Source organism: Paenibacillus sp. G34, from assembly GCF_056856875.1.
In genome coordinates this window covers 2,076,172-2,133,842 of record NZ_CM166469.1, presented here as the reverse complement: position 1 = coordinate 2,133,842, position 57,671 = coordinate 2,076,172, and the positions used below count along the sequence as shown (strand labels likewise).

General features: G+C 47.2%; 50 protein-coding genes (2 of these 50 only partly in view). 14 read left to right on the top strand and 36 right to left on the bottom strand.

Going from position 1 to position 57,671, the window contains the following annotated elements:
- The 11 genes from coaE to AC1VYS_RS09730 form a co-directional block, all read right to left on the bottom strand.
- Window positions 1-116: the start of a dephospho-CoA kinase gene (gene coaE, locus AC1VYS_RS09780; RefSeq protein WP_482914075.1), read on the bottom strand. 481 nt of this gene lie to the left of the window's left edge; only the first 116 of its 597 coding nucleotides appear in the window; the start codon lies at window positions 114-116; its stop codon lies off the left edge, out of view.
- 30 nt (window positions 117-146) lie between these two features.
- A complete protein-coding gene (locus AC1VYS_RS09775; RefSeq protein ID WP_482914074.1) occupies window positions 147-911 on the bottom strand; it encodes an MntP/YtaF family protein in 765 nt (254 codons plus the stop codon).
- Between the two features lie 149 nt (window positions 912-1,060).
- On the bottom strand, window positions 1,061-1,888 hold the full coding sequence (mutM, locus tag AC1VYS_RS09770) for a DNA-formamidopyrimidine glycosylase (RefSeq protein ID WP_482914073.1): 828 nt from the start codon (window positions 1,886-1,888) through the stop codon (window positions 1,061-1,063).
- Window positions 1,889-1,948: 60 nt separating this feature from the next.
- A complete protein-coding gene (polA, locus tag AC1VYS_RS09765; protein WP_482914072.1) occupies window positions 1,949-4,603 on the bottom strand; it encodes a DNA polymerase I in 2,655 nt (884 codons plus the stop codon).
- A gap of 247 nt (window positions 4,604-4,850) precedes the next feature.
- Window positions 4,851-5,510 carry a phosphate signaling complex protein PhoU gene (phoU, locus tag AC1VYS_RS09760; protein WP_482914071.1) on the bottom strand — a complete coding sequence of 220 codons (660 nt, stop codon included), beginning with the start codon at window positions 5,508-5,510 and terminating at the stop codon, window positions 4,851-4,853.
- 63 nt (window positions 5,511-5,573) lie between these two features.
- On the bottom strand, window positions 5,574-6,329 hold the full coding sequence (gene pstB, locus AC1VYS_RS09755) for a phosphate ABC transporter ATP-binding protein PstB (protein ID WP_145329193.1): 756 nt from the start codon (window positions 6,327-6,329) through the stop codon (window positions 5,574-5,576).
- 252 nt (window positions 6,330-6,581) lie between these two features.
- Window positions 6,582-7,778: a methyl-accepting chemotaxis protein gene (locus AC1VYS_RS09750; protein WP_482914070.1), complete on the bottom strand. Its 1,197-nt coding sequence runs from the start codon at window positions 7,776-7,778 to the stop codon at window positions 6,582-6,584.
- A 150-nt stretch (window positions 7,779-7,928) separates the two neighbouring features.
- On the bottom strand, window positions 7,929-8,657 hold the full coding sequence (locus tag AC1VYS_RS09745) for a response regulator transcription factor (RefSeq protein WP_090920260.1): 729 nt from the start codon (window positions 8,655-8,657) through the stop codon (window positions 7,929-7,931).
- 138 nt (window positions 8,658-8,795) lie between these two features.
- Window positions 8,796-10,625 carry a two-component system histidine kinase PnpS gene (gene pnpS, locus AC1VYS_RS09740; protein ID WP_482914069.1) on the bottom strand — a complete coding sequence of 610 codons (1,830 nt, stop codon included), beginning with the start codon at window positions 10,623-10,625 and terminating at the stop codon, window positions 8,796-8,798.
- A 271-nt stretch (window positions 10,626-10,896) separates the two neighbouring features.
- A complete protein-coding gene (locus AC1VYS_RS09735) occupies window positions 10,897-11,238 on the bottom strand; it encodes a cupin domain-containing protein (protein WP_482914068.1) in 342 nt (113 codons plus the stop codon).
- A 342-nt stretch (window positions 11,239-11,580) separates the two neighbouring features.
- Window positions 11,581-12,453: an SDR family oxidoreductase gene (locus AC1VYS_RS09730; protein WP_482914067.1), complete on the bottom strand. Its 873-nt coding sequence runs from the start codon at window positions 12,451-12,453 to the stop codon at window positions 11,581-11,583.
- Window positions 12,454-12,823: 370 nt separating this feature from the next.
- Here AC1VYS_RS09730 and AC1VYS_RS09725 point away from each other — a divergent pair, with 370 nt between their 5' ends.
- On the top strand, window positions 12,824-14,383 hold the full coding sequence (locus AC1VYS_RS09725) for a histidine kinase N-terminal 7TM domain-containing diguanylate cyclase (RefSeq protein ID WP_482914066.1): 1,560 nt from the start codon (window positions 12,824-12,826) through the stop codon (window positions 14,381-14,383).
- A gap of 364 nt (window positions 14,384-14,747) precedes the next feature.
- Here the strand turns inward: AC1VYS_RS09725 and AC1VYS_RS09720 are convergent, their stop codons facing one another.
- From AC1VYS_RS09720 to citZ, 4 genes are all read right to left on the bottom strand, one after another.
- Window positions 14,748-15,161 (bottom strand): hypothetical protein, encoded by a 414-nt coding sequence (locus AC1VYS_RS09720; RefSeq protein ID WP_482914954.1) that lies wholly within the window; start codon window positions 15,159-15,161, stop codon window positions 14,748-14,750.
- A 146-nt stretch (window positions 15,162-15,307) separates the two neighbouring features.
- Window positions 15,308-16,249: a malate dehydrogenase gene (gene mdh, locus AC1VYS_RS09715; RefSeq protein ID WP_482914065.1), complete on the bottom strand. Its 942-nt coding sequence runs from the start codon at window positions 16,247-16,249 to the stop codon at window positions 15,308-15,310.
- Window positions 16,250-16,277: 28 nt separating this feature from the next.
- A complete protein-coding gene (gene icd / locus AC1VYS_RS09710) occupies window positions 16,278-17,570 on the bottom strand; it encodes an NADP-dependent isocitrate dehydrogenase (protein WP_482914064.1) in 1,293 nt (430 codons plus the stop codon).
- 147 nt (window positions 17,571-17,717) lie between these two features.
- The gene (citZ, locus tag AC1VYS_RS09705) at window positions 17,718-18,830 is read right to left on the bottom strand and encodes a citrate synthase (protein ID WP_482914063.1); all 1,113 of its coding nucleotides are present in this window, start codon (window positions 18,828-18,830) and stop codon (window positions 17,718-17,720) included.
- 494 nt (window positions 18,831-19,324) lie between these two features.
- Between citZ and ytvI the strand changes: the two genes are divergently transcribed.
- Window positions 19,325-20,443 carry a sporulation integral membrane protein YtvI gene (ytvI, locus tag AC1VYS_RS09700; protein ID WP_090920232.1) on the top strand — a complete coding sequence of 373 codons (1,119 nt, stop codon included), beginning with the start codon at window positions 19,325-19,327 and terminating at the stop codon, window positions 20,441-20,443.
- Window positions 20,444-20,570: 127 nt separating this feature from the next.
- On the opposite strand, the gene AC1VYS_RS09695 is transcribed toward ytvI, so the two are convergent.
- From AC1VYS_RS09695 to AC1VYS_RS09660, 8 genes are all read right to left on the bottom strand, one after another.
- Entirely contained in the window at window positions 20,571-20,975 is a 405-nt protein-coding gene (locus AC1VYS_RS09695) for an FxsA family protein (RefSeq protein WP_090920522.1), read from the bottom strand.
- A gap of 1 nt (window position 20,976) precedes the next feature.
- Complete coding sequence (locus AC1VYS_RS09690; protein ID WP_482914953.1) at window positions 20,977-21,513, bottom strand: acyl-CoA thioesterase; 537 nt, start codon at window positions 21,511-21,513, stop codon at window positions 20,977-20,979.
- A 102-nt stretch (window positions 21,514-21,615) separates the two neighbouring features.
- Window positions 21,616-23,043 carry a pyruvate kinase gene (pyk, locus tag AC1VYS_RS09685; protein ID WP_090920229.1) on the bottom strand — a complete coding sequence of 476 codons (1,428 nt, stop codon included), beginning with the start codon at window positions 23,041-23,043 and terminating at the stop codon, window positions 21,616-21,618.
- A 107-nt stretch (window positions 23,044-23,150) separates the two neighbouring features.
- Window positions 23,151-24,254: an acetyl-CoA carboxylase carboxyltransferase subunit alpha gene (locus tag AC1VYS_RS09680; protein ID WP_482914062.1), complete on the bottom strand. Its 1,104-nt coding sequence runs from the start codon at window positions 24,252-24,254 to the stop codon at window positions 23,151-23,153.
- On the bottom strand, window positions 24,255-25,148 hold the full coding sequence (accD, locus tag AC1VYS_RS09675) for an acetyl-CoA carboxylase, carboxyltransferase subunit beta (protein WP_090920223.1): 894 nt from the start codon (window positions 25,146-25,148) through the stop codon (window positions 24,255-24,257).
- A 343-nt stretch (window positions 25,149-25,491) separates the two neighbouring features.
- Window positions 25,492-25,680 carry a glutamate decarboxylase gene (locus AC1VYS_RS09670; RefSeq protein ID WP_090920220.1) on the bottom strand — a complete coding sequence of 63 codons (189 nt, stop codon included), beginning with the start codon at window positions 25,678-25,680 and terminating at the stop codon, window positions 25,492-25,494.
- Between the two features lie 282 nt (window positions 25,681-25,962).
- On the bottom strand, window positions 25,963-26,454 hold the full coding sequence (locus tag AC1VYS_RS09665) for a phosphatidylglycerophosphatase A family protein (protein ID WP_482914061.1): 492 nt from the start codon (window positions 26,452-26,454) through the stop codon (window positions 25,963-25,965).
- A gap of 476 nt (window positions 26,455-26,930) precedes the next feature.
- Window positions 26,931-31,154: a DNA polymerase III subunit alpha gene (locus AC1VYS_RS09660; protein WP_482914060.1), complete on the bottom strand. Its 4,224-nt coding sequence runs from the start codon at window positions 31,152-31,154 to the stop codon at window positions 26,931-26,933.
- 288 nt (window positions 31,155-31,442) lie between these two features.
- On the opposite strand from AC1VYS_RS09660, the gene AC1VYS_RS09655 reads away from it, so the two are divergent.
- From AC1VYS_RS09655 to AC1VYS_RS09645, 3 genes are all read left to right on the top strand, one after another.
- Window positions 31,443-31,772, top strand: a complete 330-nt coding sequence (locus AC1VYS_RS09655; protein WP_090920214.1) for a YtrH family sporulation protein — start codon at window positions 31,443-31,445, stop codon at window positions 31,770-31,772.
- A 25-nt stretch (window positions 31,773-31,797) separates the two neighbouring features.
- Window positions 31,798-32,286: a sporulation membrane protein YtrI gene (locus tag AC1VYS_RS09650; RefSeq protein ID WP_482914059.1), complete on the top strand. Its 489-nt coding sequence runs from the start codon at window positions 31,798-31,800 to the stop codon at window positions 32,284-32,286.
- Window positions 32,287-32,379: 93 nt separating this feature from the next.
- Window positions 32,380-32,700, top strand: coding sequence for a YtpI family protein (locus AC1VYS_RS09645; protein ID WP_482914058.1), 321 nt, complete (start codon window positions 32,380-32,382; stop codon window positions 32,698-32,700).
- Window positions 32,701-32,967: 267 nt separating this feature from the next.
- Here the strand turns inward: AC1VYS_RS09645 and AC1VYS_RS09640 are convergent, their stop codons facing one another.
- From AC1VYS_RS09640 to AC1VYS_RS09630, 3 genes are all read right to left on the bottom strand, one after another.
- Window positions 32,968-34,302, bottom strand: a complete 1,335-nt coding sequence (locus AC1VYS_RS09640) for a DRTGG domain-containing protein (protein ID WP_482914057.1) — start codon at window positions 34,300-34,302, stop codon at window positions 32,968-32,970.
- Between the two features lie 200 nt (window positions 34,303-34,502).
- Window positions 34,503-34,787, bottom strand: a complete 285-nt coding sequence (locus AC1VYS_RS09635) for a hypothetical protein (RefSeq protein WP_482914056.1) — start codon at window positions 34,785-34,787, stop codon at window positions 34,503-34,505.
- A gap of 317 nt (window positions 34,788-35,104) precedes the next feature.
- Window positions 35,105-35,452 carry a YlbF/YmcA family competence regulator gene (locus AC1VYS_RS09630; RefSeq protein WP_441925632.1) on the bottom strand — a complete coding sequence of 116 codons (348 nt, stop codon included), beginning with the start codon at window positions 35,450-35,452 and terminating at the stop codon, window positions 35,105-35,107.
- Between the two features lie 234 nt (window positions 35,453-35,686).
- Here AC1VYS_RS09630 and AC1VYS_RS09625 point away from each other — a divergent pair, with 234 nt between their 5' ends.
- From AC1VYS_RS09625 to AC1VYS_RS09605, 5 genes are all read left to right on the top strand, one after another.
- The gene (locus AC1VYS_RS09625) at window positions 35,687-37,054 is read left to right on the top strand and encodes a YheC/YheD family endospore coat-associated protein (protein ID WP_482914055.1); all 1,368 of its coding nucleotides are present in this window, start codon (window positions 35,687-35,689) and stop codon (window positions 37,052-37,054) included.
- A 30-nt stretch (window positions 37,055-37,084) separates the two neighbouring features.
- On the top strand, window positions 37,085-38,275 hold the full coding sequence (locus AC1VYS_RS09620) for a YheC/YheD family endospore coat-associated protein (protein ID WP_482914054.1): 1,191 nt from the start codon (window positions 37,085-37,087) through the stop codon (window positions 38,273-38,275).
- A gap of 61 nt (window positions 38,276-38,336) precedes the next feature.
- Entirely contained in the window at window positions 38,337-39,710 is a 1,374-nt protein-coding gene (locus AC1VYS_RS09615) for a YheC/YheD family endospore coat-associated protein (protein WP_482914053.1), read from the top strand.
- Window positions 39,710-40,816 (top strand): YheC/YheD family endospore coat-associated protein, encoded by a 1,107-nt coding sequence (locus AC1VYS_RS09610; protein WP_482914052.1) that lies wholly within the window; start codon window positions 39,710-39,712, stop codon window positions 40,814-40,816. Before AC1VYS_RS09615 ends, AC1VYS_RS09610 begins: the two co-directional genes overlap by 1 nt.
- Window positions 40,817-40,853: 37 nt before the next feature.
- Window positions 40,854-42,032, top strand: coding sequence for a YheC/YheD family endospore coat-associated protein (locus AC1VYS_RS09605; RefSeq protein ID WP_482914051.1), 1,179 nt, complete (start codon window positions 40,854-40,856; stop codon window positions 42,030-42,032).
- A gap of 172 nt (window positions 42,033-42,204) precedes the next feature.
- On the opposite strand, the gene AC1VYS_RS09600 is transcribed toward AC1VYS_RS09605, so the two are convergent.
- The 9 genes from AC1VYS_RS09600 to AC1VYS_RS09560 form a co-directional block, all read right to left on the bottom strand.
- Window positions 42,205-44,115, bottom strand: coding sequence for an alginate lyase family protein (locus AC1VYS_RS09600; protein WP_482914050.1), 1,911 nt, complete (start codon window positions 44,113-44,115; stop codon window positions 42,205-42,207).
- Window positions 44,112-44,447: a cupin domain-containing protein gene (locus AC1VYS_RS09595; RefSeq protein WP_482914049.1), complete on the bottom strand. Its 336-nt coding sequence runs from the start codon at window positions 44,445-44,447 to the stop codon at window positions 44,112-44,114. The genes AC1VYS_RS09600 and AC1VYS_RS09595 overlap by 4 nt, the downstream gene beginning before the upstream one ends.
- 90 nt (window positions 44,448-44,537) lie before the next feature.
- On the bottom strand, window positions 44,538-45,938 hold the full coding sequence (locus tag AC1VYS_RS09590; protein WP_482914048.1) for an ABC transporter substrate-binding protein: 1,401 nt from the start codon (window positions 45,936-45,938) through the stop codon (window positions 44,538-44,540).
- A gap of 129 nt (window positions 45,939-46,067) precedes the next feature.
- A complete protein-coding gene (locus tag AC1VYS_RS09585) occupies window positions 46,068-47,675 on the bottom strand; it encodes a response regulator (RefSeq protein ID WP_482914047.1) in 1,608 nt (535 codons plus the stop codon).
- A 14-nt stretch (window positions 47,676-47,689) separates the two neighbouring features.
- Entirely contained in the window at window positions 47,690-49,435 is a 1,746-nt protein-coding gene (locus tag AC1VYS_RS09580) for a sensor histidine kinase (RefSeq protein WP_482914046.1), read from the bottom strand.
- A 118-nt stretch (window positions 49,436-49,553) separates the two neighbouring features.
- Window positions 49,554-50,435, bottom strand: a complete 882-nt coding sequence (locus AC1VYS_RS09575) for a carbohydrate ABC transporter permease (RefSeq protein WP_482914045.1) — start codon at window positions 50,433-50,435, stop codon at window positions 49,554-49,556.
- Between the two features lie 22 nt (window positions 50,436-50,457).
- Window positions 50,458-51,348, bottom strand: coding sequence for a carbohydrate ABC transporter permease (locus tag AC1VYS_RS09570; RefSeq protein WP_482914044.1), 891 nt, complete (start codon window positions 51,346-51,348; stop codon window positions 50,458-50,460).
- A gap of 197 nt (window positions 51,349-51,545) precedes the next feature.
- Complete coding sequence (locus tag AC1VYS_RS09565; RefSeq protein ID WP_482914043.1) at window positions 51,546-52,232, bottom strand: HAD family hydrolase; 687 nt, start codon at window positions 52,230-52,232, stop codon at window positions 51,546-51,548.
- Window positions 52,233-52,265: 33 nt separating this feature from the next.
- A complete protein-coding gene (locus AC1VYS_RS09560; RefSeq protein WP_482914042.1) occupies window positions 52,266-53,234 on the bottom strand; it encodes a Gfo/Idh/MocA family protein in 969 nt (322 codons plus the stop codon).
- 405 nt (window positions 53,235-53,639) lie between these two features.
- Here AC1VYS_RS09560 and AC1VYS_RS09555 point away from each other — a divergent pair, with 405 nt between their 5' ends.
- From AC1VYS_RS09555 to AC1VYS_RS09540, 4 genes are all read left to right on the top strand, one after another.
- Window positions 53,640-55,277 (top strand): thiamine pyrophosphate-binding protein, encoded by a 1,638-nt coding sequence (locus tag AC1VYS_RS09555; RefSeq protein ID WP_482914041.1) that lies wholly within the window; start codon window positions 53,640-53,642, stop codon window positions 55,275-55,277.
- 12 nt (window positions 55,278-55,289) lie between these two features.
- Window positions 55,290-55,658: a carboxymuconolactone decarboxylase family protein gene (locus AC1VYS_RS09550; protein WP_441925662.1), complete on the top strand. Its 369-nt coding sequence runs from the start codon at window positions 55,290-55,292 to the stop codon at window positions 55,656-55,658.
- 187 nt (window positions 55,659-55,845) lie between these two features.
- Window positions 55,846-56,187 carry a hypothetical protein gene (locus tag AC1VYS_RS09545; protein ID WP_482914040.1) on the top strand — a complete coding sequence of 114 codons (342 nt, stop codon included), beginning with the start codon at window positions 55,846-55,848 and terminating at the stop codon, window positions 56,185-56,187.
- 61 nt (window positions 56,188-56,248) lie between these two features.
- A complete protein-coding gene (locus AC1VYS_RS09540) occupies window positions 56,249-57,241 on the top strand; it encodes a 3-oxoacyl-[acyl-carrier-protein] synthase III C-terminal domain-containing protein (protein WP_482914039.1) in 993 nt (330 codons plus the stop codon).
- 363 nt (window positions 57,242-57,604) lie between these two features.
- On the opposite strand, the gene AC1VYS_RS09535 is transcribed toward AC1VYS_RS09540, so the two are convergent.
- Window positions 57,605-57,671 carry the 3' portion of a manganese catalase family protein gene (locus AC1VYS_RS09535; RefSeq protein ID WP_482914038.1) on the bottom strand. It continues 503 nt past the right edge of the window, so only the last 67 of its 570 coding nucleotides appear in the window; its start codon lies beyond the right edge, outside the window; it ends in the stop codon at window positions 57,605-57,607.

Genomic DNA, 57,671 nt, shown 5'->3' with positions numbered 1-57,671 from the left:
AACATAACTTCCCGGGCAATAACATCTGCATCGATGAGCAGCGCTCCCTTACTGGCCAGATAGGCGGAAACACTGCTTTTGCCTGTTGCGATTCCGCCCGTTAAGCCTATATTCATCGTCTCACCTCATAACAGCTTTATTACTCCTCAAAACAACTTGAATATTCCCATAATCATTAACAGCAGGGCCGGTAGAACTGAGAGTTTCTGCATCCAGCGCTGTGCTGCAAACCGTAATCCTACCTTCATGCCAAGTGACAGAAACGCCCCACTAAACAACGCAATCACCAGTGCCGTCCACAGCGTAGGGAATCCAAGCAATGCCGCACCCAGACCTGCCCCAAAAGCATCCAGTGACAGCGCGATTCCGAGCCACATCGCTTCCTGTGCGGAGATACTGCCTGAGTTATCCATGTCCGCTTTGGACGGGCTGCGCAAAATTTGAATAACCACACCTAGCTTGCGCAGTTCCAGTGTAAATACCATGCGCTCCACCGAACCATCCGTTGGCGAAGGCTGCACTTCCAGAACCATTAATTGATTCTTGCCTCCAGATGTCAGACCCGAATCTGTAGTCACTCTTCCTTCTACCAGCTTTTCCTGCGACACTCCACTTTCAACTTCCTCACGTTCTTTGCCCCGCCGCCTGATCAGTTGCAAAAGCGACCACGCACCGATCACAATCAGAATGACAGCTCCCACAATCGAAGCCACACCTGGCGACACCACATGAGATAATAACACGCCAACCTGCATAGACAATGCGATAACCAATCCCGAACAAAGCGAAATAATGGCAATGGATAAGAGCGGAATCTTGGTCCTCCGAAGTCCATATGTAATTCCAACTCCGAAACCATCTAAACTCACTGCAAAAGCAAGCGCCAGTAATGAAATAAAATGATGCAGCACCCCGGATTCCTCCCCTGTGCGGTACGTGCCAACTGATGATGTCAGTATGGGTATATGCCCGCTTATTTCTGCCATATCAGTATATGGAGGGAGGAATCCAAGGGTGCTATGATTTCATCATTTCATTGATTCAGTTCTGGTTCGTGAGATCAAAGTCGCTGACAATTCGGGCAAAAATGCGTGCCACGTCCGCCAACGACACTTTTTTCAATCAACGTGCCGCATGTATGACAAGGCTCGGCTTTGCGGCCATAAATTTTCAGCTGATGCTGGAACATGCCCATCTCGCCTTGCCCGTTAACATACGACTTGATCGAGGAGCCCCCTGCATTCACGGCATCCTGCAACGTAGCTACAATGGCTTCATGCAAAACCTTCAGCTGTGCTTCGGTCAGCGTCTTCGCAATCGTCTCGGGATGTATACCTGCACGGAAGAGAGCCTCGTCCACATAAATATTCCCGATGCCAACCACATATGCCTGATTCAGCAATACAGCTTTAATTTTGGTCGTACGTTTCCCCACTGCAGCGCGGAATGCGTCCACGGTAAAAGCCTCATCCAGTGGTTCCAGTCCAAGCTTCATGAGCGGTTTCGAAACCAGCTCTTCACCTGCGCTGAACAGATGCATCGTTCCAAACTGACGAACATCCTTGTATCGCAATTCCGTGCCATCATTGAAGTGGAAGATGACATGAGTGTGTTTCTCCACCTCTTCGTTCTGATGGTACACCCCGTAACGTCCCTCCATCCGCAGATGGGAGACGAGCACAAGCCCGTCCAGCAAAATACGTAAAAACTTGCCCCGGCGCTCAACACCAATCACGGTATGTCCTGCCAGTTCCAATGCAAATGCTTCTATATCGTCAGGCCGCTGAATAATCCGCGGCAAATTAACGGTAACATAGTCAATCGTTTTACCTACAATAAGTTGATTCAACGTTCTTCTGACTGTTTCGACTTCCGGTAGTTCCGGCATGATGTTCTCACCTCCCTTATATTATAACGGAAGATGACGCTCAGCGGGACCCCTTCTTCTCTATTTTGCTTCATACCAGTTCTCACCAAAGCTAACCTCAGCTTTGAGCGGCACAGACAGCGGAAGCGCCTTTTCCATCACTGAAGGCACAAGTTCCTTCATCAGCTCCAGTTCATCCGCCGGCACTTCAAACACGAGCTCATCGTGTACCTGAAGTAACATACGACTCTGTAGCTTACGTTCGCGCAGCGCCTCGTCCATCTGTACCATCGCCAGCTTAATGATATCAGCCGCAGTACCTTGGATCGGTGTGTTCATCGCGGTACGTTCTGCGAAGGAACGTAGATTGAAATTACTCGCGTTGATTTCAGGCAGATAACGGCGGCGTTCCAGCATCGTTTTCACATAACCGTCCCGGCGTGCATCCTTCACAATATCATCCATATACCGGCGCACACCCTGGAATATTTCGAAATACTGATCGATGAACTGTGCTGCTTCTTTCCGCGTAATATTCAAGTTTTGCGATAGACCGTAATCACTGATCCCGTATACGATTCCGAAGTTAACCGCCTTCGCAGAACGACGCATGTCACTGTCCACATCCTCCGGCTTCACGCCGAATACATCGGAGGCAGTCTTCGTATGGATATCCATATCATGTACAAAAGCTTCCTTCAGACGCTCATCATCTGAAATGTGTGCCAGCACACGCAGTTCAATCTGAGAGTAATCGGCTGCGAGAATAGACCAACCCGGCTCGGACGGTACAAAGACCTTACGAATTTTGCGTCCTTCTTCCATACGAATCGGGATGTTCTGCAGGTTCGGGAACTGACTGCTCAGTCGTCCTGTTGCTGCAATGGTTTGACGATAGAACGTATGCACCTTGCCATCTCTATCCGATATCTCTTTCAGCAAACCTTCCACATAAGTGGATTGCAGCTTGGCAAGCTGGCGATATTGCAAAATGTGCTGCACCACATCGTTGTAAGGAGCGAGCTTTTCAAGCACCTCCGCATCGGTGGAGTAGCCTGTTTTTGTTTTTTTCACGACAGGCAGGCCCAGCTTATCAAATAAAATCTCGCCGAGTTGTCTTGGTGAATTCAAATTAAACTCTGTACCGGACAACTTGTAGATTTCCGCCATCAGCTTGCCGATCTGTCCTTCAAACTCACGACCAAGGGCTTGTAAATCTTCTGTATTCGCCTTGATGCCCTGCTTCTCCATGTCGGCAAGAATACGGGATAACGGCATTTCGAGCTCATGGAACAGCGAATTCATCTCATCGCTCTCCAGCGCTTGTTCCTGAAGAGGGATAATCGCGGCCAGCGCAGCGGCTTTCCGGCATAGGAAATCGCCCAAAACATCCGCCTCTGGTACTCTGTATTTAGCCCCTTTCCCCAGAACGCTATCGTCTTCAACCAGTGAAGGCAGCCCATACTTGGACGTCAGCCCGCTGATTGTCTGATTCGACTCGGTCGGGTCAAGCAAATAAGCAGCAAGCTGCACATCAAATGATGCACCTGCGAATTCAATGCCATGTGCATGCAAAGCCAAATCCACACGATGCAGATCATATCCACGCTTCGGCTGGTCGGCACTTGCAAGCCATTCCCGTACAGGAGTTGCCGCATCAGACTTTAGTAATTCCGGAGATATGAACGTATATTTCTCCCCGGCACCTACGGCAAGACCAACAAGCTTCGCCTGATGCGGATTGTCACCATGCGTTTCCACATGCAGCACATCGATCGAATCCAACATATCCATCAGATCAGCTATGTTATCTTCTGTTGCAATCGTAGATTCAACCTCAGCCGCTGGAACAGCCTCTTGCTCGGAAGCCACGCTACCGCTAAAGGACAAGCGCTCCAGCAATGACTTAAACTCCAGCTTAGCCAGTGCAGGCCCTGCACTAGCTTCTTTCAATCCATCAAACTGCATATCATCCCACGTCTGCTCCAGCGGAACCTCACGGTGAATGGTCGCCAGCTGTTTGCTCATGCGTGCATCTTCGGCATGGGTTTCAATCTTTTCCTTCATCTTGCCTTTCAGTTCACCCGTACCGTTCAGCACCTCTTCCACCGATCCAAACTGGTGCAACAGTTTCAGCGCCGTTTTCTCCCCAACACCCGGAATACCCGGAATATTATCGGAAGCATCGCCCATCAGACCTTTCAGATCGATAATCTGTAGTGGTGTCAGACCATAACGTTCCTTAATCTGAGCCGGGTCGTACAGTTCAATCTCCGTAACCCCTTTACGCGTCAGCCCGATATGTACATGCTCGGAAGCAAGCTGCAGCATATCCTTGTCACCCGATACAACGAGAACCTGTCTGCCTGCATCATCCGCGCGTTTGGTCAGCGTTCCGATAATATCATCCGCCTCGTAACCTGCCAGTTCAAACTGGGCGATCCCGAGCCCTTGCAATAATTCTTTGAGCAAAGGGAACTGCTCGGACAATTCCGGCGGTGTTTTCTCCCGTCCACCCTTGTACTCCTGATACCCTTCATGGCGGAACGTCACTTTCCCCGCATCAAACGCCACCATCACATGTGTAGGCTTGTGTTCTTCCAGCAAGCGCAGCAGCATCGTCGAAAAGCCGTATACCGCGTTCGTATGCAGACCTTTTGAATTCGTCAGGGGAGGCATTGCAAAAAATGCCCGATAAATAATGCTATTTCCATCTATAAGAATAAACTTGTCCATTCCAGCACCTCGCGTATCATATGGTCAGACTGTACTTACATACCTACTCTCATGATACCATACCTGCCACCTACATCAAAAAACTTCACAACCCTTTTCACCATATTTCTTCCGCAAAAAAAAGAACCTCCTTCCCAGTCAGCCTGTACACAGGCCAGCCGGAAGAAAGTTCTCTCATTTCGATCATCAGCTCTTATCTTGTATGAACATATTCAATGCTTGTGCAGCAGCGCCTGCCAACAAAAACTTACTGGTTCAGGTCCGGACGCTGACCTGTAACCAGGTACACCGTGCTCTCGCCAATGTTGGTCGCATGGTCGCCGATACGTTCAATGTAGCGCCCAACCATCAACAGCAGCATCGCTTGTGATGCATTTGTTGGGTGATCTGTCATCAATGTATAGAGATCACGAATCATGTTGCTGTACAGCTGATCCACCTGATCATCCGTTTGCGCCATTTTATAGGCCAGATCCGTATTTTCCTTCAGATAAGACTCAATGGACTCATCAATCATGGATTTCACGACTTCCGCCATACGCGGAATATCGATCAACGGCTTAATCAACTCCTGACCTTCCATACGGATCGTTACCTTCGCCACGTCGAGGGCCAGATCACCCATACGCTCCAAGTCGCTGGAGATTTTGAAAGCCACAATAATACGTCTTAAATCCTTGGCTACGGGCTGCTGTGTAATAATCAGCTTGGAGCCCAGCTCCATGATTTTGTCCTCAAGGGCATTGAGATTCGCATCATTCTTAATGATGATCTGAGCTTTCTCTACATTCAATGTCTGCAAACTCTCAATCGCACCGTCCAAGGCATTTCCTACATGTTCCCCCATTTGTTTCAGCAGGGAGCGCAGTTCTTCCAGCTCTTGATCAAATTCTTTTCTGCGAATCATAGATTTCATGTCCTCCTTCTCCATCATCTCCGGGTAAGCCGGGATCATCCTGTTCAGCTCGCCTTAACCAAACCTGCCGGATATATAGTCCTCGGTCCGGGAATCTTGCGGTGTGGAGAATAACGTCTCCGTATCAGCTGCCTCCACCACTTCACCATTCAGGAAAAACACGGTACGTCCAGAAACTCGCGCTGCCTGGTGCATGTTGTGCGTAACCATGACGATGGTATATTTATGATGCAACTCTTTAACCAATTCCTCGATTTTCAGCGTGGATATCGGGTCCAGCGCCGAAGTTGCTTCGTCCATCAGCAGCACATCCGGCTGTACAGCCAGTGCCCGTGCGATGCAGAGACGCTGCTGCTGTCCGCCAGAGAGACTTAACGCCGATTTTTTCAGGACATCCTTCACTTCATCCCACAGTGCCGCGTGAACCAGACTCTGTTCTACGAGTTGATCCAGCTCTGCCTTTTGGGTTACCCCGTGCAGACGAGGTCCATACGCTACGTTATCATAGATGGATTTGGGGAAAGGATTCGGCTGCTGGAATACCATTCCTACCCGTTTGCGCAGCGTCTCCACTTCAATTTCATTACTGTAAATATCTGAACCGTTCAGCATAACTTGTCCTTCCACACGAACTCCCGGAATCATGTCATTCATCCGGTTCAGTGTGCGGAGCAATGTGGATTTACCGCAACCTGACGGTCCAATAAATGCTGTAACGGTTTTTTCCGGCAAATCCATCGATATATTTTTAAGCGCGTGATGCGTATCATAGTATAAATTAAGTCCATCGATATGAATGAGGTCTTTCATGGATGCTCACTTCTCCTTCGCTGCAGGGATTATCGGATTCCCTTTACGTTGAGACTGGCGTTCATATTCTCTAGCAATCAGCACAGTCATCTTTAATATCCTAACGTAACATTGTAAAAACAGTACCACCTTCATGTTAACGGAATGTAAAAACACCTGAAGAAGACCTAGGGCGTTAGTTCAACGTCCCAGGTCTCTCTTTTTCGCTTGTCGCAATTTCCGTTATATGTTGTAACTCGACTGTGCTATGATTCATAATTCTGAATGATCCGCTATCATGGCCTTCAGCTTCAACTGGATATTCTCTGCGATCCTGCCAGCCTCCCCGCCTTCGGTAGCGATGGTTTCAACAATGCTGGACAACGCATGTACCGAACGGTTTAACTTTCCGAATGTCGCTGCTCCTTCCTTCACATACACCGCACTGTCATCGATCTCCGCTCCACTTGCCTGAATGAGAGATACCGTCTGCCCAGTTAAATTCTCAATTTCCTGAAGCAATATTGTCATGTTACCTGCAACTTCTCGAGTCTGTTTGGCAAGCGCCCGGATCTCTCCGGCCACGATCTGGAACCCTCTTCCATATTCTCCGGCGTGAGCAGCCTCAATCGATGCATTTAAGGCCAAAAGTCCGCTCTGATCCGCCAGCGTTCGAATGGAACGTGCCATACCCGCACCTGTTTTGATGGATTCGAGCATCTGACTTGCGTGTTTGCCCTGATCCCCCATATGCTCATGAACCTGAAGGTAGGAAGACTCAACCTGGCGCAAACGCCCTTCTCCCTCATTGGATAAAAGGATGACTTGGCCTGCTTCCCGTACGGTTTGATTCGCCGCTTGAACCAGTTCATTTACGGCCTCATGGATGCGTGAAATTTCCTGTCCGCTCTCCGTCACAGTGCATATACGGTCTGCGGATGCCTTCTGCTGCAGCTTACGGGAAAGCGACATCACATCACGTATTGTGAGTACACCAAGCAAGCGATCCTGCTCCGTTACAAGCAGGCAGTCATAGAAATGATCCTCATCCCGCCGAAGCGCGGCATCTATAATAGCTGCGGGTTCCATATGTATATCTACAATAACCGGTGACGTATTAGCTGCATTCACAACCGGTTTACGATAAAATAAATCCGCGGCGAACCTTCCGTTTAATAAACGATATAAGGTCTCACGCATCAATAATCCTGTCGGTTTCATGTGTTCATCACAGAGTACAATGCAGGAGTGCTCCAATCCGTCACTCAGCATCGCTGCCGCTTCTCCGCAGGTGGTATCTCCCGTTGCTACAGGCACCTGACGGAAATAGTCGTATAACGATACGTCATTCTTATCCTGAAATTCAATCACTGATTCATCTGGTTCCAAGTCAGGCGTAACCGATGATTGTTCTTCTTTTTGTAAATCAATGTTTAAATTCTCAGGTCTAGCTTCTAACAAAGTGGGCATAATTACACATTCTCCTTTACGTGTTAGCTCCGCCCTAAGGTGGGATTATAGGTACAAAGTATCACTTGGATAACATCATCCTACTCCCCATAAATGAAGAAAAATCTTCCTTTGTGTAAAATCTAGGTAAAAATAAAACTCCCCGATCATTTAGCTAGAATGATGGGGAGTTTTTCTTTTGACAACCAATTTATAACCTACACCACGGATGGAATCAATATGAACGGATTCAGGATCAAGCTCCAGCTTTTTGCGTAATGAACTGACGTGTACATCCACCGTGCGCTGTCCTCCAATATAATCGAAACCCCAGACCGCATTCATCAGGTCATCCCGAGTAAGCACAACTCCAGGTTTTTTAGCGAGATATAACAGGACTTCGAACTCCTTCGGACGCAGGCTGATCGACTGTCCTCCAAGAGTTACTTCATACTTTAACGGATAAATTTCAAGTTCGCCAAGGATAATACGGGAGCCGTCTTTATCCTCAGGCTGCGGCAGATCATCGCCATTGGAATAACGTCTAAGTACCGCGTCTACCCTTGCCAAAAGCTCGGATACACCAAACGGTTTCGTAATGTAATCATCTGCACCCGATTTCAGCCCTTGCACAACCTCGGCTTCACCGTTCTTTGCAGTAAGAATAATAACAGGTGTACTTACTCCTTGAATGCGCAGTTTGTTTAGAATATCCAGACCATTCATGCCTGGCAGCATCAGATCCAGCAAAATCAAATCGAAATCCTGGGACAAGGCTCGGTCATATCCTGCTGACCCATGATCCTCTGCCGTTACGTCATAGCCTTCCTGTGTCAGGTTATACGTAAGTAATCTCGATAATGTCGGTTCATCTTCAATAACCAGCAAACGCTGTGCCATGATACCCCTTCTCTCTTCATAGGTTGTCTGTTGCCACAACACTTTTTCTATCATAGCACTAATTTGTTAACGCTGTGTAAAGCAAATGGCTCATTTTACAATTTGCTTCTATACGCCTACATTTCTTCTTGAAGTAAACTAGATTTCTTCCTCCTGAATTAATGGCAGGGTGACACGGAAGGTGCTTCCCATGCCCAGTTCACTATCAACCGACACCTTTCCGTGATGCAGCTCCACCAAGTGTTTAACGATAGAGAGCCCAAGTCCCGTGCCTCCGGAATTACGTGATCTGCCTTTATCTACGCGATAGAAACGTTCAAAGATTCGCGGTAAATCCTTCTTGGGTATGCCAATTCCTGTGTCGGACACCGAGAAAACCACCTGTTCTTCCTCACTCTCCTGATCCATCTTCACTTGGAGTTTTACTCTTCCACCCTCAGGCGTATAGTTAATGCCATTTGATAAAAGGTTAATGAAAATCTGCTTCATTTTATCCTCATCCGCTTCGATATACAATTCCTCCGGTACATTCATTTCCAGACGAATTTGCTTTTTCTCCGCCACCTTGGACAAGGTTCCCAGCACCATTTCGAAGAAGGAATGCACATGCACGGGCGAACATTCCAGAGGTGCACGTTTGGATTCAATCTTGGATAACTCCAAAATATCTCCAATCAAGCGATTTAGCCGGTCACCTTCATCATAAATAATCTGCAGGAAAGAACGTTCCGTTTCCTTATCCTGTACACCACCGCTAAGCAAAGTTTCTGCAAAGCCTTTAACGGCTGCTACAGGTGTTTTGAGTTCATGTGAGACATTGGCAACAAATTCGCTACGCATGGATTCCAATCGACGAATGGCGGTTACATCCTGCAAAAGGAACAACATCCCTCGATATCCACCATTATCCTCTGACATAGGTACACCATCAAGTCGAATCAGCCGTTCTTCCGGGTTAAAAACACTCACTTCTTCGTGCATACGTTCCTGAATAGCCACGCTCTCTTCAATCGTGCGTGTCAGCTCGTAATGCCGCTTGAGTTCCGTGTAAGGTCTCCCTGTAACTTTCGCGGCCTGAATGCCGAGCATACGCTCTGCTTCCCGGTTGACCAGAGCTATCGATTGCGCTGCATCAATCATGACAATCCCGCCCGTCATATTGGCCAAGACACTTTGAAGCAGTGCTTCATTGTCTCGAATGGTTTTGAGCTGGGACTGCAGACTATCTGCCATGCCGTTAATTGCCAGACCCAGCTGGCCGATCTCGTCCCTGCGTGTAACTTTTACTCTGGCATCATACTCCAGCTTTGTAATCCGGTGTGCCACTTTGGTGATATGCTCGATGGGTGACGTTAAACCTCTAGCTACCCGGTAACTGACAAATGCCACAATGAGAAAAAGCAGTCCCAGGGCAGCAAACATAATCATCCATCCGCGTTGAAGTCCTTGATCCACCGCTTGCAAACTCATAGACAGACGAATAAAACCGTCGAATTTGCCACTTGGCATTTCAATCATGTCACTTTGATCCGAATTAACAGGCAGCGCGACATACAGCATGTCCTGCCCTAACGTTGCACTATATCGGATGGACTGTCCAAAAGTCCCTTCCATAGCCGTCCGGATCTCTTCCCGATTCAGGTGATTATCCATTGTCGCAGGGTCACTCTCGGAATCGCCGATGACGACACCGTCTTTATTAATAAAAGTTACTCGCGAGTCTGTTAGACGATCCAGTTCCAGCGCTCGGTCCGAGTAATATTTCCGAGTTTCCGCTGATGTCGGATTGGAAGCATCGTGAAAAGGGAATGTCGCTTTTAACAAATTAATTTCACGCACCATCGTTTGTTCCAGTGCGGCAATATGAGTAGTCTTGAAAACTCTGCCCATCGTATATCCGGCTACAATGACGGATACGCCAATGAGCACCATCATAATCAATGCCAGGCGAATGCGAAACGGTCTCATTAATCTCTTCCCTCTGTTATATTTTAGTCCGTTGAACAACAAGACAATTTACATAACCACTCTGATGACAGAATAACCTTCCAATCACTGTTATCCACAGATTTATTTGATTTCCTTTTGCAAGGAAAAAATCCGGTGATAAAGGTGCAGTCTATGCTTCCGATGCAGCTTTCTTACCGAAAGCTTGTAGCTTCGCTTTTCCAGGTTTTTTCTGTCCTCTCCGTTCATATGTAAATGAGTAAATTCAAATGATGAAACAAACCATTATTTTTCAATTTATTTCGGTGCGGTCACCGCGCGTTGTTGGATGTGAAATGACCAAGAATTCCACGTCATGTGCACTTCGATTTTGCATTTGATGCGGCGCTCCCGGCGGAATTTCGATACCTTCGTGTGTTGCCAGTACATAATTTTCTCCACTCAGCTCCATATGAGCCTCACCGCTAAGAACAAAAAAGAATTGGCGACTCTTTACATGTACATGCCTTGTTTCTGTCGTGCCTGCGGGCATTCGCTCATGAATCACACTAAGTGTCTCACCTTGAACCAGATGCCAGCCATCACACTGAGCCCCCCATATATAATGTGCTGCCTCTTGTTTGCTAATCTTCATATGAGTGCCTCCCGAATATGTTATCCGGTCTATCATATCACATATATTGAGATATCTTTCCATGTGAAATGAGCAACAAGTCTGCCTTATTCCCCTTTGACTCTCTTCATTGCTTTAAGGTCAGACTTATATAAGGTATCATAGATATATCAACGCAGGTACAGACTTTTGTAAATCACATCTTACAATAAAATTCAACTTCCATCTCTTTTTCCTGAATCCTTTTCTTACTTCGAAAAATAGAAACAAAGAAAGACGGAACGCTATGATACTTTAGCGTTCCGTCTTTCTCGATACAGCACGTACCCTTTCAGCCTGAGATTCAATAGCACGGGTCACAACTTATCCATTAACGACTTCGCCGCCGTTCACATGCATCACTTGTCCGCTAACATAAGAAGAGTCATCGGACGCAAGATACACATAAGCTGGTGCCAATTCATCTGGCTGCCCTGGACGTTTCATTGGCTGTGTTGCTCCGAATTCACTTACTTTTTTCTCATCGAATGTCGAAGGAATGAGTGGTGTCCAGATCGGACCGGGGGCTACCGCATTCACACGAATCCCTTTTTCAATCAGATTCATCGATAAAGAGCGAGTAAATGACGTAATCGCCCCTTTGGTAGAGGAATAATCCAGCAGTGTTGGGCTTCCTCGATAAGCAGTAATCGATGTTGTATTAATGATTGTACTTCCTTGTTTCAGATGTGGCATAGCAGCCTGTGTTACATAAAACATACCGAAGATGTTAGTACGGAACGTTTTCTCCAGTTGCTCTGGCGTAATATCTTCCAAATTTTGCTGCGGATGCTGTTCAGCCGCATTGTTAACCACAATATCAAGTTTTCCGAGCTCATCCACCGTCTGCTGAACACTTTTCTTCGCGAAATTCACATCACCGATGTCACCCGCAATGAGAATACACTTGCGGCCCTCCTGTTCCACCTGACGTTTCGTTTCCTTGGCATCCTCATGCTCGCTCAAATATACTATCGCCACATCGGCTCCTTCTTTGGCATACGTCACGGCAACAGCCCGTCCAATACCGCTGTCCCCTCCAGTGATCAGGGCTACCTTGTCCAGTAATTTACCTGCCGCCTTATACTGTGGTTTCTCAAACTCCGGTTTGGGAGTCATCTCAGACTCAATTCCTGGACGCTGATCCTGATGCTGTGCAGGCATCGTTTTTTGATTTTGCTGAGTCGTACTTGGCATTGTACATTCTCCTTTCGAATTAAACATGCTGGAAGTTAGAAAACTCGGATACAAATCATATCCTTACTTGTTTTTCGTTCCTCCTAAGTCTCACTCTGTAGGATGGCATGAACAGATCAGATTATTCTTCTGCGTATTCGGAGCAGTGATCATTCCGTAAACTGCTTCTAATGGTTACTTACCATTTTTATGGAAATTCAAACGATAATGTTAACGATAGATTTTAAACATGTCTGAGTTAATGTCTATTTACTTTTTTTTCAATTCCACCTTTTTCATGTTTCAAAGTGTATTCCTAAGCAGCAGAGGCTGATGTACAATGGGAAATATACAAGATGATTATAATTTAATTCGACATGGAGATCTGAACATGGAATCGCATATTAATTCATACATCACACTTGTGACTACTTCAGCCGTACTGAATCTGTTTCTGTGTATGTATACGTATTTCAGAAGAGCCCATTTTCCAAATGCCCGCATCTTTATCCTGTACACGGCTTCGCTGTCCGTATACACTTTCGGATACGCGATCGGTCTCGCCAGCAATACTTTGGAACAGATGAAGTTTTGGAATATCGTCCAGTATATTGGCATGCCCGTCTCTGCTCCCCTTGGCCTCATCTTAATGATTCGATATACCGGAAAAAAGTTGTCCTCATGGGTGACCTCAGCATTGTTTGTCATTCCTTCCATCACGGTTTTCCTAGTGGCTACAAATGATTGGCATCACCTGTACTACAAAAGGGTTTGGCTGCGTGAGGACAGCACAACACCTATCATGGCAATGGATATCGGTCAGTGGTATGTTGTACACGGAGCTTTTACTTTTTCTTGTCTCTTATGTGCAGGACTTATCTTAATCGCACAATGGCGGCATACCAAAAAGATGTATCGTCGTCAACTGCTTACGCTGATTGTTTCGCAGATTATTCCGATGGTTGCTGCATTCGTGTACCTGCTCGGCGTAACCCCGTTTGGTTTAGACCCTGTTCCTATACTGATGTGTGTCACATCTGCCATGTATATTTGGGCTATTCTGTCTTCACGTCTGCTAACCATTGTGCCAATTGCGAAAGAAAGCATATTTGAGAGCATGCGTGAAGGTGTTCTCGTGCTAGACAGTTCATATCGTCTTGTTGATTTCAACCGATCGCTCCGGCTTATGTTGCCTGATATCCAAACAACGATGGTCGGACAACCCTTGAATGAGATCTGGCTTAGTCTCGCAGGAGACACATTCCCTGTTGAATACGGCAGAGAGGGACTGCAAACTGACCTTTACTGGCACTTGAATGGTGAAACGGTCTGTTACCAAGTCAGGACGTCTTATGTTTTTAATAACAGTTCTCAAGTTGTAGGTATTCTTATTATGCTGATCGATATTACCGAACAACGCTTTTTGCAGGAACAGCTGAAGCAGCTCGCTTATTTCGATGGTTTAACCAAGATTTATAATCGGACTCAATTTATAAACAAAGGAAAAGAGCTACTGCAAGAAGCTAAGCTCAATCTTCAACCTGTCTCCTTTATCTTGTTTGATATTGATCATTTTAAGCGCATCAACGATACCTACGGGCACGACTCTGGCGACCAGGCTATCATTCATGTTGTTTCGGTGTGCAATCGTTACTTAAAAAGTGAAATGTTATTCGCCAGGTACGGCGGTGAGGAATTCGTTATTGCTCTTCCCAATATGACACTACAGGAAGCATATGATCTCGCTGAACAACTGCGAATCGCATTTTTGAATCAACCGCTAGATATACAAGGCGAGTCCATCTCGGTCACATCCAGCTTTGGCGTGTCCCAAACCGGCAGTGAGTCGGATACGCTGGAATCTTTACTGCGTGACGCCGATCATGCCCTGTATGAGTCTAAACGGAATGGTCGAAATGCCGTGCGTATGCACGCTGGAAGTGTTCATTAACAGAACTTTTTGATTGCCGGCAACTGTTGGTTGTATTTGTTGGCATGCCTGCGGTAAACTTCCTGGCTTGGAACGAAATTCAGTAACCCTGCTTCTTCAACGTTTTCAGTCACACCCTAGAAGAGTTTATACAAAAAAACAGACAACCTCAGGGCTGTCTGTTTTTTCTCTACTCGCCTATCTATTGGATCAAGTCCATGCTTATGATACTCAACCTTACTCCACAGTTAATGAAGACGTCCCCATTTCCTGAGACATCAGTCACCACCTGTAGCTCCGCTTAAACTGCTTGTCCTGAATATCTGCAAACGCTTTACCTCAAGATCATAGACCATCTGGGATTGATGAATCTATAGGAGTTATTTTAGAAAATTGTTCTCTCTACCATCAGATACACCATGATGAGCAAGAACACCGCAAGTAATGTACTGAACATACGAATTTTGCTTTGGTATGGTGTGACATCCTTGTTATTTTTTACACCTTCTGCTGCAAGACGCAGCGGTTTACCCATAATTCCGCCAATCGCTGCAATAGCCAGAAGCAGCACTACGACAACAGCCATCCAGATGTGGGAGTAACTACCCTTGGTCATCAGATAACCACCTGTAAGAAGCTGGATAATAAGTGCATACTGCGCAACTTTGTTTAACGAACGAAGTGACGCGAATGCTCCCTCCTGTGCTGGCAAGCTTAATGTGCGAATTTTACCGACCACAAATGGCAGAATCAGATAAAATCCCATAGCCAGTGCTCCGATGATATGGAGCAAATACATAATCATTGTCAAAATTTTCATCCTCCTCAACATTTTCGCTGTGCTGTATATCACATTTTATTATACTGGGGAACTTATCCAAAGAAAAGAAAACCTCCGTATTTACGGAGGTTTTCTCATTTTCAAGTTCAAAAAGTCTTCAAAACTTAAATATTAACGATTGAAATGACGTTACGCACCGAATCTGCAGACGTATCAAGCGCCGCTTTTTCTTCGGCTGTCAACTCCAGTTCGAAAATCTTCTCAATGCCGTTGCCTCCCAGAACGGTTGGCACACCGAGGAAGAGATCCTGATATCCATACTCACCTTCAAGATAAGCGATCACCGGAATAATGCGTTTTTTGTCCTTCAAAATGGCCTCCGTCATCTGGACCAGTGAAGCTGCTGGAGCATAGTATGCACTGCCATTACCCAGCAGGTTAACAATCTCACCGCCGCCTACACGGGTACGTTGCACAATCGCATCAATGCGATCTGCTGGAATCAGGGTATCGATTGGAATACCGCCCACACTCGAATATCGAACGAGGGGTACCATATCGTCACCGTGACCACCCAGCACAAAGCCACGTACATCTTCTACGGATACATTTAACTCCTGCGCAATGAACGTGCAGTAACGGGCCGTGTCGAGCACACCCGACTGTCCAATCACGCGGTTTTTCGGAAAACCGAGTGTCTGATACGCTGCATACGTCATTGCATCTACCGGGTTGCTCAGAATAATGACAATGGAATCAGGGCAATATTTTTTCACATTTTCACACACGGACTTCACGATACCTGCATTCGTATTCACTAGATCGTCACGGCTCATGCCCGGTTTGCGGGCAATTCCAGCTGTAATGATCACAATCTCCGAACCAGCTGCATCCTCATAGTTGGAAGTTCCCACGATATGACTGTCGAACCCTTGCACAGGGCTGGCCTCCAGCAGATCGAGTGCTTTACCCTTGGTCGGATTCTCCAGTTGAGGAATATCAACCAGTACAACATCCCCAAGTTCCTTCTGGGCAAGCATCAGTGCAGTTGTGGCACCCGTAAAACCGGCACCAACGACTGTGATTTTTTTGCGCTGAATAGTCACGATTCACATCTCCCCTTACAGGTTTTTGTTACAGGTTTTTGATGATTTGATCAGCGAATTCGGAACATTTCACTTCTGTTGCGCCGTCCATCAGACGTGCAAAATCATACGTTACCGTTTTATTGTTAATGGATGTTTCCATGCCTTTGTAGATCAGGTTAGCCGCTTCTTGCCAGCCCAGGTGCTCAAGCAACATTACGCCGGAGAGAATTACGGAACCAGGGTTCACGACGTCTTTATCCGCGTATTTCGGTGCAGTACCGTGTGTTGCTTCGAAGATAGCATGTCCAGTTACGTAGTTGATGTTCGCACCTGGTGCGATACCAATTCCGCCAACTTGCGCTGCAAGAGCATCGGACAGATAGTCACCGTTCAGGTTCAATGTAGCGATAACATCGAATTCACCCGGACGAGTCAATACTTGTTGCAGAGCGATATCAGCAATTGCATCTTTTACGATGATTTTGCCAGCATCTTCAGCTGCTTTTTGAGCTGCATTCGCTGCATCTGTACCGTCTTTTTCTTTGATTACATCGTATTGTGCCCAAGTGAACACTTTATCGCCGAATTCTTCTTCAGCCACTTCATAACCCCAGTTTTTGAAGGCACCTTCAGTGAACTTCATGATGTTACCTTTGTGTACCAGTGTAACGCTCTTACGGTTGTGGTCGATTGCGTATTGAACCGCTGCACGAACCAAACGTTTGGAACCTTCGGAAGATACCGGCTTGATTCCGATACCGGAAGTTTCAGGGAAACGAATTTTGTTAGCGCCCATTTCCTGTTGCAGGAACTGGATTACTTTTTTCACTTCTGCAGAACCTTCAGCGTACTCGATACCTGCATAGATGTCCTCTGTGTTTTCACGGAAAATAACCATGTCAACCAGCTCAGGACGTTTAACCGGGGAAGGTACACCATTGAAATAACGTACAGGACGCAGGCAAGTGTACAGGTCAAGCTCTTGACGAAGTGCCACGTTCAGGGAACGGATACCGCCGCCGATTGGCGTAGTCAGTGGTCCTTTGATTGCTACGATGTACTCACGAATCGCTTCAAGCGTATCGTTCGGCAACCACTCTCCGTATGTATTGAATGCTTTTTCACCAGCAAACACTTCATACCAAGCGATTTTTTTAGTACCGTTATATGCTTTTTCTACCGCTGCATCCAGAACGCGTACAGAAGCTTTCCAGATGTCACGGCCTGTACCGTCACCTTCGATGAATGGGATGATTGGATTATTAGGTACTTGAAGCGTACCGTTGTCAATTTGAATTTTTTCGCCTTCAGTTGGGAGTGCAAATTTTTCCAATTTCATAATTACAATTCCTCCTAAGTTTTGGTTTCACAGTATGAAGCATACCACATTTTTGCAGGAAGGAAGGGCTGTCTCTACTCGGCAGTATAGCCTCGTATTCACAAGCCCCTCGCCTCATCTATATGATTATACTGTTTTTGCTAAAGTTTAGCGAAGATCGATGGAAACGTATTTCTGATCTGTTGGACCCGTGTACTCGGCACGAGGACGGATAATGCGGTTATCTGCAAGTTGCTCCAGAATATGCGCTGTCCAACCGGACACACGGCTGATCGCAAAGATCGGTGTGAACAATTCCTGGTCAATCTTCAGTTGAGTGTAAACGGAAGCGGAATAGAAGTCGACATTCGGCTTCAATCCTTTTTGACCTGTCACGATTTCTTCAATCTTCACGGACATCTCATACAAACGGGTATCGTTGTTCATCTCACCCAGTTCTTTGGACATCTTCTGCAAATGCTTCGCACGTGGGTCACCGTTTTTGTAAACGCGGTGTCCAAAGCCCATGATTTTCTCACGGTTATTCAGTTTCTCCTGGATAGCCGCTTCCAGACGATCCGGTGTACCGATCTCGTCCAGCATTTTCATAACGGCTTCGTTTGCACCACCATGCAGAGGTCCTTTGAGTGCACCGATCGCAGAAGTTACGCCTGAGTATATATCAGACAGAGTCGCTACCGTAACGCGGGCAGCAAATGTTGAAGCATTCAACTCGTGATCCGCATGCAGAACAAGTGCTTGATCAAGTGCTTTTACCGCCGTTTCAGACGGCTCTTCTCCTGTCATCATGTATAAAAAGTTCTCAGCGATGGAAGCGCCTTCTTTTGGTGCCACAGGCTCTTGTCCTTTACGAATACGAGAGATCGCCGCTACAATCGTTGGCAATTGGGCTTGCAGCTTCACCGCTTTGTTTTCATTCGCTGCTTCTGTCATCTCATCCGCTTGCTCATCATAGAGTGCAAGTGCGGAAACTGCGGAGCGCAGAGCTGCCATCGTGCTGATGTGTTTTGGATACAACTTGATTTGGGCGATCAATTCGCTCGGAATCGGCGCATAATCGCTCAGACTTTTACGAAGTGACTTCAGTTCAACTGTGGTTGGCAACTTGCCAAACCAGAGCAGATAAGCAACTTCTTCAAAACTTGCATGTTCAGCCAAATCATCGATATCGTATCCACGGTATGTAAGCACACCGTCTACAATAGAGCTGATCGAAGAGGTTGTTGCAACGATGCCTTCCAGACCTTTGGTAGCTGTCATATTACATCTCTCCTTTAATAAGCGAAATCAGGAATCATTTAAAGTCATATCAGTGCCGAAATGCACCTAACCTCTTTTGTAAACCGTTTCATTTTAAAAATGACCTAAGTTGTCAAAATTCGGTTTTCTTATCTGTCAATCGGTATTTACTTATATCATCATACTGGATTTTGTCGTTTATGTGAACATGATGAGAGTTCATTCGCACATCAAACATATTTATCGGAGTGATAAAGCATTTTTGAAAACCTTTACACAAGCAGGGTTTACATTTAATGTGTGTTAAACAATTCATGCCATTAGTAATTGTAAACAAAATATAATAGCAAAATGTATTGCTATAATTTGTAAAGATAAGGCATACTCTAGGCAGACGATGTGGAAATCAGGATTCGGGCACACAGTTGCAGACTGTTCTTTTTAGCGTTTCAAAAGCTTACGATTGCTCTATATTAATAAGATAAGCTCTTGACTGAATAAAGGAGAGTTGAACCTTGGATCGAATCATTCTCAAACGTTTGCTTCGCGGTCTGTGGGTCATTGTCGCTACCTTTCTGATCGCTGTAGCCGTGTACCTGTTGTTCCCGCTGTTATATCCTTTTGTCATTGCCTGGATTATTGCCTATGCCATGAATCCGCTCGTAAAGCTGCTCCAGAATAGACTTCGTTTTCCGCGCTGGCTCGCGGTTACCTTATCACTTCTATTGTATTTTGGAGCCATCGCTGTCATTTTATCTGCGGCTGTTACTCGTATGGTTAAAGAAGTCATTTCACTAACCACCAGTTTTGACCTGCATGTGGACGAAATCAAAGAAACGTTTGTACGCTGGACACAGAACGATACGATCCAAAGTTTGATAGCGCAGATTAACGATTTTTACAAAGAAAACCCGAACTATCAAGAAACCATTAACAGCAACATTAGCAAAACAACCGAGACCGTCGGAACAGCAGTAAGTGACCTTGTTACCGGTTTTTTCAACCTGATTTTAAACCTGCTGACCTCGCTACCTAATATGGGTGCGGTTCTCATCGTGGTACTGCTATCTACCTTCTTCATTAGCAAAGGCTGGACGCGTCATAGCATTACCGTCTCTGGTTGGGTTCCGTCTGCCGTTCGCAAACCGATCTCCGACATCTGGAATGACCTCAAAAAAGCCCTCTTTGGTTATGTGCGCGCACAGCTGATCATGATCTCGATTACAGCGCTGTTCGTCATGATTGGGCTACTCATCCTTCAAGTCAAGTCAGCGTTCACGATCGCTCTGCTGATTGGTCTGGTCGACCTGCTCCCCTATCTTGGTGTCGGTCTGGTAATGGTACCTTGGGCTGCGTATTTGTTCATGAACGGGGATATCTATCTTGGCATCGGGATTAGTGTTATTTATCTTATCCTGCTCATTGCTCGGCAGATCATTGAACCGAAAGTTCTCGCTAGTAGCGTCGGGTTAGACCCGCTTGCTACATTAGTGGGCATGTTTGTTGGTTTGAAGTTGTTTGGTGTGCTAGGCCTCATTATTGGCCCGGTGAGTCTTGTAATCCTCGATGCCTTTAATCGCGCCAATGTGCTTCGTGACCTTAGGACCTATATTATTAATGGCAGAGTCCGATGAGTCTGAGTTTAAGAAACAAGCAACTTGTAAGTCTTCAATTAAATCGCAAAAACAAAAATCTCCGTTCCCAGCAGAAGTTGTCTGCGGAACGGAGATTTTTTAGGTGTGAATAAAGATAGATGCTCTTTTATTTCGGACGGCGATAAAATGTAATACTGCCATTTCTCATCTTTTTCTCCAGCCAACCCAGGAAGAACAGTCGATATACTGGACGTGTTAACGGAAATACTAAGGTAAAGCCGATTAGGTCCGTTACAAAGCCGGGAATCAACAGCAAGAATCCGCCGACAAAAACAAAAAGACCATCGACCATTTTCCGCCCAGGCACCTTGCCACGTTCCATCTCCTGTTTGGCATCCATCAATACTTTTCGCCCTTCAAACTGCAACATGGCTATACCAATCAAGGACGTGAGAATCATAAGAAGCAATGTTTTTCCGGCCCCGATCCAATCACTCATCAGAATGAAACCAAACAGCTCAATCACCGGAATTAATAAAAGTAAAGCCCACATCCATTTTCGCATTGATATGTTACTCCTTTCCTGAAAACCACACCTTTTTAAGCGCGCTGTATAGCTCCGAGGCGACCTTATCCAGTCTAACCGGCTTCCAGTCTAGATTCACCCACACATGCTGGGTAGAGCCCGTCACCAAGCGTTCACCAGGGAGTGATTCTTCATGTGCCCACACCCGTTCACCGACAGCGAGTGAGACATCATATTCCTCAGACATACGTCTTATGTCGTACTCGTAGTTCAGGCGCAGGCCGCTAAAAGCAGTGATTCGAGTGAAGATGATGATCTCGTCATCGTACCGTGCCGGCTTGTGATACTTCACATCCAGACCGGTTACAGGAAGCAGCAGTCCCTGTTCCTCCATTTTACGATATGTATACCCCATTTGGCGAATCATCTCGGTACGACCAATCTCGAACCAGTTCAGGTAGTTCGCATGATAGACGACACCCATCTGGTCACTTTCCTGATAACGTACACGAAGACGGGCAGTATACCAGTTACCATGACTTTCTTTTTGCACGTACTCAACCTCCTTGGCTCTACCATTCATACGCTTCAAAATACAGAATCGTGTCATGAAGATGGAAAAAAAGCAACGGGACATCAAGCCCCATTGCTTCTTTCATGTTACTTACCGAATCATACGCTACAATTAAGCGTTGTTTGGAATTTGGCTAACTTTGATCAGGTTTGTAGAACCGGAGCGGCCCAGAGGTACACCTGCTGTAATCACAACCAGGTCTCCTTCTTTAACCAGTCCTGATTTTACGCCACCTTCAATTGCATTTTCGAACAAAGCATCCGTAGAATCTACCAATCTTCCTTTAACCGGAGTTACACCCCATGCCAGTGCCAGACGACGGGAAGTTCTGTCTTCTGTCGTCACAGCGATGATTGGAGCTTCTGGACGATATTTGGAGATCATACGAGCTGTATGTCCGGATTCTGTCGACGTGATGATCGCTTTAGCGTTCAGATCTTGAGCGGACAGAGCAACGGATTGACTGATCGCTTCAGTAACCGTTGTTTGTTGCGCAACACGTTGTTTCAGATACAACTCTTGGTATGGCAGAGCGGATTCTGCTTTTTCTGCGATACGGGACATGGTCAGCACGGACTCTACCGGATATTTACCGGCAGCTGTCTCACCGGACAACATGATTGCATCTGTACCGTCAAAAATTGCGTTAGCTACGTCACTTGCTTCCGCACGAGTCGGACGCGGGTTACGTTGCATCGAATCCAGCATTTGTGTAGCTGTAATAACCGGTTTACCCGCAACATTACATTTTTCGATCATGCGTTTTTGTACCAGTGGTACTTCTTCTGCAGGGATCTCTACACCAAGGTCTCCACGAGCAACCATCAGGCCGTCAGACACTTCAAGGATTTCGTCCAGGTTGTCGACACCTTGTTGGTTTTCGATTTTGGAGATAATTTGAATGTGACCTGCATTATGTTTCTCGAGCAATTCACGAATTTCAAGCACGTCGCTTGCTTTACGAACGAAAGAAGCTGCGATGAAATCGATACCTTGTTCGATACCAAACACGATATCGTTAGCATCTTTTTCAGTGATACCCGGCAGGGAAATCGCAACGCCCGGAACGTTAACACCTTTTTTGCTTTTAATTGTACCGCCGTTAACGATACGGCATTTGATCTCGGTGCCTTGTACTTCCACCACAGTCAGTCCGATCAGACCGTCGTCGATCAGAATTGTAGATCCAGCTTCAACATCCTTAGGAAGATCTGCATACGTAATGGAAAGACGATCTTTGGTTCCCAGAATTTCTTCTGTTGTCAAAGTAATGTACTCGTCCTGAACCAATTCAATTGGCTCAACTTCAAGTTTACCTGTACGAATTTCCGGTCCTTTGGTGTCAAGCAGGATTGCTACAGTTTTGTTCAGCTCTTCACATGCTTGGCGAATCGCTACGATCCGTCCGCCGTGCTCATCGAAATCACCGTGGGAGAAGTTCAGACGGGCAACGTTCATGCCAGCCATAATCAGTTTCTTGGTATTCTCCAGGGATTCACTGGATGGGCCAATCGTACATACAATTTTCGTTTTGCGCATTTTGGGTTTCCTCCGATTTTAAAGGTCTAACTTTATATCTCTATTTTTCTTTTTCCAACTATTAAATTTACTATACTTTCGATCATTTGTATAGGAAATTCGTCACATCATTCTGCATTTCCCGACAAATTTTTCACAGGTTCTGCTTCTAGCGGCTGTTCCGATGCTTCCACTTGGACAGATTCTGCTCCGGATTGTGGTTCTACTTCACCTGTAGACTCGCTTTTTTCAGCAATTTCTTCCTCTGTTGCTGGTGCTTCAAAGGTTACTGAGCCAATTTTCCGGAATTTCTCGTAGCGATCCTGTTTCAACTGCTCCGCACTCCACCCTTTCATCTCTTTCAGATGACGAACAAGAGCTTCTGATATCGCTGCCGCAGCTGTATCGTAATCCTGGTGAGCCCCGCCACGCGGCTCAGGGATAATCTCTTCGATCACTTCCATCTCAAGCAGGTCTTTCGCTGTAATTTTCATCGCTTCAGCAGCCTGATCCGCCTTCGATGCATCCTTCCACAGAATCGAAGCAGCACCATTCGGAGAAATCGCCGAGTAGATGGCATGTTCAAGCATAAGTACACGGTTACCTACAGCCATAGCCAAGGCACCGCCACTTCCGCCTTCACCAATAACAACAACAATGACTGGAACGGACAGCTTAGCCATCTCCAGCAAATTACGGGCAATCGCTTCCGATTGACCTCTCTCTTCTGCAGTATTACCCGGATACGCTCCTTTAGTATCAACAAACGTAATAATCGGGCGACCAAATTTGTCAGCCTGTTTCATTAGACGCAGTCCTTTGCGGAACCCTTCCGGGTGAGCACTTCCAAAAAAGCGGGCAATGTTGTCCTTCGTATCCTTTCCGCGCTGTTGGCCAAGTACCGTTACGGTTTGTCCATTCAGCTTGGCGAGTCCACCAACAACCGCAAGGTCGTCACCAAACATACGGTCACCATGCAATTCGGTAAAATCAGTAAAAATAAGCTGGATCAGATCCAGTGCTGTTGGACGCTGCTGATGACGAGCCAAATGCATCTTCTGAGCTGGTGTTATGCTGGTGTAAATCTCTTCTTCGAGTCTATGATAACGTTCTTCGAGACGGGCTATTTCTTCGGTGAAATCAATCCCTTTTTCCTGTCCAAACTGAACGAGTTCTTCAATTTTTTTGCGCATCTCAATCAGAGGCGCTTCATATGGCAAACTACCCGCCATTTAGACCCCTCCCTTTTCACTGTGCATATCGAGAAGCTTGCCAAGGGTTGTCCGAAGTTCTTTCCGGTGAACAACCATGTCCAGTTGACCATGCTGGAGGTTGAATTCTGCGGTCTGGAAATCATCCGGCAACTTCTGACGGATCGTTTGTTCAATTACTATTCTGCCTGCAAAACCAAACACAGCGCCAGGTTCAGCGATAATAATATCGCCAAGGCTCGCGAAACTAGCCGATACCCCTCCGGTTGTCGGATCGGTGATCACCGAAATATAGAGCCCTCCTTGCTCGTCCAAACGAGCTAAAGCCGCACTTGTTTTAGCCATTTGCATCAGACTCAGAATGCTCTCCTGCATCCGTGCTCCGCCCGAAGTAGAGAAAATAATTAAAGGAAGCTTCTTCTCAATGGCATGTTCAACAGCACGGGTAATTTTCTCTCCGACTACAGAGCCCATACTGCCTGTGAAGAAATCAAAGCTCATTACAGCAACAACAACAGGAAGGCCTTCAATGGTCCCTTCTCCTGTTATAACGGCTTCCTTCAAACCCGATTTCAGACGTTGCTGCTCCAGCTTGCTACTGTACCCCGGGAATCCGAGTGGATCAACCGAAACCATATCGGCATCATGCTCAACAAAACCTTCTTCATCCAGTACCATTGCAATACGTTCCATGGCGTTAAGACGCATATGGTAGCCGCAGGCAGGACATACTTTCAGGTTTTTCTCCAGTTCCTTGCTATATTGAATGGTGCCGCATTTGCTGCACTTGTTCATAAGCCCTTCGGGTATTTCACGTTTTGGGCGCTCGACGGCTTCTTGACGTTCACCTGGAATTGCACGCTCGGAAGGTATGGTAGCGTACTTCCGTTTCTTTTGGAATATATCTTTGAACACAACTACACCTCTCCAGCCAATAATTTGATGGCCGCAGGCTGCAGTCCGCTGTAACAATCAGCTTGATCTGCATGCTGCGGTGAACCGCTTACGCTTGTAACTCATGCAAAGCTTTAGTCCTTGACCAGCATTTACAACAAAAAACCCGCCGATACAAGGCAAGAATCAACGGCTTGTCTCCGCACGATTGATGTTACCTGAAATAACCGATTAACAAAAAAAGAAGGAAGGACAGCAGCATAACACACATGCAAGTCGATTCCTCTTTCCGCTTACGCGGTTAGTCCCTTATGTACCGATGGTACTTTTTGTTATCTGCCAAGGCACTTCAATATCAAGTGAATCAGGAATGCAGAATGGAATTCAACACTTCCTGAACCTCCTCCAATTCCCCAGAAGGGACGCGAATCTCATATTGTTGCTTGGATAAACTGATGGGACGGGTCTGTACCAGAAAACCTTCTTCCGAAAGCTTGGTCTTGATCTTGTCCGCAACCTTTGCTGTCGGCGCAATGTAAATCACCGTCCACATGCCATGTCCGCCCCCTAAGCTAATGTTCAGAGCCCGTATATTGGACTAATGATACCATACCTCCGTTTTTTTCTGCAAGGAAGGGTTGAAGACCTTTAGGGAGAAAATCGGATGATTCGGGACATTGACCGCTGCTTGGCGAACCAGAAGGTCATCGTTATGTGATGTAAGTCGCAGACTTTTTCCACTCGGCAAAAACCTTCCAGGGCAGCCATAGCCGCCCCTGATTCTTTTAAACAGGTTGAAGGGATACCCTCGCTATTTACATGGTAATCATGGATTTTAAACGTCTGAAGAGTATTTCTTGGCTTTAATATTTTTGTGTGCGATCCGGGCGGAGGCTGCGGCGGCCAGACCAGCGACCAGATCATCGAGAAAGACATGAACCGCAGTTTTTTGTTCGTTCAAGTCATGAATTACGCCCATCTTTTCTTTATCCAGATATCCAAAACTGGTCAGACCAATCATGCCATACACATGCGTTATCCCTATAGCCAGAGTCTCGTCCACTCCGTAGAGGGACTCATCTGCTTCCATAATGGCTTGCAACGGTTGGGGCAGAAGTTTTTTTTCAGCCAGTTCGTCAAGCGCAATGCCTGTGTACAGCGTGTACTGTACCTCTCTTTTTTGCAAAACGGATTTCACGCTGGTTACACAGTCGTCCATGGTCAATTCCGGGTGGTACCCTTTCTGCAAACGATATACAATTTCTGCGATAGCATCAATCTGTACACCTCGCCGGGCCAGCATAGCTTCCGCGATCTCATATGACATATCTCGACCTCCCGCATCAATCCCCCGAGAACCTCAAGGTTCTTCGGTGTTCTCAAGTGTATGCAGTGAACTCGCAAAATGTTCATAAAATGTGCGAATGTACATGCTCAAACGCATGTTGCCCCGCGGCTATTCCCCGATTTGCTCAAGTCGTATGCAAGGATTGTTGAAGATAGCGAACCACAGCAGATCTGCTAGTGGCCAACAAGTAGAGATCATGGCTCATAAAATAGCATTTTCCGGCGGTTTTTGCTGTTTTTCACCGGAGTAGTCCTTCTTACGATTGTTACACATAAAAAAGTGTATATTTACGCAAGGTAAATATTCTTGTTGATTGTTGGCACTTAACATAAAAGAAGATTACGCTTGACGCTTGCTAAAACTTTTATGTAGAAAAAAAGAATGTCCGCCGTTCTATATTATAAACGGCGGACATCTCTGCTGAAGCCTGAAGGTGGTCATCCACCTGCTTCAGCCTATTTGATTTTGACTGTGCCTTCACCAAGCATCTTCTCCATTTCGGAGAACAGTGCCGGTGAAGGTTTGATCCGGTAGGCGTCGCTCAGGGCGAGCAGCTTCTGTTGCTGCTCGTAGAAGAGCACGGTCGCCACCGGGCCAGGGTGCTGCTGGAGCAACTCTTTGAGGCGCGCCAGCAGTTCGGGCTTCTCGGCCTGCGGGGTGAGCTTCACGAACACCCGCTGCTCGGCCCCACGCGGCGCGCGGCCCTGCTCTGCCGCGCTAGCCGCTGGCGCTGCACTGCCCGCGCTTGCGCTGGCTGCGGCGCCTGTGCCTGCCCCGCTGCGCGTCGCGGCAGGGGCACGGCTTCCGCTTGCGCGCGCAGCGGAAGCGTCAACGCCTGCGCTGCTGCGCTGCGCTGCGGCTCCTGCGCCCGCCGGCCGCTGCGGCGAAGCCGCCTGCGCCGGGCGCGAAGCGCTGCCGCTGCCGGGCTTGCCGCGGCGCTCGCGGCTGCGCAGCTGCTGTTCCAGTGCCGCCGGTGTCAGCGGCGACACTTCCTCGGCCAGCAGCTTAAACCCTTCGTCCTGCTGCTGCACCTTGGCACGCACGACGAGCAGTTCACCTTTCCCGACATGCTGCTGGCTCCGCCGCCATACCTCGGGAAAGAGAACCACTTCGCAGCGTTCGACCTGGTCTTCCAGCTCCATGAACGCCATGGCCTTGCCCTGTTTCGTCGTAATCGACTTCACAGACACCACCATACCTGCGGCGACGGCCATCGTATCGTCAGCCGCCTCCGTCAATTCCATAATCCGGTCAGCTCCGCTCGATGTGAGCACATCTTCGTAATCATCCAGTGGATGACCGGACAGATACAGCCCAAGCAATTCACGTTCCAGTTCCAATTGTTGACTTGCCGAGAATGGCGGAATTTCAGGATATTCAATCTCCCAGTTTGGTGTCTCCACAAAGTCAAACAGCTGAATCTGCAAGTCTTCACGCTCTTTACGCCATTTCAGAGCCGCTTCAACCGTCTCATCTAACATCGCCAGCAATTGAGCACGGTGTCCTGGCAAGCTGTCAAATGCCCCCGCCTGAATCAGCGATTCAATAACACGTTTGTTGCACACCCTCAGATCAACACGGCGACAAAAATCGAGCAGGCTATCGAACGGTTTTTCCTGCCGAACAGCCATGATGCTTTCCATGGCCTGCGTACCTACATTTTTTACCGCAGCCAGCCCAAACCGAATGGCTCCTGAAGACCATTTCGTTACTGCGCTACTCTCCTCATCGCTTAATTCAGATGCCTTTTCCTGAATCTGTCCATGCGTCTGATCGCGATTCTGGTTGTGTGTCTCATCCTCAGACTGAGCATACTCGGCAGCCTGCATCCTATCATGATCCCGCTTTTCTTGCTGATCATGAACCTGTTCCGATCCAAGGACAGTGTCCGATACAGATATTCTCACCAGACCCGGCTCTAACTTATGGCCCGACTCTTTCGAATCTGACTTAGTAGATACAGCCTGCCAACCTTCGTCGTATCCACTTCTCTCCATTTCCGTTAAGTGTTCGTTATTCTCCGGCATAGGCCCAGGATCATCGGGTAACGGCACCTCTCCGTAATCCCCATGTTCCTCATAGTTATCATAAGAAACACCTTCACGGGCTTCGGGAGCTTCAAGTCTTTCGGGTTGTCCACCTGTAACTGCAAGCTCACTGTGCTTATCCTGTTCAATACCACCCAATTCCCCTGCTTCACCGTTCTCCTTCACAGCAGACGAAGCAAACACAGGTGTGAACAAAATGCCACTCTCATTCACATCCGGTGGAAGCACATTAATCTGCATGTGACGGCATTCGACTACATATTCTGCAACCTTGCGATGGCTGCCCATAACAGCAGTAAGCATGGAGGCCATGAAATGGATGGGATAATGGGCTTTCAAATATGCCGTTTGGAACGCAAGGACGCCATATGCTGCTGCGTGAGCACGCGGAAAACCGTAGTTCGCAAACTTGACAATCATATCGTAGACGAGGTCTGCTTCCGCTTCGCTATATCCCTGTTTCAGACTGCCCTGAACAAAGTGGCCTCGTTCCAGATCGAGCACTTCCCGTTTTTTCTTCGATACAGCTCGGCGAAGCAAATCCGCTTCTCCCAAGGAAAAGCCCGCCATGCGGGATGCTATCTGCATGATCTGCTCTTGATACACAATGATGCCGTACGTATCTTTCAGAATCGACTTCAGATCATCATGTGGATATTCCACTTCAATCTGACCATGCTTACCCTGAATGTATTTGGAGATAAACTCCATCGGACCTGGACGATACAACGCCAGTACGGAGATAATATCTTCGAACACACTCGGCTTCATTTCCTTCAACACACGGCGTACTCCGGCAGATTCCAGCTGAAATATACCCATCGTATCACCGCGTCCCAGCATCTCATACGTAAGTGGATCGTTGTCAGCAATCCGTGTAAAATCGGGAACTTCTGCGTGCTCCCCAATCCAGCGCAAGCACCGTTCAATAATGGAGAGCGTACGCAGACCGAGAAAATCCATCTTAAGTAGCCCAATAGACTCCAGATTTTCCATAGAATACTGCGTTAAAGCTGTACCCTCACTACCTTCTTGAAGTGGTACAGCATCTGTCAGCGGGTCCCTGGAAATGACAACACCCGCAGCATGAGTGGAAGCATGACGCGGCATTCCTTCAACCTTCATCGCCATATCCAGTAGCTCTCGTGTCTTGGGTTTCGTTTCATACAGCATCTTCAGCTCAGGCGTAGCTTCCATTGCACGCTCGATGTTGATACCAAGCTGTGCAGGAATCAGCTTCGCTGCCTTGTCCACTTCTCCATAGGGTACATTAAGCGCCCGCCCCACATCACGAACAGCAGCCCTTGCGGCCATCGTACCAAATGTAATAATCTGCGCAACATGAGCTTTGCCGTACTTATCTGCCACGTAATCAATAACCTCGTCACGCCGCTCATCACTGAAATCGATATCAATATCGGGCATGGATATGCGTTCAGGATTAAGGAACCGCTCAAAGAGCAAATTGTACTTCATCGGGTCGACATCGGTAATGCGCAGTGTATACGCAACCAGACTTCCTGCCGATGAACCCCGTCCTGGCCCGGTAACAATGCCTTGCTTGTGCGCATACGCGATGAAATCCCACACGATCAGGAAATAATCCGAGAACCCCATGCTGTCGATAACACGCAGTTCATAGTCCAGCCGTTGATCCAGCTCTGTTCGGAGCACCTCATCGTTCCAGCGATCAGAATCGGCATAACGTGCGTTCATGCCTTCCTCACACAACTGACGCAGATATGCTGATGGACTCAGACCTTCAGGCAATGGACGGTATTCTGGCAAAATCGATTTGCCAAACTCCAGCTCCAGTTCGCAAGAATCTGCGATCCGCACCGTATTGGCAATGGCCTCCGGCACATGAGGGAACAGGCGAGACATCTGCTCTGCGCTCTTCAAAAACAGTTGGTTTGTTCCAATTCGTAAACGTGTTTCGTCGTCAACGGTTTTGCCTGTCCCAATACAGATTAGCACGTCCTGCAGCTCTGCATCCTCTTCGGATAAATAATGGGCATCATTCGTTGCGACTAGTGGAATTTCCAGTTCAGCTGCGAGCTTGATCAGTTGAGGGTTGACTCTTTTTTGCTCAGCCAGCCCGTGATCCTGCAATTCCAGATAAAAATCGGAGCCAAAAATATTTTTGTAACGCATTGCCGCACGGCGTGCCTCTTCTTCACGTCCATGCAGCAGATGTTGGGGAACTTCGCCGCCCAAACAGGCGCTCAGACAGATAATCCCCTCATGATGTGCTGCCAGACTCTCCATATCGATACGCGGTTTGTAATGGAAACCCTCCAGATGTCCGATGGAACACAGCTTCATCAGGTTACGATAACCGGTCATATTTTTCGCCAGCAAAATCAAATGATGAATCGGTTGATCCTTCCGGCTTCCCCGTTCCTTACGAGAACCCGCCGTCATATATGCTTCACAGCCGATAATCGGTTTAATTCCCCGTGCTATGCAGGCTTTATAAAATGGAATAGCACCATACATCACGCCATGATCGGTCAGCGCCAGTGTCGTCATTCCCAGATCTGCGGCTTTATCCACGAGATCCGGAATACGCGCAGCGCCATCCAGCAAACTATATTCACTGTGAACATGCAAATGCACAAAAGAACTCATGTTTTTTTACTTCCTTTCCCCGCTTACAGTGGCAGCTCTCATCATTGATGCTGTGTGCCGCCGTAGTGTACTTTATAATGCGCAAAATCCGAATCATCGAAGTTCGCGTAAATATGCACCTACATGAATGTTCCCGCTAAAATTAAATCTCTATCTAAATATAAGAGTTTATTATTCTATTTTATCATAACGTCAGGGGGCTCGCCCATACATTAGAAGTACAAGCTGCTCCCCCTGTTGCTAACCAAAGACAGGAGGTAGACTGCTGGTCTGAAAGGGGTGTTACGGGTGAGCACTTTTTTATCCAAAGCCATTCTCGACTTTTTTATTGCATTCGGAATCGTGCTGGGCGGCGCGATGATTGGAGGTATAGGGGCGGTTATCTCTCTCCAGCCTCCCACACAAACGATGCTCGATATTTCCGGCAAGATCAAAATATGGGCACTCGCTGCCGCTGTGGGCGGTACGATCGACCCGATGCGTGTGATTGAGAGCAATTTTCTGGATGGGAACCTGTCACCGGCAGTCAAACAAATCCTTTATCTCATCTCAGCCTTTATGGGTGCACATATGGGAACCGAACTGGTGAAATGGGTGTGCGGCGGGGGCAGGGGTTAATGAAGATGACCCATGATAACTCCGCATGAGATTGCCTCCCTTCTCCCGTTACCGCCCGCTGATGCGCATGACTGCCGTATTTGTGCTGGGAATGATCGCTGGATGTGTCGTGTATAACGGTGTCTTTCATCTCAGTTACAACAAACTGTGGCTGAATAATCAGGAATTGCAGCTTCAGCTGCACCAGAACGAGGAGGATATTAAAACACTGAAAAAATACAGTAAACGCCAAACGGTCATCAAAGAGATCAAAGTTCGTGCCGAAGAATCCGACAAAGGCCCGGACGAGGCTTCGCTGAAATTGATGCTGCAAAAACTCGGGGACGAGCTTGAAGTCCTGCGAGGCAGAGATGTATTTAACATCGATGAATATAGCAAAATGACACGTATCATGCTTAACCAGAAAATTTATAAAGTCAGAGAAAAAGAATATTCCGTTCAAGTTAAAACGATGCTTGTCATGGAAGGCGTTTTGCAGGTCTGGGTACAGATTCGCACGCATGTTCCGGCTTAATATCCGAAAACTGCAAAAAAACTGCCCTTGTTTTCATGTTCACATGATACAATAAGGGCAGTCTATGTTTTCCAGAAAAGGAGCTGCTTCTGCGTGTTGATCGAAGTATTCAAATATGTACTGATTGCCCTCTTCGCTATCGCTATGGTCTGTTCTGCACTGAACAGCATTCGTTCACGCCGGACATCCGACAACCATGAAGCGGGTTTGTACCGTTCCTGGACGAATATCTGGATGGGCTGCATGCTCATCATTCTCGCGCTAATCCTGATGTTTGTTTTCACCGGTTCTACCTTATCTGTCATTGTGGAAGCGCTTTTCCTGGTCATGGGAGCCTATAACGTATTTGCCGGTATTCGCAATCGCAGCTACTATGCCAGACTTAAGCAACATTCCAGCGACTCACCTGCTTAGGCTGGGTTCTTCTACAAGCCTAAGCGTTTCGGAGTAAATCTGGCTGGGACAAGGGTTTTGAAAAAAGAGAGCATGCCCGTACAATCGGGTGAATAGGGTATGCCGTATAGGCTTTGCAGCATAGCTGCTAGCTTTACATGCTGAGATGCCAATGCTTCACAGCAGATAAACGGTCACCTTTTCCCCTGACCGGGCTATCGCTCTCTTTTTGATGTGCCTGGATATGATGTTCAATCGATCGGTTTCGAGAACATCTGCGCATTTATTTCAAGCATGGTCTATGGACTGCAGCGTCATGACTGCTTTGCATACCACACTGCCCTCGCGAGTAATGACGATATCCATTTTACACGTCCGGCGACTCGTCTCCAGAATCATGGGGCGTACCATAATCTGATCCTCAATCTGCACCGGGCGGACAAAATAAGTCGTTACGTTATCGACCACATGGTCATTACCTGTGACGTCCCAAGCTGCTCTTCGGGCAGCTTGTGTCATGACATTCAACAGTACGCCTTCCGAGATCGTACCCAGATCTGTAGCCATCTGGGGAATAATAAAGCCGTGGAACAACAGTTCATTCTGCTCCCCGCGCTCCTCCGCAAATCCGTTCCAGATCAGATGATCAAAGGTTTCACCAAGCTGAGGTTGCTTCTGCGCATCACGCATGGCCTGCAACACTTCCTTACGCGTAACGGAAGCAATAAGCTTACGATTACGATCAACGATGGGGAGGAAATCAATGCCTTCCCATGTCATGATCTGCGCAGCGGAAGCAAGGGAGGTCTGTAACGATGCCGTTATCGGGCGACGAACAACACACTTTTCAATACTTTGATCTGCCTGCAGTTCGCTAACATCTTTCAGACTTACAATCCCGATGACCCGGTTCCATTCATCTACTACCGGAAAGCGATGCTCCCCTGTCTCCGACACCAACGTATGAAAATCTGCTGCGGAACTCGTTACTTTAAGCACCTGCAATCGCGGTTTTTGGCCGATGATATCCTCTACCAGCATAATTTTTTTCTTGATCAGCCGGTCAAAGATAGCCCGGTTAATCATGGAGGCCACGGTAAAAGTATCATGTCTGGAGGAGATAATCGGCAATCCCAGCTCATCAGCCATAATCCTTACGTCTCTGCTTGTACCAAAACCACCCGTAATCAATACGCCGGCTCCCTGTTCCAATGCCAAGGAGTGGGCATCTTCCCTGTTCCCGACAATAAGCAAACTTCCGGCATCAATGTATCGTGCCATCGCCTGTTCCTTCATCGCTCCAATTACATATTTGTGCAATGGTTTGGTTAACCCCTCATTACCGCCAAGAACATGGCCCTCCACAATTGTGACAACATCGGCAAAAGTCAACTGCTCCGACATGCCCCGAGGTCTTTTCTCGATCCGCACTGTGCCGATTCTCTCTTTGGTCACGACCAATCCGAAGTTCTCCGCCTCTTTGACGGCACGATAAGCTGTCCCCTCACTTACGCCCAAATCACGCGCAAGTCCGCGCACTGAGATTTTGCTGCCTACCTTCAGTTGTTCGATATGCTGTAGAAGCTGCTCATGCTTCGTGACGTTCTCTTCCTGTCCGTCCATCTGTACCACCCCCGAGGTTACATCTGTACCATACTGTATCTATTATAACACGACCTTAGGAAAATAACCCCATCTGGAACCTGAACTTGTTAAGTAAAAAAATCTTGCTTCTATTGTAAAGAATCGGATCATGGAGGCTCTGCCTAAATACACAAATAAGACCGAAACCCCTTGAATCAAGGATTCCGGTCTTACCCTGCTCACACCGATTTACTCTGCTCTTGCTTGTCCAGCAGCTTCATCTCCCATTGCCGTAACTTCGCCCGGCGTATAGCCTCCAGCGCACGTTTCTTCTCCTCGTCCACGCCAAGAATGAAATGGAGGTGAGCACCTACAATCAGCAGAGAGAACAGCACCCACACGATGCCAAAAATATTAACCCAGTCCATTCCGCCAGCAAAGGAAATACGCGGAAGCGCAATAACCAGCATCGACAATGCAATCAGCAAATAGATGACATGTTTTGTTTTTTTCAACCTCTTCACTATTCACAGCTCCTTCGTTCGTTGATCTGTGATAAGCCGAACCAAAGTTATTTATACGTTTCACTCCAATGACAGAATAACCTTCCAGTCGCTGTTATCCCCAGATTTTTTTGATTCCCTTTAATTAAAGGGGAAAATCCGGTGATAAAGGCGAACGCTTCGCTCTTTCAGGTTTTTTCTGTCCTCTCCGTTCTAGTATAAATGATAAGTTCAACTTATATAGGTCAACTCTATATAGCTAGTCTATGAACGGTTCAGAGGGAATATGAGAGGAACAGAGAAAAAACAGACAAGTATATGCTTATTAAGCTTATAGCTTAAGCTTCTGCTCCGCCATACAGGTGAGCCAAGCTGTCTGCGATAATTTTATTTACATCCTCAATGATCACACTAAGGCGACGTTCTGCATCAAACAGGCGGCGGATGTTCAGGTTCAGACTCAATACTTCAAAGACTTTTTCCATCTTTTCCATCTCGTCCGGTGCTGGCATATCTCCGCTCATCATGCGTTGCTGCAGTTCCATCTGTTGGTTACGGAAGTTGTCCAGCATTGCTTTGGCTTCTGGATCAGCTTCAATCAATTTCATCGCAGAAGTAATTTCCTCTACCTCGTTGCTCTCTCTTAGTGCTTTTGCCAAATCATTGGCTTTGTCATAAATATTCATTATAATTCCTCCTCTAAATTGGTTGTTCATCCGTGTAAGAACATGCATTCTATGCACTCAAACAAAAGGTTCGGGATCAGGCCGCCCAAAAACGCCCCAAATCAAACACATTTAATTCCGGGTGGGTCAATCACCAAGGGGTATATGTCCTCATATGATGAAGCACATGCCATGTTCAGATGCCGTTCAACTTCAAGATCAGACATCAAGCTGCCGCCCGGAAGGAGATCCGTGATGTCCACTAAAAAAGTAACGATACAGGTTACCGGCTCGGGCATCCTGCAGGACGACGTCATCATGCTGGGCGAAGGGGTTCTCAAGACACTTAAGATTCCTTCGGGAAGACCTCTTCAACTGCAATTCGGTTCGTACCGTCGTGAGGTTACCGTTATTCCAGTTCCACGGTATGACGGACTAAGACTCAATCAGACGGTAGCCAGTAAAACCGGCCTTGTTCCCCGTTCAGTCCTGAGGTTATCTTACCGTGCTTCCAGCCATACACTTCGCCTGGGGCCCTACATCAGCGTTATGATCAGCCAGGATTACCCCGATCAGCCCGATCGACCCTTTGGCTCGATTACGATGTTCTGCCAGGAATTAGTGCATGCCTGCCGGAAGCAGGGCGCCTATGTATCCTTTTTCACACCGGAGGACATCGGAGCAGTAACCGGCTACATGAAAGGCTGGGTATATGATGACGGCTGGAAAAAGACCATTCTGCCAGTAGCAGATGTAGTCAATAACCGGCTGACGTCCCGCAAACTCGAGAACAAACCTAGCGTACAGCATTTTATGAAAGAAGTAAAATCGCTCTATGGCACACACACATTTAATGAAAAGTTTCTGGACAAAAATGAGGTGTTTGACGCACTTAAGTCGATCCCGACACTCAAACGGGTGCTGCCCGAATCCCATTTGCTCAAAACATCAGCAACCCTTAAGACGATGTGCCAACGTTATCCGGTCATCTTTTTGAAGCCGGTGCGCGGTTCACTGGGCAAAGGTATTATCCGGGTATCTCGCCAGGCAGAAGGAGGTTATCTGACTCTGGCGACAAGCGTTGGAGGTACCCGCAAACAATCTTATGCTTCTCTGGATAAACTGTATGCCAGTATGTCCGGAAAAATGAAAACAACGCGCTACCAGATCCAGCAAGGGTTAACCTTGATAGATCACAGCGGCAGACCGGTTGATTTCCGCGCGCTTGTGCAGAAGAACAAAACCGGCAAATGGAGCGTAACTTCCATCGTCGCCCGGATTGCAGGTGGTAGTCACTACGTTTCCAATCTGGCGCGAGGTGGAAGTCTCAGCACGGTCAAAGAAGCCGTAGCCAAAACTCAGCTATCCAGCGCCGCCAAAGCTTCCGCATATGCAGGACTGCACACGGCTGCACTGGATATTGCTAAAGGAATTGAAAGTGCTATTCCTGCCCATTTTGGTGAACTCGGCATAGATCTGGCGCTGGATACAAATGGACGCGTATGGTTGCTTGAGGTAAATTCAAAACCATCCAAAAATGATAATACACCGCTGAGTGAGAGCAAAATTCGCCCATCGGTCAAAGCGATGCTTGAATACTCCACATATCTGGCTGGATTCTGAAGTGTTATCTCATAAAGGAGGTGCAGCAACATGTTTAATTCGACTCAGATCTACACCATGGCTATACTCGTCCGAGAAGCAGAAGGCTCACCTCCCTTTGCAGATGAACGATTCTGCCGCAGGCTTTGTGTGGAAAGTCCCCGTTACGGGCTGCGAATCATCGTCATTCCGATTCCGATCAAATATATCGATGGCACCCTTCAGAGAGCATACATCTATCATCAGAAGCAATGGAGAGCCATTCGTATTCCTGCGATTGATCTGGTAATGAACCGCTGCCTGCACCCACTCTCCAAAAATGCAAAGCAGCAGCTGGAACAATATTTACCTCATGCCTCCGGTCTTCGCCAGCGCTCTTGGTCAACCGCACTTCCTGGCAAATGGGAGGTGCATCGCGCGCTAGTCAGATCAAACAGGATTCGGGCACTGCTTGCGCCAACATCCAGGGTAAGGTTATCTATTCCCTGGGAAATATGGCTTGCACGCTGGCCTAAAGGTTTATTTTTCAAATCTGCATCGGGAACTCATGGCAAGAACACCTTTCGCCTATCCAAGGGAGATACGCCATCTGTCTGGATCGTGGAAGGACGTAATACAGACAATGAACACTTTAATATGACATTTCATCGAGCAACAGACGTATCTTCCTGGCTGGAATCACATCAGGCTGTACAAAAGTTGATTGTGCAGCCTTATCTGGAGCTTAGCCATCATGGAAGAGCATTTGATATAAGGGCACTGGTACAAAAAAACGGGCAAGGGCGCTGGACGCTCACGGGATGCATGGTTCGGGAAGGAGCTGAAGGCTCTCTTACCTCGAATCTTCACGGCGGGGGTAACGCTTATCCTGCTGATGCATACCTTATCGAACAATATGGCAAAGACCAGGCTGCATCACTACAGCAACAGATCAAACATGCTGCCGCTCTCATCCCTCCGATGTTAGAGAGCCATTTCGGCAGACTTGCGGAACTTGGACTTGATTTTGGAGCGGATGTGGATGGCAGACTGTGGTTAATCGAAGTGAATTCCAAGCCAGGTCGCACCTCATTTGCCGAGGCGAATGACAAACACATGCACGCTCTGACGTATACACAACCGCTTGCTTACGCCCGTTATCTGCTGCAACAACATGTTCTCGCGGACGTCTCACGTCCAATGAAAATGCCGAATTCATCCAGCAAAGCTGGCCTGAAACGCATCCCGATTCCAGGCGACTGAGGCCTGTAATGCCTGCTTGCCAAGGAGCACAAGGATCTTTTTCAGGATAGGAGGATAAATCATGAGTTTGACCTTTTGTAACCTGCATTTCACCCAAAAACCCGAAAAAGTGGTGTATGTATCTAATGCTTTAATGAAAAGCCTCAATCTGTCTGGAAAAAAGACGATACATCTGCGTTTCGGGCGTGATCGCGTGCCAGCCACCATCAAACCCATTCGCAAAGCCGGGAAACATCTGTATCTCGCATCAGGCATCCGTAACTTAATGAACGTTCCGAAACGCGGAAACATTTATCTTCGCAACCTTCAGGATGGTGAAGTACAGCTTGGACCGCTCATCGGAGTACTGTCCGATGGTTCATCTTCAAGCTCAAATCCATTTGGTTCCCGTACAGGTTTCATTAAACAGCTGCTTCGTGAAGGAAGCCGCAAATCCTATATCTATGCCTTCACCCCGCGCGATATCAACTGGCAGAACGAGACGGTTTCCGGTTACTTTCTTAATGAGAGCGGGACTTTTTTCCGCAGGACGGTGCCATTGCCCGATGTCGTCTACAATCGTTTACCGAGTCGTCGCTCTGATTTCTCGCCGGCGATCAATCAGCTTCGTGAACGGTTTATTCGCCGCAAAATTCCTTTTTTCAACTGGAGCTTCTTCAATAAATCGGATATTTATAAATTACTGGAGAACGAACCGACCGCAGGACGTTACATCCCTGAATCTATTACCAACCCAACGATTGAACAGATGAAGGAAATGCTCGAGCGGCATCAGTTCGTTTATTATAAACCAACCGCGGGCAGTCTCGGAAACGGAATCTATCGTTTAACGTATTCGCCCAAACGTGGATATTTTGCACGTTATCGCAAAAAAGGCGGGAACGCCTTGCTGCGCTTCGGTTCGTTTAATAGTCTCATGCGTATGCTTCAAGGTCGACATGGCAAACAATTACGCGGCTATGTTGTTCAACAGGGAATACGGTTAATCGAAATTGACGATTGCCCTATTGATTTTCGTTTTCACATGCACAAAAACGGGAATAACCAGTGGGTTGTTGTCGGCATAGGCGCCAAAAAGGCAGGACGGGGAAGTGTCACAACCCACATCAAAAATGGCGGCTCTCTAATGACCCCTGAACAGGCGCTCAGCCGCAATTTCGGGGAACGTGCGGGCGAGGTTCTGCAGCAGGCGAAATCCGTCGCTATTACACTGGCCCAGGCGATTGAATCCCAGCACCAGCATCTGATTGGTGAGATTGGCTTTGATCTGGGCATTGATCAGGAGGAACATGTATGGATGTTCGAAGCGAACGCCAAACCCGGGCGCTCCATCTTCCGTCACCCTTCACTCCGGGTGGAGGGCAAATCGTCGGTGGAACACATTTTGGAGCATTGCCTGTATTTGAGCAAATTCCGGAAGAAGGAAGGCATTTGATGAGCCTTCATGATGATTTCAAACCTGTGATCGCCGTGCTCACCATGCATGATCAAAAGCGGATGTTCAGAGGGAATCATCAAAATTTTCAGGATATTCTGCAAACAGGTGAAAGCATGGGATATGTAGTTTATATCGTGACGGTCCGCGATCTTAATGTGAGCGGACCTACCGTGAAAGGATATACGTACAACAAAGGGAGCGGCAAATGGACTTCACAGCCGTTCCCCCTCCCTCACGTGTTGTATAACCGTATCCCTAATCGGGAAGACGAGCGCAAGCCTTCGGTTCAGCGAAAAATTGAAGAATGTCTGGAGTCCGGCATCGAGCTGTATAATCCTTATTTTTTCAATAAATGGAATCTGTTCGAATGGCTCAAAAAATCCAAGTCTACCCAGCAACTGGTTCCCCATACCCGGCGGATGCGCAGTGCATCTTCCCTCGGTACGGTTTTGCGAACCTATCCTTATCTGTATCTCAAACCGGAGAGCGGAAAGGCTGGCAAAGGCATCATGATGCTCAAATTTCAAGAAAAAGAAAAACTGCCTTACCGACTTAAAATACAGAATACTCGGAAAAGTATGACGTACAAGGCAGCCACCCTATCCAAGTTATGGGCCCGAATTCGCAAAGAAACCGGACATACGCCTTACATTATGCAGCAAGGTATTGAACTCGCCTCTTCCCACAAACGCCCATTCGACCTTCGTGTGCTTGTGCAGAAGAATGGCAAGGGCCAATGGAGTGTAACCGGAATCGGAGCACGACTCGCAGGCTCGCGCAGTATTACAACTCACGTACCTCGCGGCGGCACTGTAGAAGACCCCGAGAAGCTGCTTACAGAGCTATTCGGGGAAGAAATGGCAACGACGTTAATGAAGAGGGTAAAATCCACCTCACTCATGATAGCAAGACAGGTTGAGCGTGGCTCGGGATATACGCTTGGTGAAATGTCCATGGATCTTGGAGTAGATGATCTGGGCGAAATCTGGTTTTTCGAAGCCAATGCGAAACCGATGAAATTTGATGAACCACAGATCAGACGGCGTTCGCTGGAGCGTATTTTCCAGTACAGCGCCTATCTTGCCCGTCAGTCTGTACGATGACGGGCAGGAATACTGCATACAAAGAAGGTGATTGTTTGTGTCCTCACCTGTTCTGGGCATTATGACATTGTATCTGAATGAACACCGTGCTCTGGAAGAACGAAGCATCTACCGCCGAATGATTCTTGAGGGGCGCAAACGGGGACTCGATATTTATGTATTCACACCTGCGGATGTACATTCTGGCGGCAGGCAGATTGAAGCGATGGTGTATGACGAAAAGAAAGGCTGGTCCAGGGAATGGAGAGCATTCCCTGATCTGATCTTTGACCGATGCCGCATTCAGCGCAATCACCGTTTCCAGCAACTGCTTGCCTTTCGTGAGAAATATGGGCATCTACTCTTTCTGAACCGACCGTTGCGTAATAAATGGACCATTCATCAGACACTTTCCGAAAAATCCGCCTTTCGGCAGCATTTGCCGGAAACGATTTTATTTCAGGACATGTCCGATGTGAACCGCATGCTCAAGACCTCTCCGATCATCTATCTGAAACCGATCAACGGTACAGGTGGACGCGGCATTCTGCGCGTAGAACGCAGCATCAAGGAACCCAGCACAGTGCTTGTTCAAGGCCGGGATCAGAAACGTCGCATTATTACACCGCGCAAGGTTCATTTATCCAGACTTGGCCCCCTGCTCCAGCATTGGAACATGAAAGATAAATATTTGGTGCAAAAAGGGATTCAGCTCCAGCTTCCAAACGGAAGGGTACATGACTACCGCATGCTGGTTCAAAAGAATGGAGAAGGCGAATGGGAACTTACAGGATGCGCAGGACGTATGGGCGCAGAGAAAAGTGTAACCTCCAACCTTCATGGCGGCGGTCAGGCTGTTGCCATGCAACGTTTGATGAAACAGTGGATTCCCGAAGAAGAGCTGCGCGAAGAAGTCACGGCAACCGCAGAGAAATTTGGTATTGATGTGGCCTCATTCCTGGAGGATACGTACGGGGATCTGTGCGAGCTTGCACTCGATTTGGCGATAGACAAGAGCGGACAGATCTATCTGCTCGAGGTCAATCCCAAACCAGCCCGTGAAGTCTTCGCCAGAATTGGTGAACGAAGCATCTATTATAAAGCGATCACGCAGCCGCTCGAATATGCCTTGTGGGTGTACCGCAATCGTCCTCTCGAAGCAGTCAGGAAACCTCTTTCACCCAGGCCTGTTACTTCTAAAGCAACGAGAGTCAAGCGCAGACGGAGGGTGAAATAAACCAACTCGCTGAACATAGCGCGTAGCCTGCAAGCCGAGCAAAGTAAAAAGGATTGAAGGTTCAATAATACTTTGAGCCTTCAATCCTTTTCCAGTCCTACTTCAACCTCGCTAGCTTTAAGCATGGTGCACATCTTTTGATCCAATTACAGCATTTACATTTGGCTTATTGTTACTTCCAGTGCACTTGGTGTTCGTCGATCACAATCCGGGCTTCCTCGCCAAGATACTCATAAGAGAGCGTGAACCTCATTTGATCCGGCTCAAGCGCAGTCCCCGTAACTTTCACAGCCTCTTCTGATTCATCAGCCGGCAGGCATATAGCCACAACTCCCACTTTGCCCGAGAACTCAGCTTGGCCCTGAATAACAGCTGTTTCGGACTTCGAGCCGTAGATTTCCGATACCCAACCTACCTGCTCCGTTACCTCAAATGTGTCACTGCCTTCTCCCGCCATCAAAAACTTCATGCAGAGTTTGACTGAACTATCATCAAATCGAATGCCTGCTCTCTGTTTAGCCTGGTCTTCCTTCCGTATCACAAGTCTCGCTTCCGGATGCAGATGGAATCGCTGTTCCAGTGTGTGTGCCTTTTCAGCATCCAGCCAGTCCACCACCACAAGCAAAGGTACCCTTTTGCCTGCAAGCACCCACCGACGATGGCTAACCGGATCGGGTAGATGTGTATATCCATCTTGTGAAGCATCCATAAAGTGATAGTTGCCATGACTTTCATAGCGGTCTGTTGTCGCTTTTGCCTCAGGCTCACCCCATTGTTGTGTAGATACATATGGTGTCTGATCCGTCCCGTCTACGGTAATCGTATTATGAGCCCGTGTGCTTTTGAAATAATGACGCCACTGACCTTCTTCGTACGTATAACGTCCCGTATCCGTGAAGAACAGTCGGTTATTCCACATCCATTCGATGTTCAAAGCGTCCGCATGACCGTGAGCACCACCCATCGAGGCTGCATCAAAGAACAGATACTGACGATCATCCCTCATTACATAATATCCGGTCTGTGGAAAGGTACGGCTCGTCAATGAACGGGAAGCAACAGCCTGCAACCTGATGCATTGCTCATATTTTGTAGCGCCCACCAGCCAGAGACATTCTGAACTATCAGTCCCGCGAGCCATGAGATTCTCGTCTCCCAGAATCGCACCTAACAGCGTCAACCGCTGCCTTCCGTCACTAAGCCAGTCCGAATCTCCAATGCCTGTCGATTGGTGATCGGGTCTAATCATGGCTTCGGTGAATGCGGCCATATTCCGTAAACATTCCCCATACCACGCCGAGAAGGGATGTCCCGAAATACCTGCCAGCAGATACGGTGTGCCAAACATCTCAATACTTGCGTTATGATAGTGGGTGTTCAATTCGACCTGAATGCCCTCTTCATTCAACTGGTGCAGCAGGCACAGCTCCAGCCGTTCGGTAGCCACTTGACGCCAGAAGGGACTGCGTGGATGCTCCTTGTAGAAAGCCGCGATCATAAACAATCCCTGCATGTGCATAATGGCATGATTGATCTCCGTACTGCCGAGATAATGCGTCAGGAATTCCGCATGCTCCTCCAGTCCTTGCAGAAATTCGGCCCGAAAGGCATCGTCCAGTTGCGGACTCGATTCCATATATTTGTACGCGGCAATCCAGGATTGCACACGTAGACCGGTTTCAAGCAAACGCCAAGGACCTGGTTTCTGAAAAAAAACAGCCTCATCATATGCCAGATGAACAGGCACCGGATTCTGTTCTCGCCATGTACGATAGTGATCGATAAAGGTAGTCACATATAACGGGTTGCCTTTCATCAGATAAGCTTTACCTAAATCAAGCATATGCCAGTGCCTGTTGATGCCCCAAGTGAACTCCAGATCATTGGTCGGATTGTGAAGCCAGTCCACCGGCGTCCCCAGTGGAATCCAGTTAGTCAGATCATTCGTATATGGCACAATAAATTCATTGAGAATAGCCCGATTGGCAATCGTCACTGAATTTCGAGCTTCCTCCGGAAAATGCTCCTGGTAGTACAGAGCCGCCTGTTGTAGTTCATCTGCCGAAAGGTAAAAATCACTCATGCGTCTGCCTCAAGAAAATCCTGACGGAACGGCGTGAACACGTCCAGTATGATCGCATCTTCCAGCGCCTTTACTCCATGTGGCACATTCAAGCCGGCATAAAAGCTGTCTCCGGCTTTGAGAACTTTGGTCTCATCGCCCACCTGAACCTCAAAACTGCCCTTTACAATATAACTGACCTGTTCGTGTTCATCGTGGGAGTGAACTTCGCCAATCCCCCCTTTGCTGAACGTAACCTCTACCATCATTAGTGTGCCGCCCATACCCAAAATTTTACGCGAACTTGTTTCGTTAATGATATGTGGTTTTACGGAATTCTGGTCAATAATCATTGGATATTCCCCTCTCCCAGGTAAAATAATTTGAAATTTAGTAACGTTAAGCGACCGAAGTATGAATACGACGGCCGCCATGTTTAGGTTTTACTCTTCTTTGGACAGTTTACCCTGAAGCTTGGATGAATCAAAGGATGGATCAGCTTCAATTTTAGTCAGGCCTGCCGCTTTGCTTTTCTCAAGAGCCGCATTATACCGTGTGTTCAGATCCTTGATCACGCCATCCAGATCACCACCAGTGAATATATAAGCGGAGAATGCTTCAGCCCATTTCATACCTTCCAGAGAACTCTCTGTAATTACACTTGGATTGGCAGGGAAGATCGCGTCATACTTCTTAGGCAAGAAACCTTCAATGCCTGGAATGCTAGGTTTTTTATCCGAGCTGAGTACTGCAGGAATCAGAGAGATACCGTACCCTTTTTCATAATACTCGCTTTGCAGATCCGTGCTGTATACGTACTCCATGAACTTCCATGCTGCTTCTTTGTTCTTCGAGTCGGCATTAATGCCGATATATGAACCACCAATGACTTGTGAAGCGCCTTTAATCGTACCATCATCTGTTGGTACAGGTGCTGCACCCCAATTTTCTTTCGTCGGGAACTGATCTTTATAGACGCCCGGCTCACCGGAGTGATTGATGTACATCCCGATTTTGCCTTGTGCGAATTGCGCTCTCAGTGGGTCAATATCCAGGCTTTCCACACCCGGCAACATGCTGCCATCCTGATTCATTTGACGAAGTGCCTCGGCAATGGACTTGTACATGCTGAAGTCAAACTGACCCGTCTTATAGTTAAAACCGTCGATTCCTTCGTTCGTGCTTGCACCAGCAATCGTATTCGCCGCTCTCCAGAAACCGCTGCCACTTTTGAACGGGCTGGCGAAGCCATAGATGCCTTCGCTTTTTCCTGCTTCCGTAATTTTCTTCGCGTCCGCTACCATTTCGGCAATGGTTTTAGGCGGAGAAGCAATGCCTGCTTTTTTGAAAATATCTTTATTGTACACCAGTCTCCAGATCTGGCCTGTATTCGGAAGTGTATAGACTTTTCCATCAATCGTGTTTTTATTTTCGATCATGCTGTCTTTGAACGTTGCCTTCATGGCATCGCTCATATATCCGTCGATTGGGGCAAGATACCCCTTCTGGTAATACGTTTGGAAATCGTCAATTTGAAACACATCGGGAGCTTGTTTACTCGCAAAAGCGATATCGACGGCCTGCGGATAATTGTCACCCATGACGGTCATTTCCACTTCGATGTTATCTTTGTTCGTCTGGTTAAACTGATCAATCTTGGATTTCATAAAATCAGCATCGTGGCGATCCGGAGTCCAATAGATCACTTTTGTTTTCCCACTGCTCTGTTCCCCGCCGCCAGCCGCTGCCCCGCTGTCCGTTGTCGTTCCACTGTCTGTTGAACAACCGGCTACGGTTAATGCAAGCACAGCACTAAGTGTAGTCATCATCCACTTCTTAACCATTGAAATGCCCCCTTATGCTTGTCTGGACAACCTGTCTGGTTCCCCGTTACCGTAATGATATACGTTCCACTTCTGTCGAAGTGAGGGACATTCTGACTATGCAAGGTGGGACAAATGACGATCTCTGTCTTATCCGTTCTCATACATCTGCCGAAAATGTGTAGGGGTCATCCCGCAATACTTCTTGAAAAGGCCACTGAAATACGGTCTGTCCTCATACCCCAGCATCTGGCATATTTCCTGCACCTGCACGCCCGCAACCAGCAGTTCCTTGGCCTTTTCCATCCTGAGCTTCGTAATGTATTGGATTAGCGTCATGCCGGTTTCTTTCTTGAATGCATTGGCAAAGTAACTCGGACTTAAGTGAACCGACTGGGCACACATCTGCAGTGTCAGATTTTCAGACAGATTCATGCTGATAAACTCTTGGGATTTACTGATCGCCTGTTTGACATCCGTAAGCCGTTTCTTGTCCATAATCTCGCAGCCCATGCTGCTGAAATGTTTGATATAGGCTCCCCAGCCGTCAAAGGTCAACGAGCGCATCGCTTCAAGCACGGTCAGATCTGCTTCCAGACGAAGGCGCTCTTCTTCTGTGATCTCATCACAGAACGCCCGGTAGATCGCAAACGCGAGTCCTGACAACAGACGGATCATCGTCAGTGGTTCGGGGAAACCTTTGGCGTTCTGCCAGACTCCCAGAATATCATCGATAATTCGGTGACAGGAACTCTCATTGCCGCATTTCAGTGCGTAAAATAATTCCTTTTCCTTTTCCAAAGGATAGACGGGAGCGACAACTTCCTGATTCTCCAGTTCTGCATAGTTGAAAATGCAGTTCCCTTCACTGTAAAAACGGTAGGATATCGCCTTATCCGCATTGGCATAGGACATCCAAATTTCCTGTGGTCTCCGGGCAATGGTACCCAGACCAATGGAGATTGTCTTTTTGCTAAATTGCTCCACATTGTGACGGCATTGCTCCATGAGCTCAGATACCTCGATCTGGTCTGATGTATTAAATATAGCGGCCAGCCGGTAACGATTCTCACGCAGTACAATGCTTCTCGTATACCGATTCAATGTTTCGCTGACAATATTCTGTACTGCAAACGGAACGATCTCTGCATCCAGATGCATTGTTGAGCCGTAACGTGTATACCCATCCACCTCAATGACCATCACATTCAGATTGGAGGAATCCAGTTCCATGTTAAGCTCATCCCACCGGCTTTCGTTCAGGAACCCACCAATCTCATGGCGTAGCAGACCCAGAAGATAACTGTGACGTTCGTACTCGCTGCTGCTAACCGCTTTTTGTTTCAGCTTCTGAAGTTGCTGCGACTTCGCCTGTTCATTCTCAATGACCTGTCTCACTTTCAGTACCGCACCCAAAATTTCTTCAGGGGTAAACGGTTTGAGCAGATAATCGAAGGCTCCCAGCTTGATGGCTTCCTGGGCATATTGAAAATCGGAATATCCACTGATAAAAATAAATTTGGTTCTCAGACCGGCGTCCATTGCCCGCTTCATGAGTTCGAGTCCGCTGAGCCGAGGCATTTTGATATCCGTGATCACAATGTCTGGCTGCTGTTCAACCAGAAGGGACCAGCCCTGCTCCCCATTGTTCGCTGTGCCGACAATCCGTACCTCATGATCCTCCCACGGAATAGTGGAAGTGATGCCCTTGACCACGGCCTGAATATCATCCATAACACACATCGTCAGTTGCTCCATACGTACGCTCCCTCCTAGCTAATCGGAATGGTGATGACCACTGTAGTCCCCACATTTATTTCACTATGGAATACAAGCGATGCTTGCTCGCCATACTGTAGGCTTAATCGGTCCATCAGATTGGATATGGCATAGCCCTTCCGTTCGCCCTCAGCTAATTCTTCTGCGTGAACTTTCGCCACATCCATGCCGCACCCATTGTCCGTGACCGCAAGTCGCATTGTATCTTCATGACGATCAATGCGGATGAGAATGTGTCCCAGATCTTCCTTGTCATTAAAACCGTGCAGGATCGCGTTTTCAACCAGCGGCTGGAGCAAAATTTTCAAAATTTCGATACTCCTGCACGACTCCTCCGCTTCAATCCGGTATTCAAACAAGTCCTCGTAACATTGCTGCTGCAGCTGCATATATTGCTCGACGTGTTTGATCTCCTGCTCTACGGTGGTTATGTCTTTCCCATCATTCAAACCAAGCCTGAACAGCAGGGATAGAGACACAATCATGGCGCTGACATCCTGCTTCTCTCCGCTCTCGCTTTTCCAAAACATCGTATTTAACGTGTTGTACAGAAAATGAGGATCAACCTGGGCTTGAAGCGCCTTCACTTCCAGCCGCCGTTTGTCTTGTTCCGTGTCGCGTACCTCTTCAAACAAAATCTGAATCTGATCCAGCATCCGGTTGAAGCGATGTCCTACGGCGCTGACTTCATCGTCATATTTACTGCGAAACCGCACGTCCAGGTCATTGTATTCCACCTCAACCATGAGACGCCGCAATTTGTTCAGCGGTTTCAAGAGAGCAGAGGATAACAAGTCGGACAGCCCGAGCGCAAGTAAAATGCAAAGCAACATAATCAGAATGACCAGCCAGCGGATCTTCTTAAGTGGAGATAACAAATCGGCCTTGGACTGCACACTGACCATAACCCAGTCCTCATTCATGGATAGAGCCGAGTAGTTCACCAGCATGTCTTGCCCCTGTCCGTTCGTATAGGTGAAATCACCTGCTCCGCGATTTAAACGTTGTGCAAATCCAGGCTCTGTTACCAGGTCAAATGTTCCTGCCCCCGGACGAATGACTTCACTTCCGTTTTTATGCAATAAAAACAATTGTACCTGGCTGTTCATCAGATCCTGATTCAAAATGTCCCGCATCGCGGCTTCCCTCATGTTAACGACCATGTATACCTCTGAGAAGGTGTGGTTGTCGATCACAATCGGTTTGAGCAGCAGTGACAGGACATTACCCCGGGACTGAAATAAGGCAGTGGAGTGTGAACCGAACCACATCGTATTCCAGCCTGGCTTTTTGACAACCTCACCATATTCGTTATCAAACGCAGTGCTTTGATTCGGGAAGTCTTTTGTCGAGAAAAAATTGCCGATCGGTGTCTTCAAATATGCGGTATCAATCAGCGGCTCTACCAGCTTCAACTGGGCAAATGTTGTCTGGAGCAGAGAGAGATTCTGATAATAACGAGCATCATTGTGATTACGCACGTCCTGCATCACCTGTGTGAATGTGTCACTCAGCATGAACGAGTAGGATGAAACGACGATATGACGCAGATGCTCGTCCATCACCTGTACGGATTTGTTTAGAATGCTCTTCTTTAATTCAAGAGCGTTCCGCTCTATGCTTTTGGCAGCGAAGAGATAAGAGCAAATGCCCGTCACACTGATACACAAAACAACAAGAAAAATATAAATAAGTTGTATTCGTTTTTTCAGAGACATTTTGTAGAAATAAGACATCATAGGCGGTCGCTCCTTGAACAAGGACTAGCCCTGTCCGCTGTAATTAAAAAGAGTATAGCACAGCGGATTCTGCACGGAATACCGTTCCCCCCAATATCTCTTCCTCCGCTTTACCGACCTAACCTTTGACAGCACCCAGCGTGACTTGCATGAATGATTTATTCGCAAAAATGTATACGACTAATAGTGGCAAAATGGACAGACAAGCCCCAGCCATCATTAATTGCACCTCAGCTGCAGCCCCAATTCCGTAGCGAAGGTTCGCGAGACCAACCGGCAAGGTTTGCAACTTGGGATTACTCATCGTGAATACAAACGGAAGAATATATTCATTCCATGAGTTCTGGAAAACACCCAATCCCGCCACAGCCAGACCCGGACGCAGAAGTGGCAGAATAATCCGCCAGTAGGTGGTAAAGAAGTTACAGCCATCAATCATCGCAGCCTCGTCCAGTTCACGGGGGATGCTCTTGAAGAAGCCTACGAGAATGAAGTAGGTTGCCGCATGGGCACTGATTAATATGATGATGACACCCCACAGCGAATTATTCAGACCGAGCTTGACCATGAGATCAAATTGTGGTCTAAGTACAACTGCACCAATTGAAATAAACAACGTGGAGGCCATAAGCAGGGTATACGCCTTTTTGCCTTTAAAGTTCACCCGATCCACCGCATAAGCTGCCATCGAAGATACCAGCAGTGTACCTACCGTTGTAGCAATACTTACAAAGACGCTGTTGATCGTAAAGCCGGAAAAATTCGCGGTCTTCCACGCCTGAGCATAGTTCGTAAATTGCCATATCTTCGGCCAGATCGTTGCTCCTCCGGTAAGTTCCTGGTTGGTTTTGAACGATCCTAATAACACGAGGATGATCGGGAACAGGGACAAGATCGCAATGATCAGCAAAAATATAAAGAGGATGGTTCGCTTCGTCCAGCGAGTCCAGCGGAATGAGCTTGAATTCGAAGATGCAGGTGCAAGCACGGTTTGAGTCATCATCGTTCCCTCCTAATCATGATTAGTAGACATCATTAAGTTTTTTGGAAATCTGGAAGTAAATGAGCGTCACTGCCCCTACAATGAGAGCTGTTGTGAATCCGACTGCACTTCCGTAACCAAGCTGTTGCAAAGATTGCGTGTCCGCCGAAACAGGGAACAACAGTTTAAACAGGTACAGGTACATGACCTCTGTCTTGCCATAAGGTCCCCCCTCGGTTAATACCATAATACTCTCGTATCCTTTAAGTGCTGTCGTGATCGCAAGCATAATAATCATCTGCATCACAGGTCCAAGTAATGGAATCGTTACATTGCGCAATTTCTGGAACTCGCTCGCTCCATCCAGTGATGCTGCCTCGTATAACTCTTCAGGAATACTTTGCAGACCTGCAATAAACAACAACATGTAGTTACCTACAGCGCCCCAGATGGCAATTATGATCGTTGTCAGCATCGCATGGTTCGCATCCAGCCAGCCAATCGGCGAGGATATGATGTGATACTTCGTCAGCAGCTGATTCAGAATGCCGTTATATGAATTGAAAATGATGAAGAAGACAATCGCCATAACGGATGCACTGAAAATCGTTGGAAGATAGAAAACCGCTCTGAACAAAGAGCGTCCACGCCATTTGCGATTCAGGATAATCGCCAGAATCAGGGATAGCGGAATCGTGATGACGAGTTTCCCCAGTGCATATACCCCTGTATTTTTGACCGAATCCCAGAACTGTCCATCGCGCATAATCCGTGCAAAGTTATCAAGTCCGATGAAGATCGGCTTTCCAATGCCCTGATAATCATAGAACATGTAACGGAGAGCCCATAGCAACGGATAGATTCCGAATACCAGTGTAAGAAAGAGACTTGGGATGATGAAGATGTAAGCGTTCAGTTTGGATGGTTTCATCAGAATCGGACCCCCTATACCTTTTGAATGAAAGTATAGTGGGATTTACGACACATGCGGGATAGGGAAATCAACTTTCTACAGGGGAGGATGTGACTTCGTGCTCCAACCCCCAAAAAACCTGCACAGGCGTAAAATCGCCCAGGCAGGTTTATGATAAAGGGTGGATATATTAAAAATTAAGCCGAGTTACCGGCTCATTCTGCTTCTTCATATAGGCGGAGCAAATCCGCAAAATCGGAGATCAGCGCATCTGATCCGGCAAGCTCCTCGTCCCGGCCAAACCCGGCATAAGCACAACCAATGACAGTTTGGTTGTTCATTTTGCCCGCTTCGACATCGGAAGAACGATCCCCTACCATCCATGCATCCTGAATCCGGTGTTTCTGTAGCAGAATCTGCACCAAATTGATCTTGGAAGGTGTTTTGTACTGGCCCGCACTATATACCCCTTCAAACAGCGGCATAATCTCGTGTGCGAACGCAACGCCTTTCACATAATCCTCGAGACCGTTACTGGCAACAAACAGACGAACTCCCTTAGCTTTCAATGCTTCCAGCGTTTCTTTCACACCGGGATAGAGTTTCGAGTCGCCTCCATCGAGTCCTTCAATCTCCAATTGCAACAGTAATTCATCTGCACGGCGATGAGCCGCTTCGGATGCCTCAGGCATAACCACTTTCCAGATATCTTCAAGCAGCATACCCAGACTCCCAAGCATCCGCTCTTCCGGCGGAGTTTCTCCTTCAAAATGTCCCTCTGCACGCAAGGTATCAAATAACTGCTGGTAGGCAGGCAAAAGCAAGGTCTCTGTCTGAAACAGCGTGCCATCCATGTCAAAAATCATCGCTTCCGGTTTACGTAAAACATTTTTTGTTGTCATATTCAAACCGCTTCCTTTCGGAGTAAGATTCATTTATTGGCTGTTCCGAAGCGCTTCAAGTACTTGTTGTGCCTCATAACCATCGTGGAACGTATAAATTCTGCCAGGTTTGCCCTGAATTCTTGCGATTACATGTTTCAGAACAGGCAACTCACTGGAGGATTCCAGCACTTCTACGGGAGACAGCGGCTGTCCGATCTGCCCGCTCATCAGTTCCTCCCAGTTTTCCAGCGCAAGGGTACCTTCGGTGCCATATACAATCATGGACACTCTCTCTTCACCCGCAAAATGAGAAATCCCCTGCAGATGAACACGGGGTCCGTCCTGTACTTCAAGCACAGCTTGTACTTCCTGTTCACATGCATTCGGTTGATCTGCCGGATAAGTCACTTGAGCGTTCAGTACACTTAGCCGCCCGAATACATTCTGGATCATATGAATCCAGTGTATGCCAACTTCAAGGATAAATCCTCCCTGATCACGGCTTGTAATCCAATCATTCTGCTGCCATGAGCGCGGCCACTGCGGGAATTGCAGAATCAGGTCAATTTTGCGAATGTCACCCACTGCCCTTTGTTTAACCATCTCTTGCAGCTTTAACACGGCAGATTCATGCGGCATCGAGAAATGAATAGCGTGAACCACGCCAGCTTGTTCCGCGGCTTCCACCATCCTGCGTGCTTCGTCTAAACTGTTCGCGAGCGGTTTCTCGCAGAATACATGAATCCCACGCTTCAGCACTTCCATTACGACCGGATAATGATATTTAGGGGGTACAGCAATATACACAAGGTCAATCTGCTGCTCATCCAGCAGCTGTTTGTAGTCAAGATATGTTTTCACCGATGGATGGGTTGATGCAAAAGCCTGCATTCCTTGCTCATTCGCATCACACACCGCAGTTATCTCCACGGGTATATCCATTGATGTATTCTCCGCTTGATGAATCATATGTAAACCCATCTTACCCAGGCCGATTACAGCCATTTTCAATGATGTCATTGCGTTCCCTCCAATTCATTCTCAGTATATCAGAAATCTGATGTTATTTAAGTTGAATTAAAGATTATATACTATCCACTCCGATGACGTATATGCGAATAGTTCAACATATAGACACTCTGTTTATTCATCGCACTGTTGCATCATTGCGTTAATGCAACTAGGTAATAAGTTGCATAACCTGTTTTCTATATGTGAAATCGGATTCATAAAAATCAAATCGTTCACATCTTAAGCATCAGGAAATTCGAATCAGGAAAAGGATTGACAAAAAACCACAAAAAAAGATACGATTTCTAATACCAAGTAATCCTTCTTCTTACAACCTTAGACAAATACCAACATGCACAATCGGATAAACCGCCTGGTTCTAAAAACCTACTACTTGAAACGAGGTGTCCACGCGTGAGAACTGTTGCGGACTATTTAGCAGAAACACTGCGCAATCTGGGTGTCACTCATGTATTTGGTATTATCGGAAAATCAATCTGTCCTGCTCTTCTGAAAATGGTAGATTATGGTCTGGAGTTTATCCCTGGCCGTCATGAAGCCAGTTCAGGCTTTGCAGCATCGGGTTACGCATTGCAGACAGGCCGCCTGGGAGTGGCTTTTGCCACCTCGGGCCCTGGAGGAACCAATCTGCTCACAGCAGCAGCCCATGCCAAAGCCAACAATCTTCCCGTCTTATTCCTTACCGGTCATCAATCCATTCAGGAACTGGGCATCCCGCAGTGCCAAGATTCCTCTTCTTACCTGGCCGATCTGGCCGAAATGTTCAGACCCGCTACACTGTTCAGTAAACTGGTCGAGCGTGGAGATCACTTTGGAACCATTCTAAATCATGCGATTTCCATTGCACTAGGCCCAAACAAAGGCCCTGTCCATCTTTGTCTTCCTTTTGACGTACAAACCGAGCAGCTTTCAGCGTGCCGTATCGTTACTCCTGAACCTGAGCCATTGCTTAGTATCCATAATCTGAATCGAATACTGCCTATAACTCAGCAAGCCCGGCGTCCATTGATTATTGCAGGGAAAGGCGTAACTCGTTCCGGTGCACATGAAGAATTGCAGCAACTGGCTGAGATATTAAAGATTCCTGTTGTGACAACTCCCGGCGGCAAAGGAGCCATCGCATGGGATCATCCCTTGTATCACGGTCCATGTGGCGTAGGCGGTTTCCCTCATGGTGATGAGATGCTGAATGAAAGTGATCTGTATATTGTTCTCGGATCGAGGCTTAGCGATATGACGCTCTGTAATCTCAAGCCGCATAATCATCCTAAGCAGTTGATACAAATGGATACTGATCCCACTTTCGTGGGGAAAATTCTTCAATCTCAGACCTTACATATCACAGGCGACATCAAAGACAATCTGCAATATCTGCTTAGCACTCTTCCGTCCTCCCTTACATCTGCTTCTGAAGATGTCTCAGAGTCATTTGAATATCAATCACCGTTACCGGAATTGCCGCATTTGTCCCTTGCTTCCGTGCTGGATCAGATGAGCGACCTGCTTCCCTACGATCATAAATTATTCGTGGATGATGGCAGCCATGGCTTTCATGCCGTTCAGCGTTACAAAGTGAAGAAACCCGGCAGTTTCATATTTGATGCCTATTTTGCCTGCATGGGAAATGCCATCGGCATGGCTATTGGCGCCAAGGCCGCTTCGCCGGATGAAACGGTTGTATGCATTACCGGAGACGGATGTTTCATGATGCTTGGCTCGGAAATTAATACCGCCGTATGCAAGAATATTCCTGTCATTTTTATCGTTGTAAATAACAAACAGCTGGACATGGCACTGAAAGGTATGGAAAAAACGACGGGGCGCACGGATGGCACATTATTCGAGGTTCCAATGGATGCCGTCAAATTCGCGGAATCTCTGGGAGCTACGGCTTTTCGTGCAGAAACGTTATCACAGTTCTCTGCAGCACTGGAGGCATCGCTGGAGCTAAAACAAGTCGCTGTCATCGAACTGCTGACCGATCGGGATGAAATTCCGCCAACAGCTCACCGCGTTGTCAATTTGGATTAGGAGGCACGAATCATGAGTGAACAGGTGACACAAGGATTAGACCGCTTTGCCAAGCTTTCCGGGGAATATGGTGCAAAGGCACTGGCCCCGATTAAAGAGCATTTCCCGGAGTTGTCCGAATTTATTATGGGAACGGCATATGGTGATATTTTTCAACGGACAACCATTACGGACCAGTGGAAGGAAGTCGCTATCATTTCGTCTTTAATCACGCAGGGACAGTTCGAACAGCTCGGTGTTCATTATGCTATGGCTCTAAGCGTAGGGGTTACGGTAGATGAACTGAAGGGCGTATTACTCCATCTGGCTCCGTGCGTAGGCGCTCCCCGTATTATCAGTGCCTTTAATGTGTTGCTTGCCACGCTGGAGGAAATCCAGTAATTCAATGTTCTACATTTTTATACATGATTCGACCTTTTTATTGATCTTTTTACATTATTACCTTTATAATATGGGTAAATTATCCTTCCGGCTTAACAACCTGGTAGCCTCTTTTTAGGGTCTAATGGACGGCATCATTCCATAGAGGATAGCTTTCACTCATATTACAAAGGAGAGAAAACACGTAATGGGAAAATTTATTCTAAAGACGGATGCTTCAAACAAGGTGTTGTACATTGAATTGGAAGGTTCTTTTTCTCAAGAGGACGGTCTCCGTTCAATCTCGGCGTATCAGGATACGATTACCTCTATCAATACCAAGGAGTTCAACCTGGACATTGACTGCAAAAAGCTGAATGTCACTGCTCCTGAAATTGTACCTCTTCTTGAGGGATGTCTGGCCATGTTCAAAAAGGATGAATACAAAAAAGTAGTCCTGACCCTCGAAAACAATGCCATATTAAAAATGCAGCTTGCCAGACTTGGTCGGACCGTAGGGCTGGACAATCTGGAAATTATTTCGGCGTAGCTCCCTGACTCGTTTGGTGTTTTAATAGCAGCTCTGCCTTTCCACTAAGAGGAGGATGATGATGGCTGGAATTCGTATTGTAGATATTGATATGTATCACCCTGAAACCAAGGTGCACAATGACTTTTATATTGAACATTTTGATGCCAGAGGGGTCGATATTCGTGGTTTGTTAAAAGCACTCGGACGTGAATCCCGTTACAAAATTGATCGCGATGACGAAAATTCACTGACGATGGCCTTCGAGGCAACCCAAAATCTGCTCGCTAAAACCGGATTCACCGGCCAAGATATCGACTTGATTGCGTATGCAAGCCAAACACCAGAATATATTTTCCCTACGAATTCCTTAATGATTCACCATTTAATCAGCGGAGCACCTCATACCATCTGTATTGATAGTAATGCCAACTGCGCAGGTATGACTGCGGCCTTTGAACAGGTTGCTCGGCAAATGCTCGGCAATCCCAGAATCAAACGGGCTTTGATCATCGGTTCAGACTATATCGCTCCTCATGCCAGTCCGGATGATCCGGTTTATTTTGCAAATTTCGGAGATGCAGCCGCAGCTGTGATTGTCGAACGGGATGAACTTGCCGTGGGCTTTATCGATTCCATCTATCAGACAGATACCTGTGTGTATCAAAATTCCCTTTTTCCCGCCGAAGGACTAGCTAAGCTAGGAAGTACCGGTGTGGATGCAGGAGCTTTTCATGTGAAGTTCACACCGTTTGACGATTCAATCTGTGTCGATGCTGCTTCAGACTCCATTCGTACGTTGCTGACACGGAATGAAATCAGGCCGGATGAGATCAAAGCTGCTTGTTTCTCCCAACTGTCGATTGCCAACATCCGCGCGGTATCCAAAAATATCGGTATTGATGATGAAGTCGCTGTCTATATTGGAGACGAGTTCGGTTACACTTCCACCAGCAGCCCGTTTATAGCACTGCATCGAGCGATAACCTCCGGTAAGGTACAGCGCGGTGACAAAGTGTTGTTCTGGACCGTTGGAGCAGGGTGGCAAAATGTTGCCATGGTCGTTGAATACTAAAAGCACTTACTCATACATTCGGTTAATTCTGCAGGACGACTTTGGGGTCAACAGGCCTTGATCACTCGTCCTTTTTTTGATTTTATTTATGTAATCTATTAAGTTCAACTAAAAATTTTACACAGTCCACTCCGATAACAGAAGAACCTTCCATTCGCTGTTATCCCCAGTTTTTTTTGAATTCCCTTTTCCAAAGGGAAAAATCCGGTGATAAAGGCGAACGCTTCGCTTTTCCAGGTTTTTTCTGTCCTCTCCGTTAACGTGTAAAAGGACAGTTCAACTTATATCATTGTACCTAAATATAAAAAGCAGCCCACCTGGACTGCCTTTATCTCTTTCGCAACATATTTACTTGGCTCATCATCAATATATTTTCTTGGTTTCCCGATCGTCCTTTAGAATCTCAACGGCCTCCCTGAATCGCAGTGAA

What these genes read in the sequence shown, in the direction of transcription:
- mutM (WP_482914073.1), bottom strand. Translation starts at nt 1,888, where the DNA reads ATGCCGGAACTACCGGAAGTCGAAACAGTCAGAAGAACGTTGAATCAA.
- polA (WP_482914072.1), bottom strand. Translation starts at nt 4,603, where the DNA reads ATGGACAAGTTTATTCTTATAGATGGAAATAGCATTATTTATCGGGCA.
- phoU (WP_482914071.1), bottom strand. Translation starts at nt 5,510, where the DNA reads ATGATTCGCAGAAAAGAATTTGATCAAGAGCTGGAAGAACTGCGCTCC.
- pstB (WP_145329193.1), bottom strand. Translation starts at nt 6,329, where the DNA reads ATGAAAGACCTCATTCATATCGATGGACTTAATTTATACTATGATACG.
- AC1VYS_RS09750 (WP_482914070.1), bottom strand. Translation starts at nt 7,778, where the DNA reads ATGCCCACTTTGTTAGAAGCTAGACCTGAGAATTTAAACATTGATTTA.
- AC1VYS_RS09745 (WP_090920260.1), bottom strand. Translation starts at nt 8,657, where the DNA reads ATGGCACAGCGTTTGCTGGTTATTGAAGATGAACCGACATTATCGAGA.
- pnpS (WP_482914069.1), bottom strand. Translation starts at nt 10,625, where the DNA reads ATGAGACCGTTTCGCATTCGCCTGGCATTGATTATGATGGTGCTCATT.
- AC1VYS_RS09735 (WP_482914068.1), bottom strand. Translation starts at nt 11,238, where the DNA reads ATGAAGATTAGCAAACAAGAGGCAGCACATTATATATGGGGGGCTCAG.
- AC1VYS_RS09730 (WP_482914067.1), bottom strand. Translation starts at nt 12,453, where the DNA reads ATGCCAAGTACGACTCAGCAAAATCAAAAAACGATGCCTGCACAGCAT.
- AC1VYS_RS09725 (WP_482914066.1), top strand. Translation starts at nt 12,824, where the DNA reads ATGGAATCGCATATTAATTCATACATCACACTTGTGACTACTTCAGCC.
- AC1VYS_RS09720 (WP_482914954.1), bottom strand. Translation starts at nt 15,161, where the DNA reads ATGTATTTGCTCCATATCATCGGAGCACTGGCTATGGGATTTTATCTG.
- icd (WP_482914064.1), bottom strand. Translation starts at nt 17,570, where the DNA reads ATGAAATTGGAAAAATTTGCACTCCCAACTGAAGGCGAAAAAATTCAA.
- citZ (WP_482914063.1), bottom strand. Translation starts at nt 18,830, where the DNA reads ATGACAGCTACCAAAGGTCTGGAAGGCATCGTTGCAACAACCTCTTCG.
- AC1VYS_RS09690 (WP_482914953.1), bottom strand. Translation starts at nt 21,513, where the DNA reads ATGAATGGTAGAGCCAAGGAGGTTGAGTACGTGCAAAAAGAAAGTCAT.
- pyk (WP_090920229.1), bottom strand. Translation starts at nt 23,043, where the DNA reads ATGCGCAAAACGAAAATTGTATGTACGATTGGCCCATCCAGTGAATCC.
- AC1VYS_RS09680 (WP_482914062.1), bottom strand. Translation starts at nt 24,254, where the DNA reads ATGGCGGGTAGTTTGCCATATGAAGCGCCTCTGATTGAGATGCGCAAA.
- AC1VYS_RS09670 (WP_090920220.1), bottom strand. Translation starts at nt 25,680, where the DNA reads ATGTGGACGGTGATTTACATTGCGCCGACAGCAAAGGTTGCGGACAAG.
- AC1VYS_RS09665 (WP_482914061.1), bottom strand. Translation starts at nt 26,454, where the DNA reads ATGTCATATGAGATCGCGGAAGCTATGCTGGCCCGGCGAGGTGTACAG.
- AC1VYS_RS09660 (WP_482914060.1), bottom strand. Translation starts at nt 31,154, where the DNA reads ATGAGTTCTTTTGTGCATTTGCATGTTCACAGTGAATATAGTTTGCTG.
- AC1VYS_RS09650 (WP_482914059.1), top strand. Translation starts at nt 31,798, where the DNA reads ATGAGATTGCCTCCCTTCTCCCGTTACCGCCCGCTGATGCGCATGACT.
- AC1VYS_RS09640 (WP_482914057.1), bottom strand. Translation starts at nt 34,302, where the DNA reads ATGGACGGACAGGAAGAGAACGTCACGAAGCATGAGCAGCTTCTACAG.
- AC1VYS_RS09630 (WP_441925632.1), bottom strand. Translation starts at nt 35,452, where the DNA reads ATGAATATTTATGACAAAGCCAATGATTTGGCAAAAGCACTAAGAGAG.
- AC1VYS_RS09625 (WP_482914055.1), top strand. Translation starts at nt 35,687, where the DNA reads ATGTCCACTAAAAAAGTAACGATACAGGTTACCGGCTCGGGCATCCTG.
- AC1VYS_RS09620 (WP_482914054.1), top strand. Translation starts at nt 37,085, where the DNA reads ATGTTTAATTCGACTCAGATCTACACCATGGCTATACTCGTCCGAGAA.
- AC1VYS_RS09615 (WP_482914053.1), top strand. Translation starts at nt 38,337, where the DNA reads ATGAGTTTGACCTTTTGTAACCTGCATTTCACCCAAAAACCCGAAAAA.
- AC1VYS_RS09610 (WP_482914052.1), top strand. Translation starts at nt 39,710, where the DNA reads ATGAGCCTTCATGATGATTTCAAACCTGTGATCGCCGTGCTCACCATG.
- AC1VYS_RS09600 (WP_482914050.1), bottom strand. Translation starts at nt 44,115, where the DNA reads ATGAGTGATTTTTACCTTTCGGCAGATGAACTACAACAGGCGGCTCTG.
- AC1VYS_RS09595 (WP_482914049.1), bottom strand. Translation starts at nt 44,447, where the DNA reads ATGATTATTGACCAGAATTCCGTAAAACCACATATCATTAACGAAACA.
- AC1VYS_RS09590 (WP_482914048.1), bottom strand. Translation starts at nt 45,938, where the DNA reads ATGGTTAAGAAGTGGATGATGACTACACTTAGTGCTGTGCTTGCATTA.
- AC1VYS_RS09585 (WP_482914047.1), bottom strand. Translation starts at nt 47,675, where the DNA reads ATGGAGCAACTGACGATGTGTGTTATGGATGATATTCAGGCCGTGGTC.
- AC1VYS_RS09580 (WP_482914046.1), bottom strand. Translation starts at nt 49,435, where the DNA reads ATGATGTCTTATTTCTACAAAATGTCTCTGAAAAAACGAATACAACTT.
- AC1VYS_RS09575 (WP_482914045.1), bottom strand. Translation starts at nt 50,435, where the DNA reads ATGACTCAAACCGTGCTTGCACCTGCATCTTCGAATTCAAGCTCATTC.
- AC1VYS_RS09570 (WP_482914044.1), bottom strand. Translation starts at nt 51,348, where the DNA reads ATGAAACCATCCAAACTGAACGCTTACATCTTCATCATCCCAAGTCTC.
- AC1VYS_RS09565 (WP_482914043.1), bottom strand. Translation starts at nt 52,232, where the DNA reads ATGACAACAAAAAATGTTTTACGTAAACCGGAAGCGATGATTTTTGAC.
- AC1VYS_RS09560 (WP_482914042.1), bottom strand. Translation starts at nt 53,234, where the DNA reads ATGACATCATTGAAAATGGCTGTAATCGGCCTGGGTAAGATGGGTTTA.
- AC1VYS_RS09550 (WP_441925662.1), top strand. Translation starts at nt 55,290, where the DNA reads ATGAGTGAACAGGTGACACAAGGATTAGACCGCTTTGCCAAGCTTTCC.
- AC1VYS_RS09545 (WP_482914040.1), top strand. Translation starts at nt 55,846, where the DNA reads ATGGGAAAATTTATTCTAAAGACGGATGCTTCAAACAAGGTGTTGTAC.
- AC1VYS_RS09540 (WP_482914039.1), top strand. Translation starts at nt 56,249, where the DNA reads ATGGCTGGAATTCGTATTGTAGATATTGATATGTATCACCCTGAAACC.